We start from the raw sequence: 56,272 nt of genomic DNA, 5'->3' as shown, positions 1-56,272 counted from the left end.
CAGCCTGGCCGTCACCCTGCATGCGCTGGCGCAGGACACCGTGCAGATGGGCGCCGTGCTCTCGCTCACGGGCGCCAATGCCACCGTGGGCGAGGACGTGCGCCGCGCCGTCGCCCTGGCCGTGGACAAGGTGAACGCCGACGGCGGCGTGCTCGGCAAGAAGTTCAGCGTCATCGTGGAAGACTCGGGCGGCAACGCCACCACCGCGCTGAATGCGGCGCGCAAGCTGGTCAGCGTGGACAAGGTACCCGTCGTGATCGGTGAGTACTGGTCGGGCATCACGCTGCCCATGGCGCAGTACCTGGTGAAGGAGGGCGTGGCCCACATCAACATCGCCAGCACCAGCGTGAAGATCCGCGACCTGGGCGCCAGCTCGTTCAACCTCATCGGCCTGGAGGACAAGGGCAACCAGTTCTCGTCCAAGGACGTGTGGGACCTGGGCTACCGCAACGTGGCCATGGTGGCGCCCAACAACGCCTACGGCCAGGGCGTGGTGCACGGCTTCAGGCAGGAGTTCGAAAAACTCGGCGGCAAGATCGTGACCGAAGTGCTCTACACCGCCGGCCAATCCACCTACCGGCGCGAACTGCAGCAGATGTCGCGCAGCAACCCCGATGCCTACATCTACACCGCCTACGGCCAGGAGTCGGCGGTGATCAACCGCGAAGCCATGGAACTGGGCCTGCGCAGCAAGCCCTGGTACGCCATCCTGATCTCCATGAGCCTGTCCGACACGGCGCCCGAGATCGCCAAGGGCCAGCTCGGCATGGAGGTGGCCTGGGTCTACGGCGCTGCGGGCAAGGCCTACGCCACGCCTTTGCCGCCAAGCACAAGGAGGGCATGAAGACTCCAGTACACCGGCTATGCCTATGACGCCGTGCTCATGACGGCCGCCGCGATGAACAAGGCCAAATCCACCGACACCGCCGCCGTGCAGGCCGCACTCAAGGAGCTGGGCAAGGGCGGCTATGTCGGCGTGACCGGCCCTATCGTCCTCGACGCGGAGCGCCAGCGCACCGACCCGCCCTACGCCAAGCTCAAGTACGACGGCAAGGTCGTGCCGCGCTGATCCCCTGCCAGCCTCTCGCCGCGCCCCCTTCGGGCGCGGCATCCCCTGACGCCTGGCACACCGCGCACAGCGCGCGGGGCCGGGCCCACCGACCCGTTTCCATGCTTCAACTCCTCTTCGACACGCTGTTGCGTGCCTCGGACCTCGCGCTCGTCGCGCTGGGCCTGAGCACGGTCTACGGTCTGGTCAAGTTTCCCAACATCGCGCATGTGCAGTACGCCATGCTCGGTGCCTACGCCACCTATGCCCTCTTCGCCTGGGGCCTGCCGCTGCCGCTGGCCATTGCTATCGCCTGCGGTCTCACGGGCCTGCTCACGCTGGCGCTGCACCTGCTGGTGTTCCGCCGCCTGCTGCGTTCGGGGCCGGCAATCGCCATGATCGGCTCGCTTGCCGTCGCCATGCTGGTCGTGGCCGGCGCGCAAGGCGTCGCCGACTCCTTCCCGCGCATGTTCAACCTGCCCATCACCGAACCCCTGGTGCTCGGCGGCGTGCGCCTGTCGCACACGCAGGTCGCCCCCATGGGCACCACCTCCGTGCTGCTGGTGCTGTTCACGCTGCTGCTGTTCTACTACACACGGGGCGCGCCATGCGGGCGCTGTCGACCAACCCGGCACTCGCAGCGGCCTCGGGCCTCAATGCCGAAGGCACCACACGCCTGGTCAACTTCGCCAGCGGTGCCATCGCCGGTCTGGGCGGCAGCCTGCTGGCCTTGTCCACCGGCGCCCACATCAACCTGGGCCACGACCTGCTGCTGCCGGTGTTCGCCGCCGCCATTTTGGGCGGCCTGGGCAATCCGCTGGGCGCCGTGGCCGGGGCCGCGCTGATCGCCCTGACCGAAACCCTGGTCACCAACCTCGACTTCGGCTGGCTGGTGGGCAAGCCGCTGGCCTTCCTGCCGGTCTCCTACATCAGCGCGGCATCGTTCCTGATCCTGCTGCTGGCCCTGCTTTTCAAGCCCTACGGCCTGTTCGACCGCGAGGTGCGCCGTGTTTGACTTCCTGATCTCCACCTTCACCATCGCCGGCATCTACGGCCTGATGGCCCTGGGCCTGAACCTGCAGGCGGGCTACGCCGGCCTGCTCAACTTCGGCCACATCGCGTTTGCCGGCATCGGCGCCTACGCCACCGGCATCGCGGTGCAGGCCGGCTGGCCGCCGCTGGCGGGCGCCGGCTGCGGCGTGCTCGTGGCCATGCTGCTGGGCTGGTGCATCGCCCGCCTGGGGCGCCAGCTCGGCTCGAACTACTAGAACATCGCCACCCTGGCCATCGCCGAGATCCTGCGCACCGTGGCCACCAACGAGGACTGGCTGACCGGCGGCGCCAACGGCATCAGCGCCATCCCCTCGCTGTTCGACGGACTCGGCCGGCCGTGGAGCGCACTGGCCTTCCTGGCCCTGGTGCTGGCCCTGGTCGCGGCCTTCGCGCTGCTGGTGCGGCGCCTGGCCAACGGCCGCTTCGGCCGCGCCCTGCGCCTGACGCGCGAGGAGCCGCAGCTGGCGATCTGCATGGGCTACGACCTGCGCTCGCTCAAGACGCGGGCCATCATGGCCGGCGCCGCCGTCACGGCCCTGGCGGGCTCGCTCTATGCCCACTACATGAGCTTCGCCGGCCCCGACTACATGGTGGCATCAAGGAGACCTTTTTGCTGTGGACCGCTGGTGATGATCGGCGGCATGGGCAATACCGTCGGCGTGCTCGGCGGCGTGGTGCTGGTGCAGGGCGCCTACGCGCGCTGGTGCCTTTTGCCAAGGACTACTTCCACTTCCCAGCTCCGACCTGGCCGGCGCGCTGCGCCTGGGCCTGATCGGCGCGCCATCCTGCTGGCCTGCCTGCTGACTGGCGCAACGAGGGCCTGATCCCCGAGAAACTGCCAAAGATGCCATGACCACCATCGCACCCATGAATGCATTCCTCGAAGTCCGCAGCGTCGCCAAGGCGTTCGGCGGCAACCAGGTCCTCTCGGACGTGAACATCCAGATCGCACAGGGCGAGATCGTCGGCCTGCTCGGGCCCAACGGCTCGGGCAAGAGCACCCTGCTCAACGTCATCACCGGCTTCACGCCGGCCGATGCGGGCAGCGTGCACTTCGCCGGCACGCCCATCGAGCGGCTGGCCGCGCACCGCATCGTGCGCACCGGCATGGCGCGCACCCCCCAGCTGCCCTCCATGCCCACCCGCATGTCGGTGATGGAGGTGGCCATGGCTGCCGCCACCGCCCACCACGGCGTGTGGGACACGCCTACTGGCCACGCGCGGCGCCCGCCATGCCGAGCGCGATGCCCGCGACCGGGCCGAGCACCTGCCGCAGGCGACCTGCTGCTCACCCCCGTGCGCGATCTGCCGGCATCGGCCATCTCCAGGCGGGCAGAAGAAGCTCGCGGGCATCGTCACCCGCGCCTTCATGGCGCGGCCGCGCATGCTGCTGCTCGACGAGCCCAAAGCGGGCATTAACCCCAACCTGCGCCGCGACATCGTCACCGCGCTGCAGCGCCTGAACGCGGACGGCATGACCCTGGTGATCGTGGAGCACGACATGCATTTCATCCGCGAGGTATGCACGCGCTGCGTGGTGCTCGACCGCGGCGAGATCGTCGCCAGTTGCCGCCCCGACGAGCTGGCCCGCAACGAACGCGTGCTGCAGGCCTACCTGGGCACCACATCCCTCGGCCCCCACCCTTCGGCTCTGGAGGCCGCATGATCGAAATCGACAACGTGGTGGCCGGCTACTCGCGCCGAGATCGACATCCTGCGCGGCATGAGCCTGCAGGCCCAGGGCTCCGAGATCGTGACCCTGCAGGGCCCTAACGGCTGCGCCGCAAGAGCACCCTTCTCAAGGCCATCGCCGGCCTTCCGCCTGCTGCCGCGCGGCAGCCGCCATCACGCTGCGCGGCGAGGATGTCTCGCAGATTCCCGTGCGCCGCAAAGATCCGCCACTGCGGCCTGGGCTTCGTGCCGCAGACGGACAACGTCTTCAGCGCTATGACCATCCGCGAGAACCTGCAGGTCGGCGGCCACTACCTGGCCAAGGCCGATTGCGCGCGGCGCATGGACGAGCTGGCCGCCCCCTACTTGCTGCTGGCGCGCAAGATGGACAGCCGCGCCGCGTCCATGTCGAGCGGGGAGCGGCAGATCCTGGCGCTGGCGCGTGCACTCATGCCGCGCCCGGGCATCCTGGTGCTCGACGAGCCCTCGGCCGGCCTATCGCCCAAGGTACTGCACGAGGTATTCGACGCCATCATGCAGGTGCGCGACCAGGAGCGCGTGACCATCCTCGTGATGGAGCCGAGCGCGATGGAGGCGCTGCGCATCTCCGGCCGCGCCTACGTGCTCGCCATGAAGCGGTGGCTTTCAGCGGCCATGCCGGTGCGCTCATACGCGAAGAAAAGGTGCGCGAGCTATACCTGGGCGGCCGCGCCCACTTCGTCGCCGCCACCATCCATCCCTCTTGCCTGCCGGGATTTCCATGCTGCTTGCCCGCATTCCCATCAAGGTCCAGTAACTGCCTGTCGTCGGCGTGCTCGGCGGTGCTGCTGGTTGCGCTCGGCGCATTCGGCCCGCATGCCCTGCGGCGCAGCTATGCCGCGCTGCGGCGCTGGTATAAAACCGCCTGGCACCGCTGCGGCAACTGGCACTGGTGACGCACGCGCTGGACATGGGCCGCTACGCCGTAATTTCGGCCATTGCCGACCCCAGCGACATCGGCCGCAGCCTGGCCGCCCTGGACCTAATGCAGGGCCCGAGGCGCGGTACCTGGCGAGGACTATGAAGGGGGCGCCCGAGCGACCAGGAGCGCGCGCTGGCCGCCGCTTCGCACGGGAGTACTCGCCCTTCATGGCCGAAGAGGTGCGGCCCGCAGTAGGCGCTGCGCGCCGTGAACCTGCCCAGGGCCACGAAACTCTACGGCCAGGCGCTAATGCCGCTGCCGCAGCCGGCCCGCGCCACGCTGGACGCCCTGATGCGCGAGCAGCAGGCCGCCGGCAAGGCGCTATACCGCCGGCGCCCAGCGGGCCTATGCCTACGGCCGTGCGCTCGCGGCGGTAGTGATCGGTGGCGGCCTGGCGCTTGCGCTGGTGCTGGGCTTCGTTGTCGGCGCGCGCCGTTGCCAGGCCACTGGCCCGGGCCGTGCGCATCGCCGAAGGCATGGCCGATGGCGACCTGACCCAGCGCATCGAGGTGCAGAGCGCGGGCGAGGCCGGCCAGTGCTGGCGGCACTGCGCGGCATGAATGCCGGCCTGCGGCACATCGTGCGCGACGTGCGCGGGGGCACGGGCGACATCGCCGAGGCTGCCCGCCCCGCATCGCCCAGGGCAATGCCGGCCTGGCCGGCCATACGGCCACCCAGGGCCGCGGCGCTGAAGCAGACCGCCCAGGCGCTGCGCGGGATCGCCCTGGGGGTACGGCGCAATGCGGCCCACTCGCGGCGAGCGCACACTCGGGCCCGGTCCGCCGGCGGCGTAGCGCGAGCCTGCGGCGCGGTGGCGACCCAGGTCGTGCAGACCATGGGCTCCATCCACGGTACCTCGCGCCGCATGGCCGAGGTCATCGGCGTGATCGACTCCATCGCCTTCCAGACCAACCTACTGGCACTGAGCGCTGGCCGTCGAGGCGGCGCATGCCGGCGAGCGAGGCCGAGGCTTCGGCGTAGTGGCCACCGAAATGCGCGCCCTGGCACGCCGCGGCGCCGACGCGGCGCGCGAGATCGAGGCCCTGATCGGCGGCTCCGCCGCCCGGGTAGAGGCGGCAGCCGGCTGGTGGCCCAGGCAGGCGACACCATTCACCAAGCTGTGGCGCGAAAGGAAGCGGTGCTGGGCGGCGTAGATGCCATCGCCCAGGCCAGCCGCGCGCAAAGCGAAGGCATGGCCCAGGCACATGCCGCCGTGGCGCAGATGGCAGGCGGCGCGCGCGACAACGCCCTGCTGATGGACGAGGCCGGCGCCGCCGCATCGCCGCTGCGCCGCCAGACCCAGGCGCTGCTGCGCACCGTGCGCCGCTTCATCATCGACGAGCTGCCGGCACCGGCACTGCCGTCGTCTACGGGGCATCGAGGCGCACGGCCATGAACGCGGCCTCGAACGCGCCCTTCTCCATCGCCCTGCGAGGCTCATGCTCTGCGCGGCGGGCCTGCTTGCGCCGGTGCTGCATGCGCGGCCGTGGCCGGGCCCATCCAGCTGGGCACGACCGCGCCCTTCAGCGGGGCCTTCGCCGAATACGGGCAGAAGTACCCGCAAGGGCGCCGACGCCTGCATGGCCGCGATCAACGCCGCTGGCGGCGTGCGCAGGCGCCCCGTCGCCATCAGCTACCTGGACGATGGCTACGAGCCGGCGCGCGCCGTGGCCAATGCGCGCACGCTGGCCGGCAAGGGCATTTCTGCCTTCGTGAACCTGGTCGGCGCGAGCTCCCGCAGGCGCTGCGGCCCGTATGCGAAGTGATACTGCCGGTGGGGGCGTCTCCAGCGGCGCCGTCCTGCCGCGCCAGGAGCAACTGCCCGGCAGCCTTCAGGTATTCACGCCAAAGCCAGCAACGGCGACGAGTCGGGAGGGCTTCTCGCGCATCTGCCCACCATCGGCATGGAGAAGGTGGCGCTAATCTACCTGGAGAGCAGCCTCTGGCCGTGCCGGCCTGGAAGTGCGCGCAAGGCCTTCGCCAAGGGCACCACCGAAATCCTGCTGGGCGACCTACCTGCCGCCGTGAGCGAGGTGCAGCGTGCGCAACCGCAGGCCGTGGTGCCTGATCCCTGCGGGGCAGGCGGCACCCGCATTCATCGCCGCCTACCAGGAAGCCGCCGGCCCCGCGGCCCGCGTGGCGGTACTCAATGTCGTCGGCGGCAAGCGCGCTAACCGACCGCCTGCACGCCGAGGTAGCCTCGATCTTAACCTCCTATGCCCATACAAAAGTCCCTGGAATGGCTGGCCGCGCCGCGTAGTGCGCCAGTACCAGGCCAGCCTGGCGCGCACGCGGCGATGCCAGCCCATCGCTACTCGCCCTGGAGGAGCTGCATCGAACCTGCGCTTTGCGGTCGAGGCCCTGCGCCGCCGCCGGCGGCGCTGTGTCTGCCGGCAACGTGCGCCGGGCCCTCGAACAGGGCCTGACCCTGGACCTGGGCGATTTCACGCTCACCCTGCCGGCCGGCGGGCGGGTGGCCTCGCGCTGCACCTCGCTGGGCATCTACCCCGAAGCAATGGCCGGGTGATGGAGTAAGGCACGGCCGGCACCCCATCTTCGCCCCCCCAGCGCTTCATGCAGCGCTGCAAACCAAAAAAGAACCCCATCCATGCAAACCGATACCTCCACGAACCTCCCCGCTGCCACGGGCTCCTCGCCCCACCTCCCCATCGCCTTCATGGGCGGCGGCAACATGGCCAGCGCCATCATCGGCGGCCTGTTGCGCCAGGGCCACCCCGCCAGCCGGATCGAGGTCGTCGAGCCCTGGGAGCAGGCGCGCGAGGCCCTGCACAAGAATACGGCATCGCGGCCCAGGCCGAGGCCGGCCCCGCCCTGCGGCGCCCGCGCATCGTGGTCTGGGCCATCAAGCCCCAGACCTTCAAGGACGCCGCCGCCCAGACCCGTGCCCATACCCAGGATGCCCTGCACCTGAGCGTGGCTGCCGGCATCCGCTCGGACAGCATCGCGCAGTGGCTGGGCAGCGAGCGCATCGTGCGCACCATGCCCAACACCCCGGCCCTGGTGGGCAAGGGCATGAGTGCGCTGTATGCCCGCCCTGCCGTCTCCGAGGCCGAGCGCCGCAGTGTGGAGGCCATCATGGCCACCACGGGCGAGTTCCTGTGGGTGGACAGTGAAAAGCAGCTCGATGCCGTGACCGCGCTTTCGGGCTCGGGCCCGGCCTACGTGTTTTACTTCCTGGAGGCCATGGCCCGCGCGGGCACGGCCATGGGCCTGTCGGCCGAGCAGGCGCACCAGCTGGCCGTGGGCACCTTCGTGGGCGCGTCGGAGCTGGCGCGTTGTTCGGACGAGCCGCCGGCCGTGCTGCGCCAGCGCGTCACGTCCAAGGGGGGCACGACCCAGGCGGCCGTGCAGTCCCTGGAGCGGGACGGCGTGGGCGACGCATTCGAGCGCGCGATCGACGCATCGCGCAAGCGCGCACAGGAGCTGGGTGACGAGTGCGCAAGCACCCCAGGCGCACCCGGGCCCGCTTGACCCCGCCCCCGCACGCACGAAGGGCACCGGGCTACCGCCCCCTTCCCTGCCCGCCCCAGGGTTCAGATCGGCCGCGTCAGGTACACCGCCTCGCGCCCCACGATGGGCTCGCGCGTGGGCATCATCACCGTGCAGCCGTCGCACAGCGCGCGGATCTCCACGGTGCCGTCGGTGGCGATGAGCTCGTCCTTGGCGAAGGTCTCGAAGCCATCAGACGTTCTTCAATGCAATCCGGGCCCTTCGCCCGAGTTCCAGCACATCCCTGTTGGCCATCAGGTGCTCGTAGTAGCACATCCTGCTGTGAATGTGCTGGCTGTGCATGCGGTTTCGCTCCACGTATTGAAGTCCTTTTTCCCTGCGGGCTGCAATTTCGCTGACGTCCGACAACAACCGCAGCAATGAAGTCGCCCACTCCTCTGGCGTCGTGGCAAAAACGCCAATCTCATGGTGCACTTGTTTCTCCGCGTACACCAGAGAAGAGCAAATCGGCACCACCCCGGCTGCGCAGCACTCGATGAATTTCAGATCCGATTTGAAGCGGTTGAACGGCGTGTCATTCAAAGGCAGCATCGCAAGGTCGCGGGTGGCCAGCAATTGCATATACCGTTCATGGGGCGCTGTGGGATGAAACTCCTTGGACAGCTCCGGGGAATGCTGGCAAACACGGCCTCGTCATGCACCACGACAAAGTGGATTGCCGAATTTCTCTGAAGCGCAGCCTTGACAATGCTTGTTTGCACTCGCACCCAGTCCTCTCGCCGGTTGAGTGCGCCAAAGAATATGCGCACCTTGTTGCCTTGTTTTGGGGTAGCGGCCGATGCATGGGGTAGCGAAAATATGGCGTTCTCGAACACCTGCACATTGGGGTTCAACTGCCGCACTGCCTGGGCCAGCGCGGGAGTGCTCACGGTCACGGCATGCACACCCCGAAATGCAAGGTGGTCATTGGCCTGGAATTGAGGCCAGTTGCCGGGGTCATCATCCATGTCAGATACCAGAATCCAGCCTTTGTCAGCAAGCCCCGACACTGACCGGTAAAAACCGGGATCCGTCATGAATTGGCGGTGCAGGATCAGCACTCCCTTGTCCCACCCCTTGGGAATGGACAGTTGTCCATGATCCCAGACTGCGCGGACGAACGGGTTGGTTGATAATGCTGCCAATGGGTGATCGACCCGTGCCTCCGTAACTCCGGCCTGCTTTTTCAGACCCAGTGCAGCGACATGCAGGCGGGGCTGGCACGGACCGTTCGTGGCGCGAATGTTCCATTCGAACGCGGATGAATCGCGCTGGATCTGTTCAGGTTCTGCGCCAGGCTTGCCGCCGATCGGCAGCTTCAGCACTGCATCTGCATCTGTCTCCTGTGGCCATCGCCTGCCTGGGGCAGCATCCAGAACCTCCCAACCGGCCTCTCGAAGCATCTCGATGGCTGTGTCCCGCGTGAAGAATCGGACGTCGCCCTTGGAAGGGAGATCACCTTCAAGACAGTCCCAGCGACCTCCGAACTGCTGCGCCATCAGCCGCCAGTGCGAGAGGTTGGGAATCAAAAGTGTGCACACGCCAGCGGTAGCCACCCTCGACCTCAACTCGCGCAGGGTAGCGCCGGGATTCAGGAGGTATCCCAGCGCGCCTGTGACAACCAGCGCATCGAACAATTCACCCTGCCTGAACGCATCAATGCGGCCGATGGTTAGCGGGTCTTCGATGTTTCCGACAATGACGTGGTCGAGTGCCTCCCGAGCCTTGCCTGCCGCCGCCTCCCGAATTTCCACGCCCACATATCGGGCGAGCGGGTTGCGCAGCTTGTAGGCACGGCCAAACTCACCGGTACCACATCCGATTTCAAGGACATTGCGGATCGCCAGCGGCACCCGGGCCAGCAAACCAGTGTTCACGCTGTGGTCTTCACCGCTCACTGGCATGCACTCTCCGTATTGCGGTGACGCAAACCGAGTACCGAGGTTCCTCCACGGCCTGCATGGATCACGGCACAGACTGCAGGTCGCAGTGGTGGGTATTGCCGCAGCGATGCATGCGCCAGTCCTCCTACGCCAGCCACTCCAGATGGAATGCCACCCCTAAGAGTTGCACGGGCATCGCTGGTTGCACGAAGTTGCCCAGTTCACCATACACGTTGTCGGGCAGCCCAGGCTGGTCTTGTGCAACGGTATAGATGGCCTGGCCGATCTGCAGCAACTCGACGTTCCTGACCGTATCCACTTCGCCTGTCAGCTTGTTGCGAATCAGCATGTCCTTTGCACCCGAAGTTGCTCCCTGCACCGTGCTGGGCGTGAGTGCTACCTGGAAATCACCAAGGGCGCCCAGCCACACCGCCATGTCGGTACCAGCGCCCCCGTCTAGTTCGTCATTGCCACCACCCCCCACCAGTGCGTCGTTGCCAGCCCCGCCCTGAAGTTTGTCATTGCCGGAGTTGGCAGACCACCCCGTGTCCCCAAGGCGCTGGCTAACGATCAGGCCCAAGTTGCCCTGCGCATCGGTGATCTGCCCAGCATGGAGGCTGTAGCGAACCAGGGCCAACCAGATGTCCGCCCAACTACCACCGGAAGACAGATGGACCTTGCCCAACTGAAGCAATTCCTCAGTGACGGCTCCACCGCCCCAAACCTGGGTGATAACGGCCTGCAACTGTGCTTGCGTGGATGCATTCTGCATGTCACTCGTATTGATGAAGTACCCATGTGCCAGCGCCGCGAGTTGCTGGCTGGAGAGGCTGCCATCGGCCAGCGTGCCCATTTCACCCAGGGTGGGCAGACGGCCTGCCAGGGCATGGACCAGCAGCGCAGCATCCTTGGCCACTGCGTAATCGTCGTATACCCAGGCAAACCGGGCATCCGAGACAGGGCCGCTTCCATTCGTACCGGCAGGAGCAGACCACACGCCGGTAGCACTGAACCCGCTGGAGTCGGACAGATCGACGTTGTCTGGGGTGAAGCGGACTTGCAATTGTCCCTGTGCGCTGAGCTTGATGTCCCAGGTGCCTGCATCCGATGCGCCACCTTGCAGGATGTCATTGCCATCCCCACCCAGCAACGTGTCGTTGCCCACGCCTCCAACCACCCGATCGTTGCCGCCATCCCCGAACAATTGGTCGTCCCCACCCTTGGAGCCGACTGTGTCGTCGCCTGCACCTCCGTGGACGATGTCGTCCTCGGGGCCCAGCACGATGAACTGGCGTGAGCCGTCGCCGATGACATGGTTGCGGCCTGCCCCCCCAGTGACGGTGGCAGGGCCAATGATGATGGCGAATTCGACATTGCCCAAGTCCAGCACCGTGCCGACAGGCAGGTTGCGGGCGTCGATGACCAGAGCTTCGCCGCGATTCGGGTGGGCCGCATCACCTTCACCGGTGCCGGTGGCTCCGCGGATGACGATGGGCTGGTCGGGTGGCGTAGAAGAGCCGCCGCCTTCCGCCGGCGCCAAGGTCAGCGTGATGGTGCGCACCGTCATCTGGCTGGGGTCAGCAACGGTGGGCACAAACTGGTCAATGCCGTCGCTGATGATCTGCTGCAGGGAGGTGTCTCCGCCGAGCCTGGAGACGGATGCGGCAATGAGCTGTTCACGCAGGGGCAGCGGCGCGCTGCCGGAGCCAACGCTTGTGAACTCGGATGTCAGGCCCACGCCAACCGGCAGGCCGACCAGGACGAGGGGGGCGCCGCTGCTGTCGGAAGCCAGCGGAATATCGGCCAGAGCACCGTTGGGGGTATTGGGATCTTCCGTGCGGTTGGCGGCCACCGGTGCCACGCTCTGGGTGGTTGTCGTTGTTCCGTTCGCGCCCGTGGAGGTGGTGGTCTGGAGGGTGGCGCCATCCACGCCCTGGCCCGTGGCCGGCGGGGTGGTGGGCTCGGGATCTGGAGCCGACACGAGCATGGTGACGGTGATGGGGTTGCCGGCTTCATCGGCCACATTGACACCAGGGTCCGCACCGGCAGCCCAATCCTCCAGCCCCCCGATGGTGTACGACGTGCTGTCGTTGGCGCTGCTGCCGACCTTGTTCAGCAGCGCGTTGACAGCCGTCTTGTCCGCCCCGCTCAAGGTCACGGTGAAACTGGTGCCAGACGTAATTTCGACACTGGCGCCGCTCGTCAGCGTGTACGCGGCTCCTGCGCCGCCCTGGCCAGTGAACTTGAGCTTGTCCAGGGCAATGTCGTTGGCGGCTCCGGACAGCCGGGTCAGGCCAACGCCGGTCACCACAAGCACGCCGGAGATGCTGTCGTAGGTGGCGCTGGTGATTGCCGGAGCAGTCACATTGCTCACGTCGACGCCAGCAGTCGCCACTGCGATGTCAGCATTGGCGATCGCGGTGTTCCAGTCGTCTGCGGCGGAGAGGTTGAAAGCAGTGCCGCCGGTGGAAGTGGTGCCGTTTTTGTTCAGGAACTGGCTGACCGCAGCCCTGTCGGCCGCGCTGAGCGAGAGTGTGAAACTGGTGGCGCTGGTGGCTTCGATGTTCGGCGTGGCGGTCAGCGTGTGGCTGGCACTGCCTTCGCCCCGCAGGGTGAACTTGCTGGCGGTGACGTCGTTGTTGGCGCCAACGGCTGCGACGAGGTTGGCACCAACAACGACCAGGGTGCCGGTGGCCGCATCATAGGTAGCGCTGGTGAACGTGGGCGCAATGACGTTCGAGACGGTAATGGCGTTCGCACCGAGATCGGCCGTGGTCCCATTCATCCAGTTGGCTGCAGCCGCCAGGTTGAAAGTGCTTGCATCGACGGCACTGGTCCCGCTCTTGTTCAGCAGGCCGTTGACGGCCAACTTGTCGGCGGCAGTCAGAGTGACGACAAAGCCCGTGTGACTGCCAGCCGTGACGGCATAGGTGCCGGCCAGCGTGTAACTCCCGCCTTGCCCCGTGATGCCCAGTTTCGTCACATCGACTGCGCCGCCGTTGGTCAGGTCTGTGCCGGTCACGGACAGTATCCCGGTAGCTGCGTCATAGGTCGCGCTGGTGATCGTGGCAGCCACGATGGACGCATTGCTCGTGTCGGCGGTCGTCGCCGTGTTGCCCGCGTTGTCTGTCGCGGTGACGGACACGTTCTTGCTGGAGCCCAAGGAAGCCCCTGGCTGGATCACATACGCCGCCGTCCAGGTACCGCTGCTGTTGGTGGCAGCAACTGCCGCTCCGCCGCCGAAAGCACTGAAGTCAGCACTGACTGCGCTGAGTGTGTCGGTGTTGTTGTCCCCGCCAGCGGTGTTGTTCCATTGGACAGTAACGGTATCACCCACCTTGAAGGCGCCACCGCTGGCACTGCCGCCGGTCAGCGTGATGCTCGCATCGGTCAGGGTGGGCGCTTCATTGTCCACGGTGGCATTGGTCGTGTCGGCGGTCGTGGTCGCCTTGCTGGCGTTGTCAGTGGCGGTGACCGATACATTGCGGTTCGTGAGGTCGATGGCGCCGCCCGCGATGGTGTAGGTCGCTGTCCAGATGCCACTGCTCTGGGTGGCCGAAACCGCACTGCCGCCGCCGAACGCCGAGAAGTCCATCGTCACGCCGGAAATGGGGGCAGCATTGTTGTCGCCACCAGCGGAGTTGTCCCAGCGGGCAGTGACGGTGTCACCGATCTTGAACGAGCCACCCGTTCCGCCCGCACCGGAGATCGTGATGCTGCCATCGGTCACGGCGGGGCCCTGGCCGAGCTTGATTTCGGCAAACGTACTGTTGTTGCTGATCTCGAAGACCTGCGAGGCCGGAGCGTTGGCAAAGACGATGGTGATGTCGGTCCCGCCGCCGAAGGTGCCGTTCTTGTCGAAATCAACCGTCAGCGTTTTCGTGCCGCTGACGTATTGAAGATGGCTCGCTGTGAGGGACTGTGCCGCACCGCCGCTCAGACGGACAATGTCGCCGCTTTCGAAGGTGGTGATGGTGTCGCCATTCGGGTCCAGGAAGATGTCGTCGCCAGTCCCGCCATCGAGCGTGTCTGTACCTGCCCCGCCTGTGAGGGTGTCGTTACCGGCGTCACCGGTCAGGCTGTCATTGTCGTTACCGCCACTGAGCGAGTCCGCGCCGTCCCCACCCAAAAGGGTATCATTGCCGGCATCGCCACTCAGCGTATCGTTGTCAGCACCGGCCTCCAGGCGGTCGGCACCTGCGCCGCCGATGAGGGTGTCGTTGCCGGCATCACCGACAAGGCTGTCGTTCTCGGTACCGCCGCTGAGGGAGTCCGCGCCTTCACCTCCAAGAAGCGTATCGTTGCCTGCATCGCCACGGAACCTGTCGTTACCATCGCCGCCGACCAGACTGTCGTCCCCCGAATTGCCGTAGAGGGAATCAGCGCCAAGGCCGCCAATCAAGGTATCGTTCTGATCGCCCCCGAGCAAAAAGTCATTCAAATTGCCCCCCGTGAAGTGGGCCGAGGAAGTTTCCCCTGTCCATGCGATGCCCACGCCATGCGTGTTCGTCGAAAGCGCGGCGTTGGAGGCATCCAGCAGAGTGGTCGCAGTGCCGCCGTTCACGCCCGCATTGATCACCTCCCACGTGGTGCCATTGATTTGGACAACGATGGGAGCAGTGCCATTGCCCACGTTATCAAGGACGACAAAGCCCCCTGCGTCGATTCGGATGCTTGAATACCCGCTGGTGAAATTTCCGACGATGTAAGAAAACTGCATGATGTACCCAGGGTGTAGGCGCCGGCCCCCAAAATACAGGAGCACTGGCGCGCATTGCGGCAGAAGGCAGACCGTCCTTGCCGAATGTCTGCGATAACGGGATCCAGAGGCTTTGGCGAATGGATTTTGTTAAGGCAGCATGGTATTGCAACTTTATGTAAATGAAATTGCCAAAAGGCACGTTTTACGCATGTAACTACCCGTTCTCACACAGAAATGAGCAGCGAGGCCGACCTGTGCCTCAAGCCCGGCAGGCAGTGAGGGACCTCAAGGCTTGCCGCTCGTTGCGTAAGCGTGTCTTGATGCGGTGCTGCCCGCCATGAAAATTCTGTTCATTCACCAGAATTTCCCTGCCCAGTTCGTGCATCTTGCGCCCGCCCTGGCTGCACTGGGCCACGAGGTCCTGGCCTTGGGCACCCGCGATGAGACGTCCGTCTTGCACGGCGTGCGTTACTGCACCTACCCGTTCGGAGAGCAGCCGAAAGAAAATGCGCCATGGGGTGCATTTACCAAAGGTCTGCAGGGTCGGCTCGCGCGCGCGGACGCGGTGGCCGCAGCCTTGCAGCGGCTCAAGTCGCAAGGCATTGCGCCCGAAGTGGTCATCGCCCATTCGGGTTGGGGCGAGGCGTTCCATGCCAAATCGGTGTTCCCGAATGCCAGGCTCCTGGTCTATGCCGAATACTTCTACGGGACAGCAGGCGGCGACGTGGGTTTCGACCCCGAATTCAGCCAGCCCGGGCTGGCCAGCGCGCAAAAATCCGCCATCAACAACCTGCATTTGATGCAGGCCCTGGTGAATGCGGATTCCGCCGTTTCGCCCACCGAGTTCCAGCGCGCCCAGCACCCACAGGAACTGCAAAGCAAGATCTCCGTGATTCATGATGGCATCGATACACGGCGCTTCGCCCCTAACCCTGCCGCCTGGGTTCAGTTGGGACGCACGGGCCTCACCTTGCGTGTGCAAGATGAAGTCATCACCTTTGTGGCAAGGCAACTGGAGCCCTACCGGGGGTACCACACCTTCATGCGGGCACTGCCGCAGTTGCTTCAATCCCGACCCAGGGCTCGGGTGGTGATCGTGGGTGGCGACGGGGCCAGCTATGGCCCTGCGGCACCGCAGGGAACATCCTGGAAGAATGTGTTCCTAGATGAGGTAAAGGCCGATATGGACATGGGGCGTGTGCATTTCGTGGGCAGGGTGCCGCACGATACGCTCAAGCAACTGCTGCAGGTCTCGACCGTGCACGTGTACCTGACCTACCCATTCGTACTCTCCTGGTCCCTTCTGGAGGCGATGAGCATGGGCTGTCTGGTGGTGGCGTCAGACACGGCACCGGTGCGCGAAGTGATCCGCGATGGACACAATGGCCTGCTCACTGACTTCTTCGACCCCACTGCGTTGGCCGCACGTGTTGCAGATGCTATTGAGAACCGGCTGGCCATGGCGGCACTGAAGGACCGGGCGCGGCAGACTATCGTGGACCGATTTGATCTGCAGGGGGTGTGCTTGCCGAAGGCCCTTCAATGGGCACTGGGGCACGGCGCAGAAGTTGCCGCACCACGGCAGCACACTCCGCCAGGCTGAAGGCCGGCGTATGAAGGCGAGGCTGATACAGACCCGCACCACCTCACTCAGATCGGCCGCGTCAGGTACACCGCCTCGCGCCCCACGATGGGTTCGCGCGTGGGCATCATCACCGTGCAGTCGTCGCACAGCGCGCGGATCTCCACGGTGCCGTCGGTGGCGATGAGTTCGCCCTTGGCGAAGGTCTCGAAGCCTTCCAGCGGCCGGGAGAACGCGAAGTCCGGCGTGAGCACCATGCAGGTCTCCAGCAGCTCGAAGCGGCGCTGTGGGCCGGGCGCGGCGCGGTCGGCGCGCGGTGCGGTCAGGCCGAAGTGGGCGATGAAGTCCTGCGCGACCAGGGTGGCCAGGTCGGCGGCCGACTTCAAAAAGTGCTGGCCGCATTCGACCACCATGGCCACGCCGGCATCGCCCAAGGCGTGGCCGTGGCGGCCATGCTGGATCAGCGGCGTGCCCGAGCCCAGGCCGTTGGGCATGACCATGTGTACGGGCGGCAGGCCGATGGCCAGGGCCGCCGCCGAGTTGCGCTCATAGGCCGGGTAGACCCAGAAGGGCGGCACGTCCTGGCTGGTGGAGTGGATGTCGAGGATGTGGTCGGCCGCAGCCACCACGGGGCGCAGTTCGCGCGCGCGGCGCAGCTCGGGGCTGTCGTCGCTGCCATCGAGCTCGGCCGCCGACCAGACGCGGTTGAGGTTGTGCACCAGCTGGCGGCTCTCGAACGGGCGCGACTCGTCGAACGACTCATACGCCGCGACGTTGGCGAAGCTGATGGTCAGCGTGCCGATGAGCGGGCGCACGCCGCTGTCGAGCAGGTGCGTGGCCGCGACCATGCCGCAGATCTCGTTGCCGTGCGTGAGCGCGTTGACCAGCACATGGGGGCCGGGCTTGCCCGATTCGAAGCGGTGCACGTAGTCGATGCCGACGTTGCCCTGGCGGTAGGCGGACAGGTCGCGGGGCAGCACTTCAAACAGGGGCGGGTTCTGACTCATGGCTGTGATGGAGCGTTTAATTAATAAGACAACACATCATTGTCGACCCAAAACGCAGCGCTTGCACGCGGTGTACGATGCCCGCCGACTGTTCATCGCCCTGAAAGCACCATGCCCAGCCTGCGTTTTGCCCCCCTGGCCGATGTGGCCCACCTGCTCCCCGCCGAATGCCGGATCGCCAAGCGCCTGCGCGACGACCCCGAGGAACTGGCCGGTGAAACCGCCGCCTGGATCACTGGCGACGTGCAGTGGCCCGAACTGCACCTGGACACACCGCTCGTGGCCGATGGCGGCCTGCACCGGCTGGCGCAGGCCCAGCCCGACGCCGCCCCCCTGCCGCGCCGCGCGCCCTGCCTGGTCCTCGTCGAAGGCAGCCTGCGCATCAACGGCGCGCTGAGCGCCAGCGACACCGATGGCACGGCGAACCTGGTAGTGCTGGGCAGCCTGCAGGTGCAGCACGCGGTGATCGGCGGGCAACTGCTGTACGTGCAAGGTGCGCTCACGGTGGACGAGCTGCTCTGGGGCCACAACAACCATGGCGACCTGCAGGTGAACGGCGGCCTCACCGCGCGCGTGGCACTGTTCACCGACGAGTACCACGTGCAGGTGGCGGGCGGCGAGCAGGTGGAGTTTCTGCTCGACGAGACGCGCGGCGTGCCCAGCCTGGCGGAGTTTTCCGCCGAGGTGGCAGGCCTGGTGTTTGTGCCCGAGTTCTTCGATGGCATCGACGACGGTGCGGACGGCATCGGCGCCTTGCTCGACCGTGACCGCGTGGTAGAGGCCGTGCGCACTGGCGAGAGCCCCCTGCGCTCCAGCGCCGAGATCGCCGCCGACATGCCGCTGGCCAGCGACCTCTTCGCCGACGAAGCCATCAGCGTGGCCAACATCCTGGCGGTGGTGAATTCACCCATCGTCACGCACAAGGAGAAGAAGGCGCCTGGCTGGTTTGGCCAGACCGATTTTTCGCTGTGCCGCCGGCATGTGGATGCCGATGGCGACCAGCGCGACGACAACGTGTTCATCACCGTCTGGAAGACCTGGGACTTCTACCTTTCGGTGGAGCACGAGCCCCAGCGCACCGGCCTGCTGGCACGCCTGGCGGCTGCCGTGCTGCGCCGGCCCATCCCGTTCACCGAGGTGGCCACGCTGCTCTACCGCAGCTACACCGAGGGCACGCCCGACGGCTGGAAGGTGCTGGACGATGGGGCGCCGGCCGAGGCGCGGGCGGCCGCGACCCGGGCCTGGCGTGGTGTGCTCGACTATGTGCGCCGTGCGGTGGGCCAGTCGCGCGCCGGCTACCCGCTCTACCACCGGCTGCAGGCCGAGCTCACGCCCCGGCGCATCGAGCAGTTCACCAGCCTGCCCTACTTCACCGAGGAGTACAACGACTGGTGGGACAGCGACAAGAACGGCGAGTGGCATGGCGACGTGTGGGTGGGTGCGCGCCAGCCCTGCCTGCACGAGGGCGAGCCCTACGGCCGCGCGCTCAAGCTCAGCTGGGAGAACGGCGAACCCCGGCCCGGCGACGATCCGGACGACGCCTACGGCGCCTACCAGCTCGACATCGACGAAGCCCGCGCAGGCCCGCCAGTGGTGGAGTTCAAGTACACCCAGCGGCAGAGCGAGGCCCGGACCACGCTGCCGCGCGGTGCGGTGGACCACATCGCGCGGCTGCTGCGCCTGTACGCCCAGGTGGAGGCCAGGATCCAGGGCACGCACGAGCAGCAGCAGGCGCACCAGGCCGAACAGCGCCGCATCGAGGCCGCCGTGCAGTTGCTGGCCACGCCACCGCTGGCGCACGACCTGCCGGACGCGGCCGTGTTCCCGGCCGAGCTGATGCTGCTTTCCGGGCAATGGCAGGCCGACGGCGAAGCCTATGTGGCCGCGATCCGCGCGCACCAGTTCGCGATGACCGCCCGTGCGGACGAAAAGGACGAAGAAGACGAAGTGGACGAAGGTGACGAGGATGAAGACCCGCCCGAGGCCGACCTGCCGGACGACCCGCGCAAGGCCAGCGCGCCCACCGTGCTGCAACTGGCCCGCGTGGTGAACCGGCATGCCGATGCGTTGCTGGCCGAGCGCTTTCGCCAGCGCTTTGCCTTTGCCCCCGATGCCTACGTGCGCACGGCGTCCAAGGCCGGCCAGTTCATCGGCCCGGTCTTCCTGCTGGCGGACGGCCGCATCCTCGCGCGCATCGGCCCCAGCTACAGCAAGTCGGTGCACTGGGTGCAGATCGAGGGCGCCGCGCTGACCCGGCTGCCGGCCCTCAAGGGCCTGGGGCGCTCGGCCGATGGCGGCTGCTTTGCGCAGAGCGATGGCACGCACATCACCACGCACCGGGGCTTTGGCGGCGCGCAGATCGCGCAACTGCCGCTGCCACGCGGCAACGAGGGCATCCCCGAGTCCATGGGACTGGTGGCAGGATCATTGGGCCAGCGCTGCGACGAGATCATTCCCTTCAACGACGGCCAGCGCGTGCTGCTGCGCAACCCCACCGGGGTGTACCTGGTCAGCGTGGCGCAGGGCGTGCAGCGCCTTCACCCGCAGGAGTTCGACGAGGGCGACGGCGACGAGGACGATGGCGGCCCCTACACCTGGCCCAAGAACCACCAGGACGCGGCCGACGGCGAGCCCCTGGGCAGCCTGCTGGCCATGGACATGCTGCACATGGCCCTGTCGCCCGACGAGCGCTTCATCGCCGTGGGCGACCAGGACAGCGCCCACATCCTGCTCGGCGCGCAGGATGGCCGGCCGCTGCGCACGCTCGACACCCAGTCCTCATACCCGCACCACGCCCGCTTCTCGCACGATGGCGCGCGGCTGTGGTTCAACTCCTGCCACCTGTACAACGGCATCACCATCGCCACGCCCGTGGATGCGGTGGGCGACACCGAGGGCACGGTGGTCAATGCGCAGTGGCGCGTGTACGCCTCGGCCACCCTGCCCGGCATGGTGGTCCTGGGCGACGCCAGCGGCTATGTGTACGCCATGGACGATGAAGGCCACACGCTGTGGCGCCACCATGTGGGCAGCAGCATCAGCGCCATCGAGGCATCGGGGGACGGGAGCACGCTGCTGGTGGGCAGCTATGGCGGCTACCTGGCCGTGCTGCAGCGCACGGAGACGGGGCTGGACCCCTACTCCATCGGCACCTCGCCCTATGCGGAGGTGAGCCGCTGGATTTTCTGGAACAACGAGAACGCACCGCTGCGCTGGTAAGCGGCAACGCTGCGCACGCACCGATCAGAAATGCGGACCGGGGCCTTCCTGGGCCAGCGCATCCTGCGCATTGCGCAGCGGGCAGACCTTGAGCGACAGGCAGCCGCAGCCGATGCAGCCATCGAGCTGGTCGCGCAGCGACGTGAGCGTGCGGATGCGCTCGTCGAGGTCCTCGCGCCAGCGCTCCGAAAGCCGGCGCCAGTCGGCCACCGTGGGCGTGCGGCCCGCGGGCAGGGCCTGCAGCGCCTCTGCAATGGCCGCCAGCGGCACGCCCATGCGCTGGGCCACCTTGATCACCGCCACCCGGCGCAGCACCGAGCGCGGGTAGCGCCGCTGGTTGCCCGCGCTGCGCACGCTGGCGATCAGGCCACGGGTTTCGTAGAAATGCAGGGCCGACACCGCCAGCCCGCTGCGCCGCGCCACCTCGCCCACCGACAGATCGGCGGCCAGCTCTGCCATGGAATCGCCCTGTGCGTCGCCCTGCTGCTTCATGACCCTGCTCCTGAAATTGCCCGTTGACCTCAACTTAACTTGAGGTTGAATACTACCAGCCTCTTCCACGATTTTCAGGACCACACCCATGTCGCAGATCGCTTCGCGCCTGTCCCCCGCCCACACCGCCACGCTCGCCCACATCAACCCCGAGGGCGTGTACGACCCGGCACCCAACGGCTATACGCATGTGGTGGTGGCGCCCCTGGCGGGCCGCACGGTCTATGCCTCGGGCCAGGGCGGCGAGAACCTGGCGGGCGAGCTGTCGCCCGACTTTGCCGAGCAGCTCGCGCAGGCACTGGCCAACATGCGCACGGTGCTGGAGGCGGCGGGCGCCAGCGTGCATGACGTGGTGCGGCTCACGCTGCTGGTCGTGGACCACACCGAGGCCCGCCTGGCCCTGTGGACCGAGGCCGCGCGCCGCGTCTGGGGCGATGCGCCCACGCCCGGCTGCACCCTGATCCCCGTGCCACGCCTGGCGCTCGACGGCATGCTGGTCGAGGTGGAGGCCACGGCCGTGGTCGCAGCGGCGCGGGGGTGACACCTTCCTGCGGCCCGCAGGCCCGAAAAAGAGCCTGCCCCCGTCATCCCGGGCACCCTGGTTGTGGCGTACCATGCTGCGCAGCGGTCCCATCCGGAGACCCACACAGGAGGACCCATGGCCAAAGGTGAACAGCGCAGCAACAAGATGGCGAAAAAGCCCAAGAAGGACACGTCGATTCCCAAGGAATCCCACGGCTCCGACCGCCCCATGCCGCCCGTGACGGCCGTGCTGCCACGCGGCAAGGACAAGAACAAGTAAGAAAGTCCGGCGACTCCCGTTGCCGTACCGAAGGAAGGCCCCCGCTGTCCCAGGCAGCGGGGGCCTTCTTTTTTTGAGTCAGATGAGGGGCCCCGGAGCCAGCCTGGCCAGCCAGTCCTCCTGCGGCTCGGGCCGGCCGAACAGGTAGCCCTGGTAGAAGATGCCGGGCGCGCGCTGGCGCAGGAAGTCGGCCTGGGCACGCGTCTCCACCCCTTCGGCCACCACGCGCAGCCCGAAGTGGCTGGCCACCGACAGGATGCCCTCGACCAGCACCCCATCGTCGGCGTTGGTGGGCGCCTCGTGCACGAAGCTGCGGTCGATCTTGATCTCGCGGATCGGCAGGCGCTTGAGGTAGGCCAGCGACGAGTAGCCCGTGCCGAAGTCGTCGAGCGAGAACTCCACGCCCAGCGCAGCCAGCTCGCGGATCTTGGCCACGGCATCGTCGAAATCGTCGATCACCAGGCCCTCGGTGACCTCCAGCGTGAGCAGGGACGGATCGGCCCCCGAGGCGGCCAGCAGCGAACGCAGCTGGGGGATGAACCCTGCCTGGCGGAACTGGCGCGCGCTGAGGTTGACCGACAGGCGCAGGCCCCGCTCGCGCATGGCCGGAAGGGCCAGCAGTGCCAGCGAATGCGCCAGCACCCAAGTGCCCAGGCTCACGATCAGGTCGGACTCTTCGGCAATGGGGATGAAGGCGCCGGGCGCCAGCAGCCCGTCGCGCGGATGCTGCCAGCGCACCAGCACCTCGGCCCCCGTGAGCTGGCCCTGCGCATCCACCTGCGACTGCAAAAACAGCCGCAGCTCGTCGCCCGCGATCGCCTGGCGCAGCGTGCGCTCCACCAAAAAGCGCTGCTCCACCGCCTCGCCCATGCCCTCCTCGAAGAAGGCCGAGCGCCCACCCCCTGCCTGCTTGGCCCGGTGCAGCGCGGTGCCCGCGCGGCGCAGCGCCTCCTGCGGCGAATCGGCCGGGCTCTGCGGGTACAGGGTGATGCCGACGCTGGCACCGAGCTGCGCCTCGTCGGCATAGCCCTCCAGGCGCAGCGGCTGCAGCAGTTGCGCCTGCACCTGCTCGGCAAAGGCCAGCGCGCGGCGGCTGGCCTGCGGAGCCTGGGTCGCCAGGTCGTGCAGCACGATGGCGAACTCATCGCCGGCCACGCGCACCAGCAGGCCCTGCTCGGGCAGCAGCTCCGACAGGCGCAGCGCCACGGCGCACAGCAGGCGGTCGCCCATTTCGCTGCCGCGCGCGTCGTTGAAGGTGGTGAAACGGTCCAGGTCCAGCAGCACCAATGCGTGCAGCGCCCCCGGTGCGCCAGGGGCTCGGCCCGTGCGCCACTGCAGGGTGGCCAGCCGGTCCACCAGCATCCGGCGGTTGGGCAGGCTGGTCAGGGCGTCGAAATGCGCCAGGCGGTGGATCTCCTCGGCCGCGCGCTTGCGCTCGGTGATGTCCTGCTTGAGCTCCACGTAGTGGCTGATGTGCCCGTCGGTCTGGCGGATGGGGGCCACCACCACGGCCTCGATGATCTCCGCGCCGTCCTTGCGGCGGTTGACCTGCTCGCCCGCCCAGTTCTCGCCGCGCGCCAAGGTATCGCGCAGGCCCAGGCGCTGGGCCGCGGCCATGCCGTTGCTCGACACCAGGGCCGAGGGCTGGCCCAGCACCTCGTCGCGTGCATAGCCCGTGCGGGCCAGGAAGGCGGCGTTGACGTACTCGATGCGCCCGGTCAGGTCGGTGATGGCAATGCTCTCGGGGCTTTGCTCCACGGCGCGCAGCAGCTTGCGCAGCTCGGCCTCGCTGGCGGCCAGGCTCGACGCGGTGTGCTGCGCCTCCTGCACGCGGCGCAGGTAGCTGCGCCGCGACAGCAGCGTGGCTGCGGCCGTCACGGCCAGGATGCCGGTGAGGTAGGCCAGGTAGGCCAGGCGGTTGCCGTAGCGCGCGTCCGGCAGCCAGCCGCGCAGGTCGGCCCAGAGGAAGAACAGCAGCAGCACGCCCGTGCAGCCGGTGAGCCACAGCGTGGCGCGTGCGCCCAGGATCCAGCCGGCAAACACGATCAGCACCGGAAAATTGAGCAGGTTGGGCCCGCGCAGGCCGCCATTGGTGGCCGCCACCAGCGCCACCACGCCCCACACCCCCCAGACCAGCACCAGCGCCGCCTGGTGCCAGCGCCCCATGTGGCCCAGCACCACGGCCAGCGCCCCCATGGCACCCGCGCCCAGGTTGAGCAACACGTGCGTCCAGGACAGGGGGCTGTCCAGCAGCAGCAGCGCGGCGATCAGGGTCCCGGTGACCGCAACCACCCACGAGCCGGCGCGCACCAGCTGCTGCGTGGTGGAGTCGTCTCGATCAGAGGGCAACAGGTGGGCAACAGCGCGCATGGTGGTAGCGGTGGCAACCGGTGATAGGCCATGGTAACGCGATAACCCGCGCCTATCGAGTCCTCAATTGCCACCGGCCGGGCAGCCAGCGCCACCGCCCGTCAATCGGCGGGCGGTGGCGGCCCGGCGCCGTCGCCGCTGTCGCTGCCAGGTGCCGGCTCGCGCACGCCCGAGCCCTTGCCTTTGGACTTGGCGCGCGCATCCTTCTTGGCCTGGCGCTTGGCGTCCTCGGCCAGGCCGACGGCGCGCCAGGCCTCGAACTCGTCGGGCGTCTCCAGCGTGATGCGCCCCAGGATGGCGGTGCGGAAGTCGGTCATCACGATCTCGGCCGTCTTTTGCAGGTTCACCCGGCCGCCGCCCAGCATGGCGCCGCGCTTGCGACCGATGGCTTCGAGCAGCTCCTCATCGTGCATGGTGGCCATGGCGCCCGCGGGCAGGCCGAGCTTGTAGCGCGCCTCCAGCAGCGGTGCGTAGTGCTGCTGCAGGCGGCGCAGCAGCTCCAGCGCCACCAGTTCCTCGTCGTAGGCATTGCGCCCCACGGCGCCGCTGGCGGCCAGGTTGTAGCCGCTTTCGGGAATGATGATGCGCGGCCACAGCATGCCGGGCGTGTCCCACAGGTAGAAGTCGTCGGCCAGCGTGATGCGCTGCTCGATCTTGGTGATGCCGGCCTCGTCGCCGGTCTTGGCCTGGCGCTTGTTGGTCAGGGTGTTGATCAGCGTGGACTTGCCCACGTTGGGCACGCCGCAGATCAGCACGCGCATGGGCTTGGCCATGCCGCCCCGGTTGGGCGCCAGCCGGTGGCAGCCGTCGATGAGCTTGCGCGCGGGCGCTGCCTCCGACGCATCGAGCGCCACGGCGCCCGTGCTGAGCTGGGCGTTGTACCAGTCGAGCCACAGCGCCGTGCGCGCGGGGTCGGCCACGTCCTGCTTGTTGAGCACCTTGAGCGTGGGCTTGTGCCCCGTGAGCTCCACCAGCAGCGGGTTGGCGCTGGAGCCGGGCAGGCGCGCGTCCAGCACCTCGATCACCACGTCGATGTCCTTGACACGTTCGGTGATGGCTTTCTTGGTCAGGTGCATGTGACCGGGGAACCACTGGATGGCCATGCGGGGGGTACTTTCTTGAGCGTGCGGAGCGGGAATCAGGGTGGGAAGGATAATCGCGGTTGGCCCCAACGCTTTCCGCGCGGTTTTTCGGCGCCCGCTTTTGCCCTCATTTCCATGCCAACCAACAACACCCCACGCACCTCCACCCAGGCCAAGGCCGACAAGGAGATGCTGTTCAAGGGCGTCACCTGCGCCCTCATCGGCCTGGTGATCCTGCTGGCGCCCTATGTGGCGCGTTCGGGCAGCGTGCGCGACCTCATGGCCCAGGCCACGCTGGTGGGCTGGTTCGCGCTGGTGCTGGGCGGCGGCTTCATCGTGAACTACCTGCAGCGCAGGGCCAAGCGCAAGCCGTGAGCGGCACCACCGCCACCAGCGGCGTGCCCGCCCGCGCGACCGACGCTGCGTCGGCCCAGGCGATGTTCGCACAGTTGCAGCAGCGGGCCGTCGCCGCAGGCATCACCTTGCGCGCGCCACCGCCCGAGCCTACGAGCTGCTGTGGGCGGGGGTGCAATGGGTGTGTGTGGGAGGGGTTTCTGGATGCGGCCGATTACTGGCGCGAGGAGGCGCTGCTGCAGTTGGTTTGAGGGCGGGCCTCTCGTCCCGGCGGCCCAAGTGTGGATCGGAGGCTTGGTCTTCGTGGTTGACGCATGCCTTGATTGAGTGCGGGAGCCGGGGTGTGCGCCCGGCGGCGCACCCACCTTCTTTTGCGTCGCCAAAAGAAGGTGGGCCAAGAAAAGGCGACCCCCAGTCTGCGTCCCCCGCACGCCCTGTCGGGCGAACGGGGGCAACCTGCGATGCTCGGAGCTGGGGTGGTGCCGCAGAACTCGCTGCGTTCTTCGAACTCCGCTCAAACAGCTGCGGCAAGTCAGTTCACGAAGCGTGTGTGTCCTTCGGCACACACGCCCACCCCAGCTCCTGCGCTTCTCGGCGCAGCCAGAAGGGGTGGGGAGCGGGGTCAAACACGGCTGCTGCTGCGCAGCTGCGCCTGGGGTCGGGGACGCGCGCGGCGCGCGCTGCCGACGGGTTGGGCGTGATCGCTCTGCCCAGGCCGAGCGCAGCGAAGGCGCAGCGGGCCGAGCGAAGCAATGGCCCGAGTGGAGCCCGCTCCCACCCCCTTCTGACCGTGCCGAGAAGCGCAGGGCCTGGGGTGAGCGCGTGCCGAAGGACACGCGCATCGTTGTCTGGCTTGCCGCAGCTGTTTGAGCGGAGTTCGAAGAACGCAGCGAGTTCTGCGGCACACCCCAGGACCGAGCATCGCAGGCTGCCCCCTCGCCACGGGCGAGGGGGACACGGGCAGCGGGGTCGCCTTTCTTTGGGGTACTTTTCTTTGGCGAAGCAAAGAACAAGTACCTCGGCCGCCGGGCCGAGACCCGGCCTCCGCCCTCAACCACAGCACGCAGCAACCACGAAAGCCAAGCCGTAAACCAACACCCAGACACACCGGACCACTCAAAAGAGGCAAGCACCCAACCCCCAGACGAAGGAGGCAACAAAGAAGACACCCCGGCCGTACCCTAAGATGGCAGGCGCGGCTGAAAAAGTCGCCCGCCCCCTCCCACCCCGCCCCACCGCCTGGCCAATCTCCCCCCCCATGTCCCTGGACCATGCCAAGCTAGACCAGCTGCTGCAAAACCACCCGGCCTGGCGGCTGCTGCGGTCAGACCACGTGGCACTGGTGGCCAGCTTCCTGCACCGGGTCTTCATCACCCCCAATGTGCGCACCATCGCCCAGGCGGACCTGTGCGAAGCGCTCGAAGACGACCTGTACCTGCTGCGCGAGCAGCTGGGGGAGCAGGCATTTCCCAGAACAGCGATGGAGTACCTGAACGACTGGGCCGGCGTGGACAAGGGCTGGCTGCGCAAGTTCTACCGCGTGGGCTCGGACGCCCCGGTGTTCGACATGACGCCGGCCAGCGAGAAAGCCATTGCCTGGCTGGGTACGCTGACCGAACGCAGCTTTGTGGGCACGGAATCGCGGCTGCTCACCCTGTTCGAGCTGCTGCGCCAGATCAGTACCGGCACGCAAACCGATGTGAACCTGCGCCTGCTGGATCTGCAGCGCCAGCGCGATGCAATCGATGCGGAAATATCCCGGGTGCTGTCCGGCAACCTGCCGGTGCTGGGCGACACGGCCGTCAAGGAGCGGTTTGCCCAGTTCACGCAGTTGTCACGCGAGCTGCTCGCGGACTTTCGCGAGGTGGAGCAGAACTTTCGCCTGCTGGACCGCACGGTGCGCGAGCGCATCACCCTCTGGCGGGGCTCTCGGGGCGCGCTGCTGGAGGACATTCTGGGTGAGCGCGACGCCATTGCCGACTCCGACCAGGGCCGCAGTTTCCGGGCCTTCTGGGATTTTCTGATGTCCAGCCAGCGCCAGCAGGAGCTGTCGGCGATGCTGGAGCAGGTCTTGCAGCTGGAGGCCGTGGCGGCCATGCAGCCCGACATGCGGGTGCGCCGTGTGCACCACGACTGGATGGAAGCCGGCGAGCACACCCAGCGCACCGTGGCCCTGCTTTCGCAGCAGCTGCGGCGCTTTCTGGACGACCAGTCCTGGCTGGAAAATCGCCGCATCATGGACCTGATGCGCAACATCGAAGGGCATGCGTTGCGGTTGCGCGATGCACCGCCGCAAGGCCCTGCGATGCACCTGGACACCCCGGGCATCGACATCGCCCTGCCCTTCGAACGCCCCTTGCATGCCCCTGGCGTCAAGACACTGATCGCCAGCATCGCACTGCAGGCCGGGGAGGCCGACATGGACGACGCCGCGCTGTATTCGCAGATCGTCATCGACAAGGCGAAGCTCGCCCAGCAGATCCGCCGCGCCCTGCAGCGGCAGGGACAGATCACCTTGGGCGACCTGTGCCAGGCCCACCCGCTGCAGCACGGCCTGGCCGAACTGATCGCCTACCTGCAGCTGGCCAGCAGCAGCTTCGCCTCTGCCGTGGATGAGACCAGCACCGAAACCATCACCTGGAGCGCCGCGCCTGGCCCTGCCTCTGGCGACCCGCCCAGACTCAAGCGCGCACGCCTGCCACGGGTCATTTTTGTAAGGTAAGCATGCAAGAAGACGCTGAAGAAGCCCCGCCCGCACTGCCGACGCACGACCTCTCCACCCTGGTGATCCCGCTGCTCAAGGGGGTCATGTACCAGGAGGGCGACGCCAACTACTGGCATGCCCTGCTGGGGCTGCAGGCGCGGGTGCGCGATTACGTGGGTGTGCTGGGGTTGGCGCTGCACATCGACGAGGCCGAGGGCTTTGCCTACCTGCGGGCGCGCCCGGAGCCGGAAGAACCCACTGCCCCCGTGCCCCGCCTGGTGGCGCGCCGGCCGCTGACCTTCCAGGTCAGCCTCATGCTGGCGCTGCTGCGCAAGAAGCTGCTGGAGTTCGACGCCGTGGGAGGGGACACCCGGCTGGTTCTGTCCCGCGACGAGCTGGTGGAGATGGTGCGCGTGTTCCTGCCCCAGCACAGCAACGAAGCGCGCCTGATCGACCAGATCGACACGCACCTGAACAAGGTCGTCGAACTGGGCTTCCTGCGCCGCCACAAAAGCCCCGTCGGCGGCCAGAGCGCCATGTACGAAGTGCGGCGCATCCTCAAGGCTTTCGTGGACGCGCAGTGGCTGGGTGAATTCGACGAGCGCCTGGCCGCCTACCAGGCGCAGCTGGCAAGCGCCCCCATGCAAACGGCAGAGGCCGCCGATGAATGACCTGCACGCGCAGAACAGCGCAGAGCAAGCCGGCGACGTGCCTCCAGGCGTTCGGCTGCAGCGGTTCGAGGTCTTCAACTGGGGCACCTTCGACGGCCACGTCTGGAGCCTGCACCCCGGCGGCAAGAACGCCTTGCTCACCGGAGACATCGGCTCCGGCAAGTCGACGCTGGTGGACGCCATCACCACGCTGCTGGTCCCGGCGCAGCGCATCGCCTACAACAAGGCCGCTGGCGCGCAGGGCAAGGAGCGATCCTTGCGGTCCTACGTGCTGGGCCACTACAAGTCCGAGCGCAACGAGGCCAGCGGCAGCGCCAAGCCGGTCGCGCTGCGCGACACCGGCACGTATTCCGTCATCCTCGGGGTGTTCCACAACGCCGCCTATGGGCACACGGTGACACTGGCACAGGTGTTCTGGATGAAGGAGCCGCACGGCCAGCCGGCGCGCTTTTACGTCTGCGCCGAGAGCGCCCTGTCCATCACCAGCGATTTTTCCGACTTTGGCAGCGACATCGGCGCCTTGCGCAAGAAGCTGCGCGCCAGGGGCGCCACGCTGCACGAGAGCTTTCCGCCCTACAGCGCCTGGTTTCGCCGGCGCTTTGGCATCGACAACGAGCAGGCGCTGGAGCTTTTTCACCAGACCGTCTCGATGAAGTCCGTGGGCAATCTGACGGGGTTCGTGCGCAGCCACATGCTGGAGCCATTCGACATGGCACCGCCCATTGCGGCACTGATCGGCCACTTCGATGACCTGAGCCGCGCCCATGCCGCCGTGCTCAAAGCGCACAGGCAGGTGGAACTGCTCACACCCCTGGTGGACGATTGCGGACGCCACGATGCGCAGACCGCACACAGCGAGGGCCTGCGGGAATGCCGCGATGCGCTCAAGCCCTGGTTTGCCCAGCAAAAGCTGGTGCTGCTGGAAGAGCGCATTGCCAACCTCGATGACGAGTGGGAGAGCCATGACGGGCGGGTTCAGCGCCTGCAAGGCCAGCGCTCGGCCAAGCAGGCCCTGGAGGGCGAATTGCGCCGCAGCATGGCGGACAACGGCGGCGACCGGCTGGAGCAACTGGCCCAGGAGATCGCCGACAAAGAGGACCAGGCGCAACGGCGCAAGGCCAAGGCCGACAGCTACAACGAACTGGCACGCGCTGCGGGCCTGCTGAGCATGGGCAGCGCCGCCGACTTTCTGGCACAGCGGCAAAGCCTGGCCGGCATGCAGCAACTGGCCCAGGACCGGGAAGCAGCCCTGCAGAACAGCCAGATCGAGGATGAAGTCGCCATGGCCGAAGGGCGACGCACCCACGGGCAACTGCTCGGCGAGATCGCCAGCCTGAAGGCCCGGCGCAACAACATCCCGGCCCACCACATCGCGTTGCGCCACCAGCTGTGCGAGGCCCTGGGCCTGCCAGCACGGGCGCTGCCGTTCGCAGGCGAGCTGCTGCAGGTGCGCGATACCGAGCGCGACTGGGAAGGGGCGGCAGAGCGGCTGCTTGGCGGCTTCGGCATGTCGCTGCTGGTCTCGGACAGCCATTACGCTGCCGTGTCCGAATGGGTCGATGCCACCCACCTCAAGGGGCGGCTGGTGTACTACCGCATCCGCGCGGGCCAGCGCGGCGACCTGCCCGCATTGCACCGCGAATCCCTGGTCCACAAGCTGCAGATCCACCCCGACACGCCGTTCTACGACTGGCTGGAGCGCGAGCTGGCACACCGGTTCGACGTGGCCTGCTGCACCACGCCCGAACAGTTTCGCCGGGAAGCGCACGCCCTGACACGCACCGGGCAGATCAAGTCCCGGGGCGAACGCCATGAGAAGGACGACCGCCATCGCCTGGATGACCGCAGCCGCTACGTGCTGGGCTGGGAGAACACGGGCAAGATCAGCGCGCTGCAGGCCCAGGCCCGGCAGCTCGAAAACCAGTTGGGCGACGTCGGCCAGCGCATTGCGCAGCGGCAGCTGGAGCAGCAGGCACTGAAGCTGCAGATGCGCAACCTCACGCAAATGGATGTGCATGCCGATTTTCGTGATCTGGACTGGCAGCCGCTGGTGGCCGACATCGCCAGGCTGCAGCACGAGCAGCAGGCCCTGCGCGCGGCCTCCGACCTGCTGCGGCATCTGGGAGAGCAACGTGATGCGGTGCTCGAAGAGCTGAAAAGGATCGAGGCCGACATGGACCACCAGCGCGATGCCCGCGCCAGGACCGAGCAGCGGCGCTCCGACGCCCAGGCCCTGCGCAGCCAGACCCAGGCCTTGCAGGCGGACCACCCGCTGCCCGGCGACGCGCACCTGCCGACGCAACTGGAGGCGCTGCGCGCACAGGCACAGCTCGACCAGCGCCTGACACTGGAGTCCTGCGACGCACGTGAGCGCGACCTGCGCGACTGGCTGCAAAAGAAGATCGATGCCGAGGATCTGCAGCTCAAGCGCCTGCGCGAACGCATCATCCGCGACATGTCGGCCTACAAGAACAGCTACCCCCTCGAAACGCAGGAGGTGGACGCCAGCATCGAGGCCAGCCACGAGTACCGCACGATGCTGGACAACCTGCGTGCCGATGACCTGCCGCGCTTCGAGGCCACGTTCAAGAACCTGCTCAACGAGAACACCATCCATGAGGTGGCCATGTTCCTGTCGATGCTGGAGAGGGAGCGGGGAACAATTCTGGACCGCATCGGCCGCATCAACACATCGCTCACGCAGATCGACTACAACCCCGGCCGCACCATCCGCCTGGAGGCGCAGACGGCGCCGGACGTGGACATACGCGATTTTCGCAACGACCTGCGCGCCTGCACCGAAGGCGGCATCACGGGCTCGGACGATGCGCAGTATTCGGAGGCCAAGTTCCTGCAGGTGCAGCGCATCATCGAACGCCTGCGAGGGCGGGAGGGTACGGGCGAAGCGGACCGGCGCTGGTCCGCCAAGGTCACCGACGTGCGCAACTGGTTCGTCTTTGCCGCCAGCGAGCGCTGGCGCGAGGACGACAGCGAGCACGAGCACTACTCCGACTCTGGCGGCAAATCCGGCGGGCAAAAGGAAAAGCTGGCCTACACCATCCTGGCGGCCAGCCTGGCCTACCAGTTCGGGCTGCAATGGGGCGCTGCGCGCTCGCCCCGGTTCCACTTCGTCATGATCGACGAGGCCTTCGGGCGGGGCTCGGACGAATCCGCCCAGTACGGCCTGCAGCTGTTCGCGCAGTTGCAGCTGCAGTTGCTGGTGATCACCCCGCTGCAGAAAATCCACACCATCGAGCCCTTCGTCTCCAGCGTGGGCTTCGTGCACAACGCGGACGGCCGGTCCTCGCAACTGCGCAACCTGTCCATCGAGGAATATCGGGCCTCCCGCCCGGAGGCGGGTGAATGAACTGGAGCCGCCCCGACGATCTGCTGGCGCAGCTCCAAAGGCTCTGGGACCGCGGCGACCTGCTGGCCAGCGTCGTGCCCGCCGCGCCGGACGCCTTGCAGCCCACCCCGCTTTTCCCGCGCCGCCTGGCGCTGCGCGGCCCCAGTTCGGGCGACATCACCGATCAGTTTGCCAGCGTGCGCGCCTGGGTGGCGCAAATCAGGGCGCTGCCCCATTGCCGCGTGGAGATGCGCAGCTTTCGCCACCGCCTTTTCGGCACCAACGAAGTTCCAGACCAGATCTGGGTGGATAGCCTGGACGAGGCCATGGCCTGGCTGGGAAAACGCCGCGACCTGGCACATTTCAACGCCCTGGTGGAAACCACCCGGCAGCAGCAGCCCTTGTTGCTCCCATGGCTTGCACAGCGCCCCCTGCAAGCGCTGGCGCTGTCACACGACTGGCAGCGCCTGCTGGACGTTGTGCAGTGGCTGCAACAGCACCCCCGCCCCGGCATCTACGCACGGCAGATCGATGTGGCGGGCGTGCACAGCAAGTTTGTCGAAGCCCACCGCGCGGTGCTGGCCGATCTGCTCGACCTGGCGCTGCCCGAGGACGCCATCGACCGGGGTGCCTCGGGGGCCGGCCTGTTCGAGGAACGCTACGGCCTGCTGCGAAAGCCCTTGCGCATTCGCCTGCGCCTGCTGGACCCGACTCTGCTTGCAGGGCCTTGGGGCCAGGACGTCACCCTGGACGCAGGGCCCTTCGCCCAATTGCCCCTGGCAGGCGCGCGTGTGTTCATGACCGAGAACGAAACCAACTTCCTGGCCTTCCCTGCGCACCCGCGCAGCCTGGTGGTTTTTGGCGCCGGGTATGGTTTTGACGTTCTGCGGCAGGCGCAATGGCTGGCCCACTGCCCCCTGCACTACTGGGGCGACATCGATACCCACGGCTTCGCCATACTCGACCAGCTGCGCCACCAATGGCCCCATGCCCAGTCATTTCTGATGGACAAGGCCACCTTGCAGGCCCATGCGCCGCTGTGGGGCAGGGAAAAGCAGCCCACCCAGCGCGCGCTGCCCCGCCTGACAGAGGCCGAAGCAGCCCTGTACGACGACTTGCGCGACAACCGGCTGCAAGCCCACCTGCGGCTGGAGCAGGAGCACGTGGGATTCGGGTGGGTGCAGGCGGCGCTGCAGAAGCTGCAGGACTGATCCGCAGCCGCCCCTGGATCAGCCCAAGCCCTCCACCGCCATGTACTGCGCGAGCCAGGGCTCGAACGCCAGCGTATCGGCGGCTTCAATGGCCTTCTGCGCGGCGATGGACTCGCCGGCCAGCGCCAGGTAGCGCGCCTGCTGCGCATCGCTCCAGGGCAGGGCCAACAGCGTGTTCTGCGCCTTGGCCGATTGCTGGAAGGCAAAGCGCTCGAAATTGCTCTCGTGGTCCTGCACGATGCTGGCCAGCACGCGGGCCGAGGGCGTGCGGTCCGGCGCCTCCATCAGCGCCCGGGCGTCGCGCAGGGCCTCGCTGTAGTCCGTGGTGCCGTGCGTGGCGTCGAGCGCTGCGGCCAGCGGCTCGCACTCGGCCAGCACTTCGGCCCCCCAGGTGGTCAGCGGCACGGCCTGGCCGGCGCGGCGCAGTTCCAGACCGGGCTCGCGGCCGCGCTCGGCCGTGAGGTGCTGGTTCTGCTGCAGCTCGGCGATCTCGTCGGGGGTATCGGGCGGGCTGTCGGACAGCAGGCAGTGCAGCAAAAACACGTCCAGCAGGCGCATGGTCTGCGCCGTGATGCCCACGGTGACGAAGGGATCAAGGTCCATCAGCCGCACCTCGACATACTCCACCCCGCGCTCGCGCAGCGCATGCAGCGGGCGTTCGCCCGTGCGCACCGTGCGCTTGGGGCGGATGGTGCCGTAGAACTCGTTCTCGATCTGCAGCAGGCTGGTACCGAGCTGGTTGTAGTCACCGCCCGGGTTGCGCACACCCACGGCCTCATACGCCGGGTAGGGCCGGGTCAATGCCTCGTGCAGCGAGTTGGCGTAGCCCGCAAGGCCGTTGTAGCTCACCGCCAGCGTGGCCTGGGCATCGCTCTGGTAGCCCAGGCGCCCCATGCGCAGCGAGGTGGCGTGCGGCAGGTACATGGCCTGTGCCTTGTCGCCCAGCGGCAGCAGCCGGTGCTCGCGCCCCTGCACGAAGCAGGGGCACAGCGCGGGCGATGCACCGAACAGGTACAGCAGCACGAAGGCGTGGCGGCGGAAATTGCGGATCAGCGCGAAGTAGTCATCGCTGCCCACACCGGGCAGCGACCAGTTGTAGTGGATGCCCGAGATGGTCTGCATGCGCCGGCCATAGCGGTGGCCCAGGCCCATGCGGTAGACGCTCTTGGCGCGGCCCACGTTGGAGCTGCCGTAGCGGCCGATGGGGATGGTCTCGTCCGTGGGCAGACCGCAGGGCATGCTCGATGCCCACATCAGCTCGCCACCCTGGGCGTGCAGCGCGCGGTGCACGAACTGGTGCACCTCGGCCAGCTCGCTCAGGCAATCGTCCACGCCCTTGTGGGCGCCGGTGATCAGCTCCAGCTGCGATTCGCTGTAGTCGGTGGTGATCAGCGGGTGCGTGAGCGCCGAGCCCAGTGCCGCCGGGTGCGGAGTGAGGGCCAGCCCCCCGCTGGGCAGCACGCGCAATCCCTCCTTCTCGATGCCGCGGCGTATCCCCGCCAGGGCGTCGGCGGGGTAGGCGGTCAGTCGTTCCTGCAAAGTTCTCATAGCTTCATTACCGATCTCGTGTCGGCCCGGAACTTAGCACGGCGCACGGTTGTGCGTATCGACTTGCCTTAAACCCTGGCCGCAAGGGCCTTGCTCACCTCGTTGGTTCCCTGCGCTGCGCCGCTTTGTGGTACTTGCTCGCCAGAGCGCTCGGTCACTTCCGACAGGCGTGCAGCCAGTTGCTCGGGGGTGTCGGCACCCATGCCTAGGTGAATACCCTGAGTCAACGTGATGTGCGCCGCCTCGAAGGTGCCGGCGCCCGCGCACAGGATGGTGCGCGTGGGTGCGCTTTCATGGGCCAGCACCAGCATGGCGGGCACCACGGCCTCGGGTTTCAGGGCATCGAGCACTTCCTGGGGCATCAGCCCCTCGGTCATGCGCGTGGCAGCCGTGGGCGCCAGGGCGTTGACGTGGATGCCGTACTTGGCACCCTCGATGGACAGCGTCTGCATCAGCCCGACCTGCGCCAGCTTGGCCGCGCCGTAGTTGGACTGGCCGAAGTTGCCGTACAGCCCGGTGGAAGACGTGGTCATCACGATGCGGCCGTACTGCTGGGCCACCATGTGCGGCCACACGGCCTTGCAGCAGTGCGCGGCGCCCATGAGGTGCACGTCCACCACCAGGCGGAAGTCGTCCATCTCCATCTTGGAAAACGACTTGTCGCGCAGGATGCCGGCGTTGTTCACCAGGATGTCGATCCGGCCCCAGGTGTCGATGGCCTGCTGCACCATGGCCTGCACGGCGGCATAGTCGGTGACCGAGGCGCCATTGGCAATCGCCTCGCCGCCGGCGGCGGTGATCTCGTCCACCACGGCCTGCGCCGCGCCCACCGAGCCACCCTTGCCATCCACCGCCCCGCCCAGGTCATTGACCAGCACCTTGGCGCCGCGCGCCGCCAGTGCCAGTGCATGCTGGCGGCCCAGGCCGCCACCGGCGCCCGTGACGATGGCCACACGGCCCTTGAAATCGATACCCATGGTCAATGTTCTCCTGTGGTGGTTTTGAAAAGGCAGCTGAAACCGCAGCGACTTTAAGCCACATCGCCAACCCACGCGGTACCGCGTGCGACTGGCAGTGCAAGGCACTGCCGGTGCAGGCAAAATCGCGGCTGGCGCCATCAACCCTGCCAGGGCGCCGGGCACTTGCGCCCCTTTCCCCCTCTCCCAAGGATTTCCCATGAAAGCAACCTGGAACGGCGTGACCATCGCCGAGAGCGACGACACCGTGGTGGTCGAAGGCAACCACTACTTCCCCGAAGCCTCGCTCAAGCGCGAGTACGTCACCTTCAGCAACCACAAGACCATGTGCGCCTGGAAGGGCCAGGCCAGCTACCTCTCGCTGCTGGTCAACGGCGAAATGAACACCGATGCCGCCTGGTTCTATGCCGACCCCAAGCCCGAAGCCGACGAGATCCGCGGCCGCGTGGCATTCTGGAAGGGCGTGAAAATCGAGGCCTGAAGCGCGTGGCAGTTATCCCTGCCAACGCTGCACAATCATGTGGATAAGTCTTGACAAGCGCTGTATGGCATCGCCAAGCCATTGATTCACAAAGGAAACCACTGCAGCGCCCATTTTTTGGGCAGCCTGCCACGGCGACCACCTCCGGGTTATCCCTGGGGGCACTGGACAATGGTGTGGATAACCCAGGACAAGTCCTGTATGGCCGACGCAAGTGCTTGATTTGCAAGGAAAACCCACGCAGCGCCTGTTTTTGAGGCAGCGCCGGTCTGCCTAAAACCGGGGGTTATCCCAGCCTGCGCTGGACAATCATGTGGATAAGTTTTGGCAAGCCGTGTATGGGCGATCCAAGTCATTGATTCACAAAGGGAATGAATGCGCTGCCTGTTTTTTAGGCAAATGGTGCCCGGTTATCCCTGCCCGCACTGGACAATCATGGGGATAACTTTTGACAAGTCCTGTATGGCCGCGCCAAGTGCTTGATTTGCAAAGCATATCCCTGCATTGATGAAAATTGAGGCACTCCGGCAAAGCCCCTGCAGAGCTCCCTGCGCTTTCAATTTGATAGCATCGCGCCCCGCACTTTGTCCACACCCATGACCGCTCCCGCCCTCCCCTGCAGCCCGGCCTGCGAACGCAACCAGGCGCCCATCCTGGCCCTGCTGCGCGGCCTGCTGCCCGACACCGGCTGCGCGCTGGAGATCGCCAGCGGCACGGGCCAGCACGCCGCCTTCTTCGGCGCCGCCCTGCCCGGCTGGACCTGGCAACCCACGGACCTCAAGGACGAGCTGTTCTTCGCCATCGCCGGCTGGGCCCTGCAGGCCGGCGCCACCAACGTGCGGCCCGCCCTGCGCCTGGATGTGCTGGCCGGCAACTGGCCCGACGGCGCTGCCCCCTTCGCCCAGCCCTTTGACCTGGTGTATTGCGCCAACATGCTGCACATCGCCCCCTGGGCCTGCTGCGCGGGGCTGATGCAGGGCGCGGCGCGCCACCTGGCCCCCGGTGGCCGGCTGGTCACCTACGGGCCCTACATCGAGGACGGCGTGCCCACCTCACCGGGCAACCAGGGCTTCGACGCCACCCTGCGGGCCCAGAACCCGGACTGGGGCATCCGCCACCGCGCCGACGTGGAGCGCGAAGCCGCAGCCGCCGGCCTGCAACTGGCCGAGCGCCACGCCCTGCCGGCCAACAACCTTCTCCTGGTGTGGCAACGCACCCCAGCCCCTCGCAACACCGCATGACCCAGCCCGCCATCCCCTTCTTCACCGCCCGCATCGAGCCCGATGGAGCCCAGTGCGATGCCTGGCCCGAGCAGCCCCTGCTCGTCTCCATCGAGCAGGGCGGCATCGACTGGCCCAGCTCCTGCCGCAACGGCACCTGCCGCACCTGCATCGGGCAGTTGATGGAGGGCCGCGTGCGCTACGACATCGAATGGCCCGGCCTGTCGCCCGAGGAAAAGGCCGAAGGTTGTGTATTGCCGTGCGTCGCGTATCCCGAGTCGGACGTGGTGCTCCAGGGCAGCGCCATCTGACCTGGCGCACATCCATCCGCACGCACAAGCCCGCGGGTGCACTAAAATCCCAGTCTTCCGGGGCAATAAGCCCCGTAGACGTGCGGCAGCGCCGCATCGCATGTTCTTTGGGCGGTTTCTTGGAGGTGTGTGCCGTGTGGCGACCTCCGGCCACGGGAACCTGCGCTGCGCACCCTCGCCGGACGTCCCCACAGAAAGCCCAAGCCTTCCATGAACTCTCCCCTCACCCCCGTGCCGATCTCGCCCGTCGAGGACATCGTGGCCGAAATGCGCGCCGGCCGCATCGTCATCCTGGTGGATGAAGAAGACCGTGAAAACGAAGGCGACCTGGTGCTGGCCGCCGACCACGTGACGCCCGAGGCCATCAACTTCATGGCCCGCTTCGGCCGCGGCCTGATCTGCCTGACATTGAGCCGCGAGCGCTGCGAGCGCCTGCGCCTGCCGCCCATGGTCACGCGCAACGGCACCAAGCACGCCACGGCGTTCACCGTCTCCATCGAGGCGGCCGAGGGCGTGACCACCGGCATCTCCGCCGCCGACCGCTCGCGCACCGTGCAGGCCGCCGTGGCACCCAATGCACGCGCCGAAGACCTGGTGCAGCCCGGCCACATCTTCCCGCTGCAGGCGGTGGACGGCGGCGTGCTGATGCGCGCCGGCCACACCGAAGCCGGCTGCGACCTGGCCGTGATGGCCGGCTGCAGCCCCGCCTCGGTGATCTGCGAGATCATGAAGGACGATGGCACCATGGCCCGCCTGCCCGACCTGCAGCTCTTCGCCGCCGAGCATGGCCTGAAGATCGGCACCATCGCCGACCTCATCGAATACCGCAGCCGCAACGAGTCGCTGGTCGAGAAGGTCGGCACGCGCACGCTGCAGACCGCCGCCGGCGAGTTCACCGTGCACGCCTTTCGCGACAAGCCCAGCCAGGCAGTGCACCTGGCGCTGGTCAAGGGCCAGTGGGGCGCCGACGACGTGGTGCCCGTGCGCGTGCACGAGCCGCTGTCGGTGTTCGATGCGCTCGAAGTGAACCGCTCCATGCACTCCTGGGGGCTCGATTCGAGCCTGCAGTACCTGGCCGCCCAGGGCAAGGGCGTGGCCGTGCTGCTCAATTGCGGCGAGACCGCCGAGCAACTGCTCGAACAGTTCGAAGGCACGGCGCGCGCCGCCCAGGCGCCCGAGCGCGGCCGCATGGACCTGCGCACCTACGGCGTGGGCGCGCAGATCCTGCGCGAATGCGGCGTGCACAAGATGCAGCTCATGGGCCAGCCCCGCCGCATGCCCAGCATGGCCGGTTACGGCCTCGAAATCACCGGCTTCATCCCCAAAGAGTAAAAGAACAGGATCATCCCTATGTTTGGCGCAGAAAAAGGAACAGCGGACAAGCTGGACGGCAAGAAGCTGCACATCGGCATCGTGCAGGCCCGTTTCAACGAAGGCATCACCAACGCCCTGGCAGCAGCCTGTCGCGCCGAGCTGCTGGCCCTGGGCGTGCAGGAAAAGCACATCACCCACGTGCTCGTGCCCGGCGCGCTCGAAGTGCCCGTGGCCCTGCAGGCCCTGTGCGAGGCCGACGAGTACGACGCGCTGATCGCCCTCGGGTGCATCATCCGCGGCGAGACCTACCACTTCGAACTGGTGGCCAACGAATCGGGCGCGGGCGTCACGCGCCTGTCGCTCGACTACCAGATCCCGATTGCCAACGCCATCATCACCACCGAAAACCTCGAGCAGGCGATTGCGCGCCAGACCGAGAAAGGCACGGACGCCGCCCGCGTCGCCGTGGAGATGGCCAACCTGCTGGAAGACCTGTCATGAGCGACAACAACAACCACAACAGCGACGACGGCACCACCGCCGGCAACAGCCACCCGTCGACGCGCCCGCCCAAGCAGGCACGCACCGGCCTCAAGAGCACCGGCGTGCGCAAGGCGGCCTCCAAGTCCAACCGCAGCCGCGCGCGCGAATTCGCGCTGCAGGCGCTGTACCAGCACCTGGTGGGCGGCAATGCACCCGAGGCCATCGACGCCTTCACACGCGACCTGGCCGGCTTTCACAAGGCCGACTCGGTGCACTACGACGCGCTGCTGCACGGCTCCATCAAGCTGGCCGCCGAGATGGACGAACTGATCACCCCGCTGCTGGACCGCAAGATGGCCGAGATCTCGCCGATCGAGCACGCCGTGATGTGGATCGGCGTGTACGAGTTCCAGCACTGCCTGGATGTGCCGTGGCGCGTGGTGCTCAACGAGTGCATCGAGCTGGCCAAGGAGTTTGGCGGCACCGACGGCCACAAGTACGTGAACGCCGTGCTCAACGGCCTGGCCCCGCGCCTGCGCGCAGCCGAAGTCGCGGCCGACAAGGCCTCGGGCGCCACCACGGCGCCTGCCGCAGCATCGGCTCCTGAAGCCGCCGCAGCAGCCGACGACAGCGCAGAGGGCTGATGGCCCCTGCCTGCCCCGGGCCGCCGCCCGGCGGCGCCTCCTCCTCACCCTCTCCCGCGCCAGCCACCCCTGCCCCGCCGGCAGGACCAGGACCCCCACCCATGAAGTTTTCCTCGCGCGCCGAGCGCATCGAACCGTTTTACGTGATGGAAGTGGCCAAGGCCGCACAGGCCCTGGCACGCGAAGTGGCCGGCACGCGCGAGCCGATGATCTTTTTGAACATCGGCGAGCCCGACTTCACCGCCCCGCCCCTGGTGCAGGAGGCCGCGGCCCGCGCCGTGCGCGACGGCGCCACCCAGTACACCAACGCCCTGGGCCTGGAGCCCCTGCGCGAGCGCATCAGCGCCTGGTATGCGCAGCGCTTCGGCGTGAACGTGCCGGCCCGGCGCATCGTGGTCACGGCCGGCGCATCGGCCGCGCTGCAGCTGGCCTGCCTGGCGCTCATCGAGTCGGGCGACGAGATCCTCATGCCCGACCCGAGCTACCCCTGCAACCGCCACTTCGTGAGCGCCGCAGACGGCAAGGCCGTGCTCGTGCCCACCACTGCGGCCGAGCGCTACCAGCTGAGCGCCGAGAAGGTGCGCGCCGCCTGGACCGAAAAGACCCGCGGCGTGCTGCTGGCATCGCCCTCCAACCCCACGGGCACCTCGATCGCGCCCAATGAGCTGCGCCGCATCCACGACGTGGTGCGCGCGCACGACGGCATCACGCTGATCGACGAGATCTACCTGGGCCTGTCGTACGAGGAAGAGTTCAGCCACACGACGCTGGCCATCGACGAGAACATCGTCAGCATCAACAGCTTCAGCAAGTACTTCAACATGACCGGCTGGCGCTTGGGCTGGATGGTGGTGCCCGAGGCCATGGTGCCGGTGGTCGAACGCCTGGCGCAGAATCTGTTCATCTGCGCGAGCACGGTGTCGCAGCATGCGGCGCTGGCCTGCTTCGAGGCCGAGAGCATTGCCGAGTACGAGCGGCGGCGGGCGGAGTTCAAGGCGCGGCGCGATTTCTTCATTCCCGCCTTGCAGTCCATGGGGCTGTCGGTGCCTGTGATGCCCGATGGTGCGTTCTATGCCTGGGCGGATTGTTCCGAGGCTGCGGGGCGTCTTGGGGTGAGTGGCAGTTGGGATTTTGCCTTTGAGGTGATGAAGCGGGCGCATGTGGCGGTGACGCCTGGGCGGGATTTCGGGACGGCGGAGACGGAGCGGTTTGTAAGGTTCTCTACTGCGAATTCGATGGCGCAGCTGGAGGAGTCTGTTGCTCGGTTGCGTCGTTTGCTGGGGTGATCTGCTTAGTGGTTGCTTCTGCTTTTGCTTTGAAGGCGGAGGCCGGGTCTCGGCCCGGCGGCCGAGGTACTTGTTCTTTGCTTCGCCAAAGAAAAGTACCCAAAAGAAAGGCGACCCCGCTGCCCGTGTCCCCCTCGCACTGCGTACGAGGGGGCAGCCTGCGATGCTCGGTCCTGGGGTGTGCCGCAGAACTCGCTGCGTTCTTCGAACTCCGCTCAAACAGCTGCGGCAAGCCAGATGACGAGGCGCGTGTCCTTCGGCACGCGCTCACCCCAGGCCCTGCGCTTCTCGGCACGGTCAGAAGGGGGTGGGAGCGGGCTCCACTCGGGCCATTGCTTCGCTCGGCCCCATTGCGCCGTCGCTGCGCTTCGGCGTCGGCAGCGCGTAGCGCGTACCCGACACCCGGCGCAGTTGCGCAGCAGCAGCCGTCTTTGTCCCCGCTCCCCACCCCTGCTGGCTGCGCCGAGAAGCGCAGGAGCTGGGGTGGGTGCGTGTGCCGAAGGACACACGCACTTCGTGATCTGACTCGTCGCGGTTGTCCGAGCGGAGTTCGCCCGAAGGGGGAACGCAGCGAGTTCCGCGACGCCACCCCAGGCCCGAGCATCGCAGGTTGCCCCCGTTCGCCCGACAGGGCGTACGGGGGACGCAGACTGGGGGTCGCCTTCTCTTTGGTGACTTTCTCTTGGCGACTCAAGAGAAAGTTACTGCGCCGCCGGGCGCACATCCCGGCTCCCGCCCTCAACCAAAGCACACAGCAACCACAACACAAGAGGCAAGCCGATGCCCTTTGAATTCCCCATCCGAATCTACTGGGAAGACACCGACGCGGGCGGCATAGTGTTTTACGCCAACTACCTCAAGTTCTTCGAACGCGCCCGCACCGAATGGCTCCGCTCCCTCGGCATCGGCCAACAACACCTGAGGGAACAAACCGGCGGCATGTTTGTCGTAACCCACAGCCAGGTACGTTACTTGCGACCCGCCAGGCTCGACGATGAACTCATTGTTACCGCCCAGCTGCAAGAGGCCGGCCGCGCATCGTTGACAATACTGCAGCAAGCGCTCCTGAAACCAGAGCAACAAGCGACAATGACCGACAGCCCGCCCGCGCTTCTCAGCGAAGGCACCATCCGCATCGGCTGGGTGGACGCCGCCACCCTGCGGCCCGCGAGAATACCGAGCACCCTTCTGGAACAACTCTCCACAACACCATGAATTCCCAAAACATGTCCATCCTCAGCCTGGTGCTGCAGGCCAGCTGGGTGGTGCAACTCGTCATGCTGCTGCTGCTGGTCGTCTCCGTCGCCAGCTGGGCCGCCATCTTCCGCAAGCTGTTCGCGCTCAAGCGCATCAAGTCGCTCAACGACGATTTCGAGCGCGATTTCTGGTCCGGCACCAGCCTCAACGACCTGTTCGCCAGCGCCGCCCAGAACGCCAAGAACGCCGGGCCCATGGAACGCATCTTCGCCAGCGGCATGCGCGAGTACCAGAAACTGCGCGAGCGCCGCATCGCCGATGCCGGCACCCTGCTCGACGGCGCGCGCCGTGCCATGCGCGCCAGCTTCCAGCGCGAGATGGACGTGGTCGAATCCAGCCTGTCGTTCCTTGCCACCGTGGGCTCGGTGTCGCCCTACGTGGGCCTGTTCGGCACGGTGTGGGGCATCATGCACGCCTTCACCGGCTTTGCCGGCATGGAGCAGGTGACCCTGGCCACCGTGGCCCCCGGCATTGCCGAGGCGTTGGTGGCCACCGCCATCGGCCTGTTTGCTGCCATACCGGCAGTCATCGCCTACAACCGCTTCGCGCGCGACATCGACCGCGTGGCCACGCACCAGGAGACCTTCATCGAAGAGTTCTCCAACATCCTGCAGCGCAACCTGGGCGCGCAGCAACCCGTTTCGGCATCGGGGCACTGACACCATGCCCGCCATGGCATCCCGCGGCCGCGGCCGCCGCACCATCAACGAGATCAACATGGTCCCGTTCATCGACGTGATGCTGGTGCTGCTCATCATCTTCATGGTGACGGCCCCCATGCTCACCCCCGGCATGGTCGACGTGCCCAGCGTGGGCAAGGGCCGCAACCTGCCCAAGGTGGTCGCCCAGATCGTGGTGAACAAGGACGGCTCGCTGCAGCTCAAGACCCCCGAGGCCACGCGCAGCATGAGCCAGCGCGAGATCGGCGAGGCCGCGCTGCGCTGGCAGAAAAACCAGACCAAGGAGACGGCTGTCATCATCACGGCCGACAAGGGCGTTATGTACGACAACGTGGTCAAGGCCATGGACGCCTTGCAGAAGGCGGGTGTGCAGCGGGTCGGTCTCTCCGTCAAACAGGGTGGCTGAAGCCGAAGTGCCCCGCCCTGCCTGATTGATTGATTGATTGAACCGAAGACGACGCACACGCTCTACCCTCTCCATGCACGCCCAAGACGACCGCGACCAATTTGCGCCCCCCGCACCCCCTGCCCGCCTGCGAGCCATCTCGCTGGCGGTGCTGGTGCACCTGGCGCTGATCGGCGCACTCACCTGGGGCGTGAACTGGAAGGCCAGCTCCGACCAGCCCGCCGTGCAGGCCGAGCTGTGGTCCGCCGTGCCCCAACAGGCCGCGCCGCCCGAGGCGACACCGCCGACACCCCCGACCCCGCCAACGCCCCCCGTGCCACCGCCGCCCGAGCCCCGGCCCGCGCCGGTGCCCCCGCCGCCTCCTCCACCGCGCGCCGCGGAGCCCGACACGCGCGAGGCCGACATCGCCATCGAGCGCGAGAAAAAGCGCCTGGAGCAGGAGAAGAAAGCCCGCGCCGAGAAGCTCGAACGCGAAAAGCGCGAGCGAGAACGTGAGCGCAAGGAAGACGAGCGCGAAGAGCGCCTCGAAAAAGAGAAGAAGGAAAAGCTGCTCGCCGAGCAGAAGAAGGCCGAGCAAGAGAAACAAAAGAAGCTGGCCGAAGAAAAGCGCAAGGCCGAAGACGCGAAGGAAGCCGCAGCCAAGAAACAGCGCGCCGAGGCCGAGGCCAAGCAACTCGCCGCCCAGCGCGAGGCCAACCTGCGCCGCATGCAGGGGCTGGCAGGCTCCGAGGGCAATGAAAAATCCGCCGGCAGTGACCTGCGCAACGCTGGCCCCTCGGGCGGCTACGGCGGCCTGGTGGCCGCCAAGGTCAAGCCCAACATCGTCTACCCCGACGCGATCTCGGGCAACCCGCGCGCCGAGGTCGAAGTGCGCCTGGCGCCCGACGGCACCATCGTCGGCAAGCGCCTGGTGAAATCCAGCGGCAACAAGGCCTGGGACGATGCTGTTCTGCGCGCCCTCGACAGAACCGAAACCCTGCCGCGCGACGTAGGCGGGCGTGCCCCGCCGTCTTCGATGATCATCGGGTTCAGTCCGCAGGACTGATCGACCGGCCTACCAGGCCCCTCGTTTCATGGCAATGCAGTGCCGATCCCGCCTCACAGGGCGCCCCCTCGCAAGCGGAAATCAGCAGCTCCAGGCAGGGAGCCTAACAGCGACGGCGGCAGGGGTCCCTCTGCCAAGCACTGGATTTTGTAGTGATGCAATTTTTGATGCAAAATCACATCAATAAAAGCATCCGGAGAACAACCATGCGAACCACCGTGACCATTGACGACGCTCTGTTCGAAGAAGCACTGGAAGTTGCAGAACCTGGAATAGACAGGGCTGAGTTGATCCGGGAGGCCATCAAGACCTTTGTCCGGGTTCAAGCCGCAAAGCGGCTCGCGTCCCTGGGCGGCACCACCCCCGACATGGCAGATGTTCCCAGGCGCAGGGAAGGTTCAGCACAGTGATACGCGTGCTGGTCGATACCTCCGTATGGGTCGATCACTTTCGCCAACGCAACGCCTCTTTGGTGGAATTGCTGGTGTTGGATTCGGCCTTGATGCATCCCATGGTTTGGGGAGAGCTCGCTTGCGGAACCCCGCCGTCACGGGCAAAGACCATGGCCGACCTGAAACGTCTCCAGCCAGCCTCAGAGGCAGCCTTGCCGGAAGTCGTGGCGTTCGTGGAGAGGGAACAGCTTTTTGGCCTGGGCTGCGGTCTTGTCGATCTGACCCTTCTTGCCTCCACATTGTTGACACCTGGCGCCAGGCTCTGGACCCTGGACAAGCGGCTCTCCGCCCTGACCGAGCGCTTTGGCGTCGCGCATCAGCCCAGGGGGCATTAGCCGCCCCCTCACCACGGCAAGGTAAACGTCTTGCAGTTGGTGAACGACTTGATCGCCTCCTGCACCCCTTCCTTGTAGCCCAGGCCCGAGTCCTTGATGCCGCCGAACGGCGTCAGCTCGATGCGGTAGCCCGGCACCTCCCAGAGGTTGACGGTGCCCACCTGCAGCTCCTTGGCAAAGCGGGTCACATCGTCCATGCGATTGGTGCAGATGCCCGACGACAGGCCGAACGCCGTGCCGTTGGAGATGCGGATCGCCTCGTCGATGTTCTTGAAGGTGATGATGGGCGACACGGGGCCGAAGGTTTCCTCGCGCACCACAGTCATCTCCGGGCGCACCCGGTCCAGCACCGTGGGGGAGTACAGCGCCCCCTCGCGCACATTGCCCACCAGCAGGCGCGCGCCCTGGGCGATGGCCTCGTTCACCACCTTCTCGAAGTGGCGGGCTGCGGCCTCGTCGATCACCGTGCCCATCTCGTTGGCCTTGTCCATGGGGTCGCCGTAGCGCCATGCCCGGGTCTTGGCCACCACGCGCTCGGTGAACTCGGCCGCCACCTTCTCGTGTACCAGCATGCGCTTGACCGCCGTGCAGCGCTGGCCCGAGTTCTTGTACGAGCCCTGCACCGCCAGGTCGCTGGCCTTGTCCAGGTCGGCATCGTCCATCACGATCAGCGGGTCGTTGCCGCCCAGTTCCAGCACCATGCGCCGGTAGCCGGCCTTGGACGCGATGTACTTGCCGATGGCGACCCCGCCGGTGAAGGTGACCAGATCGACGTGGCGGTGGGTCAGCAGCTCGTCGGCAATCTCGCGCGGGTCGCCGGTCACCACCTGCAGCATCTCCACCGGCAGGCCGGCCTCGTACAGCAGGTCGGCAAAGTAGTAGGCCGACAGCGGCACCTTCTCCGAGGGCTTGAGCACCATGCGGTTGTTCGTGGCCACGGCAGGCACCACCTTGTGCGCCACCTGGTTCATGGGGTGGTTGAAGGGCGTGATGGCCGTGATCACGCCCAGCAGCGGCTCGCGCGTGGTGATCACCTTGCGCTTCTTGCCGTGCGGCGTGAGGTCGCACGAGAACACCTGCCCATCGTCACGCAAGGCTTCGTTGGCGCCAAAGTTCAGCACATCGGCCACGCGCCCGATCTCGTAGGTGCTGTCCTTCTTGCACAGGCCCGATTCGGCGGTGATGATGCTCGACGCCTCGTCGGTGCGCTCGCGCAGCAGCGCCGCCGCCCGGTTCAGGATGGCCGAGCGCTCGTAGCGCGACAGCGTGGGCACATAGGCCTGGGCGATGTCCATCGCCCGGCGCACGTCCTCCACGCTGGCCATGCCCACCGTGCCCACGCGCTCGCCGCTGTAGGGGTTGACGACGTCGATGTTGCGCTCCGTGCGCACCTTGGCGCCGCCGATGCGCAAGGCTTCTGCGCGAAAGTCCGCGCTTTCCATGATGCAACTCATGCCGCCTCCTTGAGTGCTGCTGCCGTGTGGGTTCCGATGAAGTTCTTGCCGCGTGCGCCGGTCAGCGCGTGCGCCACCATCTGCAGCGCCTGGTCGTCGCTCACGCCGTAGTCAGCAAAGCGCGTCCTCACGCCCAGTGCCTCGATGAAGCGCACCAGCCGGCCGGGCGCCGCATCCAGGTCGCCCAGCGCGCGCTCCAGCACCGCATCGCGCTCGGGGCTCTGGCCAATGGCGCGCTCCAGCACCATGGGCAGCGGAAAGCTGCAGGCAATACCGTGCGGCAGACCAAAACGCAGCGTCATCTCGTAGGAGATGGAATGCGCCAGCGCCGTGCGCGTGTTCGAAAAGGCCATGCCCGCCTTGAGCGCCGCCAGCGCCATGCGCCCGCGCAGCGCCGCATCATCCAGGCGCCCCATCAGCTGCGGCAGCGCGTCCAGGATCTCGTGCACCGCCGCCACCGCAAAGGTGTCGGACACCGGGTTGGCATTCACGTTCCAGATCGACTCCAGCGCGTGCGACAGCGCATCCAGCCCGCTTTGCAGCGTGACCGAGGCGGGCAGCGACAGCATGAGCTCGGGGTCGATCAGCGCCACGCTGGGCCAGGTCTCGGGCAGGTGCAGCGAGTATTTCTTCTGCGCGCCCCGGTCCCACACGGTGGCCCAGGGCGTCACCTCGCTGCCGGTACCAGCCGTGGTCGGCACGGCGATCAGCGTCTTGGTCCGCGCTGGCGTGAAGGCCTTGCCGGACGCCAGCAGCGCCACCAGTTCGGCGAAGCGCCCGCTCGGCGTGGCCACCATCAAGGCCTTGGCGGTATCGATGGCACTGCCCCCGCCCACGGCAATGATCACCTCGGCCGCAGCGCTGTCGCCGGACCAGAAGGCGTCGTACAGCGCCGCGAGCTCGGCCACGTCGGGGTTGGGCCGCACATCGTCGATCACGCCCACCAGCTGGTCGCCCAGCAGGGCCTCGATGCGCGCCACCAGGCCGAGCTGGCGCGCCTCGGGAAAGGTGACCAGCAGCGCGCGCCGGCCGGCCAGCAGCCCGGGCAGGGACGACAGTGCCCCGGCCCCGTAGACGCTGCGCACGGGGTTGAAGTATTCATGTGGCATGGAAGAGAACCTCTAGACGGAAGAAAAGGCGTGGTTCAGCGCGAGGTCGAACACGTCGAAATTGCGCAGGCGCCGGCCGGGGGCAACGCCCTTCAAAGGCCGGTTGAACAAGAGCGGCACCTTCTGCTCGGAGATGCCGCCGTGCGAGCGCAGGGGCACGGTCAGCCCGCTCAGGTCGTGCCGCGCCGCGCTGGTGCCCAGCACCGTGAGGTGGTCCGACACCACCACCAGGTCGCCAATGCGGTCACCCGCCAGCTCGAAGCGGGCCGCCGCCTCCTCGCGCGTCAGCACCACCTCCACGCCCGGCAGGGCCAGCAGCGCACTGCGCACGCCCTCCAGCGTGGCACCGGCATTCACGTAGATGGTGGCAAACGAGCCCAATGCACCGTGGTGCACCACGTAGGGGTCGGTGATGGGCAGGATCACCCGCGTGCTGCCCGCGCCCAGCTGCGCATCCAGCTCCTGCTGCAGGTAGACCACACGCGGCTTGCCGGCGGCATCGGTCTTGGGGCTCATGCCATGGTCGGCGGTGAGGCCGATGACCGCGCCCAGCGCATCGAGCTGCTGCAGGTAGCCGTCCATCATTGCGTAGAAGGCATTGGCCTCCGGCGTGCCGGGCGCGCACTTGTGCTGCACGTAGTCGGTGGTCGACAGGTACATCAGGTCCGGCCGGCGGGTCTCCATCAGGCGCACGCCGGCCGCAAAGACGAACTCGCTCAGATCAGCGCTGTACACCGAGGGTACGGCCCTGCCCACCAGCTCCAGCACATTCTCGATGCCGCACTCGGCCAGCGTGGCCTTGTCGGCCTTCTCGGCCGAAAAGCAGATGCCCTTGAGGCCGTGGCCGAGCAGGGTGCGCAGCTTGTCCTTGGCCGTCACCGCCGCCACCAGCGCACCGGCATCGGCAAACGCGGCCAGGAGCGTCGGGGCGCGCAGGTACGCGGGGTCGTTCATCATGACCTCGCGGTCGGCGGCCACGTCGTAGAAGTAGTTGCCGCAGATGCCATGCACCGAGGGCGGCACGCCGGTCACGATGGACACGTTGTTCGGGTTGGTGAAGGTGGGCACCACGCAGTCCCCGATCAGCGAGCCGCCCCGGGCCTGCATGCGCGCCAGGTAGGGCGCGACGCCAGCCTGTATGGCCTGGGTCAGGTAGTCGGGCTCGCAGCCATCCACGCAGACCACCACCACCGGCGCGGCGGGCCGGGCGTATTGCCGGCCATTGGCCTGCACGAAGTCGATCACAGCGGCATTCATCAGCGGGCTCCTTTTTGAATCCAGGCACGCAGCCGGGTCGAGATGGCGTCGGCCACCATCACCATCGCGATGATCACGGCGATGCAGGTGGCGGTGTCCTGGTACTGGAACAGCTTCATGCTGCCCACCAGTTCGAAGCCGATGCCGCCCGCGCCCACCATGCCCAGCACGGTGGCCTGGCGCAGGTTGGTCTCGAAGCGGTAGAGCACCACGGCGATCCAGGCCGTCACCACCTGGGGCAGCACGGCAAAGATGATGGTCTGCAGGGCCCCCGCCCCGGTGGAGCGCAGCGCCTCGATCGGCCCCTGGTCGATCTCCTCGATGGACTCGGCGAAGAACTTGCCCAGCATGCCCGCGCCGTGCACCGCCAGGGCCAGCACGCCCGGAAACGGCCCCAGCCCCACGGCCGCCACGAAGATCAGCGCCAGGATGATCTCGTTGACGCCCCGCGTGATGTTGAACAGCTGGCGCGTGAACTGGTAGACCACCACGTTCGGCGTGAGGTTGCGCGCCGCGAAAAAGCACACCGGCACCGCCAGGACCACGGCCAGCAAGGTGCCCCACACGGCGATCTGGATGGTCTCGATCGCCGGGACGATCAGCTTGTCCAGAAACGCCCAGTTGGGTGGCAGCATGCGCCCCATGAAGTCGCCGATCCACGGCAGGCCCTTGCCCAGCTCGCCAAAGCTGACCTGCGCGCCGCGCGCGGCCCACCACAGCACACCGACGAACAGCGCGCCGATGCCGATGCGCGGCCACCAGCCCAGGCCACCGCTGGGCCGGGCCACCAGAAAAGTGTAGGAACCGATGTTCATGCGCCTGCCTCCTCAAGTTCCAGCTGGCGCAGCACGGGCGCAGCTGCGGCTGCCACGGCAGGGGCGCTGCGGCTGCGCGCGTCGCCCTCGTCCAGGCCGGGGTAGATGCGCTTGAGCACCTCGTCCGTCAGGCCCTCGGGCCCGCCGTCATAGACGATGCGCCCGCCCGACACGCCCACGATGCGTTCGCCGAACTCGCGCGCATAGTCGATCTGGTGCAGGTTGCACACCACCGTGATGCCCAGCTCGCGGCTGGCCTGCTTGAGGTAGTTGAGCACCGTGCGTGAGGTCTTGGGGTCCAGGCTGGCCACGGGCTCGTCGGCCAGGATCACCTTGGGCTGCTGGGCCAGCGCACGGGCAATGCCCACGCGCTGCTTTTGCCCGCCCGAAAGCGTGTCGGTGCGCAGCTCGGCCTTGTCCTGCAGCTCCACGCGGCGCAGGCATTCCAGGGCAATCGCCACGTCCTTGCGCGGAAAGATCTGCAGCCACGACAGCACCGAGGGCACCGCCCCCATGCGGCCCGTCAGCACGTTCTTCTGCACCGACAGGCGCGGCACCACGTTGTAGTGCTGGAAGATCATCGCCACCTGGCGGCGCAGGCCGCGCAGGCTTGCGCCGCTGGGCCGCGCCAGTTGCCCGTCGATGTGGATCTCGCCACTCGTGGGCTCGGCCAGGCGGTTGATGCAGCGCAGCAGCGTCGACTTGCCGGCGCCCGAGGGGCCCAGGACCACCAGGAACTCACCCGGCGCCACGTCCAGGTCGATGCCAGAGAGCGCATCGAAGTCGCCGTAGCGCTTGTTCAGGCCACGGATCTTGATCATTTCATGGCCCTCAGGTCGAGGTTCAGGATCTTGGCCGTCTCGCGGATGACGTCATAGGCCTTGTCGTTCGTGGGATGAAAACCGTTGAGCATGCCCTGGTCCGACCAGGGGATGTCCTTCACGTCCAGGAAGGCGGCCTGCACACGCTTCTTGAGCGCCGGGTCCAGGTCCTTGCGCCACACCGTGGGCGACTCGGGGATCGGGTCCGACTTCCACACCACCACCAGGTCCTCGCGCTTGGCCAGGCCCTTGGCGATGGCCGAGTCCAGGATGCGGTCGGCAATCGCCACGGCCTCGATCTTCTTGTTCTGCACCGCCACGGCGTTCGAGTCGTGCGAGCCCGAAAAGACCACCCGGCCAAAATCCTTGTCGGTGTTGAAGCCCTCCTTCATCAGGCCGGCCTTGGGGAACAGGTGGCCCGAGGTGGACGTCGGGTCCACAAAGGCAAAGGTCTTGCCCTTGAGGTCGGCCACCGTCTTGATGCCGCTGTCCTTGTGGGCCACGATCAGCGCGTGGTAGAAGGCCCGGCCGGCCTTCTTGGTCTCGGCCACGGCAAAGGCCTCGATGGGTGCCACGGTGGTGCCCATCACATACGAGAAGGGGCCGAGGTAGGCCACATCGAGCCGCTTGGAGCGCAGGGCCTCGATCACGCCGTTGTAGTCGGCCGCCACGAAGGGCTTGACCGGCATGCCCAGCGATTTGGACAGCATGTCCATCATCGCCTGGCTGTTGGCGATCATGGCCCGCGAATCCTCGGAAGGAATCAGGCCCACCGTCAGGGTGCCGGCTGCAGCCCTGGCGCTGGCACCCAGGCCCAGCAGCGAGGGAGCCAGCACCAGGGATGTGCTGGCCAGAAGGGATCGTCGCGTGAATTTCATCGATGTCTCCTAAGGGTTGGGTTTGAACCTCTTGTGTGCGCATGCCTCACGGGGCCCGACGCATGGCGCTACTGTCGGCGCTGCGCCACTATCTTGCAAATTCAACTTTTTTCACCGTTGCATTCATTCAATCTATAGTTGGCCCGGGATAACACGGAGACGAATGCCATGCGCCTGACACAGTTGCGATCCTTCCATGCCGTGGCCACGGAGGGCAGCTTCACGCGCGCCGCCCAGGCCCTGCACGTGAGCCAGCCCACGGTGACCACCCAGGTCAAGCAACTGGAGGAGCTGTACCAGGTGGAGCTGTTCCACCGCACCGGCCGGCGCATCCGCCCCACGGAGATCGGCGAGCGCCTGCTGCAGCTGTCGCGCCAGATCTTCGGGCTGGAGCACGAGGCCGTGCAGGTGCTGCGCGATGCCGGCGAGCTGCGCTCGGGCCACCTGCGCGTGGCCGCCGTGGGGCCCTCGCATGTCACGAAGATGCTGGCCGCCTTCAACCAGCGCTACCCGGACATCAACATCTCGGTGGGCACCGGCAACTCCGAGGACGTGCTGACCCGCCTGCTCGACTACTCGGCCGACGTGGGCGTGCTGGCACAGGTGCTCAAGGACAAGCGCTTCGTCTCGGTGCCCTACAGCGAGCACCCCATCGTGATCTTCTGCAACGCCAACCACCGCTTTGCGCGCCGGCGCAGCATCCGCACGGCGGAGCTGCAGGGCGAAAAGCTGATCCTGCGCGAGCAGGGCTCCACCACGCGCAAGGCCATCGAATCGGCCCTCAAGGCCGCAGGCGTGCAACCCACGGTGGTGATGGAGGTGGCCAGCCGCGAGATCATCCGCGAGGCCGTGCTGCAGGGCCTGGGCGTGGCCGCGGTGTCCGAGGTGGAATACGTGCCCGGCGCGGGCCTGCACGCGGTGCGCATCAGCGACGCGCAGATCAAGACCTACGCCCACGTGGTCTGCTTGGCCGAGCGCCGGGACATGCGCCTGATCCGGGCGTTCTTCGAGATCATCGGCCGCGACTCCTGAAAGCAGGTTCTGAAATACAAAAAACCCGGTGGCCACCAAAGCAGCCACCGGGTTCTTGCATCGCTTCTCAGCGGGGCCGCCCTCCCGTGGGCCCGCCCCTCGCTCTCTCTTATGTAACTACCTGAGAGCGGAGAACAAAACTCAGCGCAGCGGTTCTGGCTAGGCGTTGCGTCGCAGGCAGTACGGGTAGTACGACAAGACGCGGCAACGACGCCAGAAGAGTTTTGTTCGCCGCTCTTACCGGTCGCGGCGCTCCATGCGGCGGTTCAGGTTCAGTGCGCCCAAGGTACAGGCCACGCCCGACAGCAGGTACACCGTCACGGCCAGCAGGCCGAACTGGGCCGACAGGCCCAGGGCCACCAGCGGGGCAAACGCGGCGCCGATGATCCAGGCCAGGTCGGCCGACAGGGCGGCGCCCGTGTAGCGGTACTTGGGCGAGAAATTGGCCGTCACCGTGCCCGATGCCTGGCCGTACGACAGGCCCAGCAGCACAAAGCCCAGCAGCAGGAACATGGTGCTGCCCACCTCGCCGCTGTTGAGCAGCACCGGCGCCATGAAGCTGAACACACCGATCAGCACCGCCATGCCGCCCAAGAGCTTGCGCCGGCCCAGGTGGTCCGACAGCCAGCCCGAGACCATGATGGCCCCGGCCGCCAGGAAGGCGCCGACGATCTGCACGCCCAGGATCTGGGTGACGGGCTGGTCCGAGTACAGCGTGATCCACGACAGCGGGAACACGGTGACCAGGTGGAACAATGCAAAGCTGGCCAGCGCCGCAAAGGCACCCAGCAGCACGTTGCCGCCCTCGTCGCGCATCACCTCGTGCACGGGCACGGGCTGCAGCTCACGGTCCTGCAGCAGCTCGGTGTACGACTGGCCCACCACCAGGCGCAGGCGGGCGAACAGGGCCACCACGTTCACGGCAAAGGCCACGAAGAACGGGTAACGCCAGCCCCAGGCCAGAAACTCCTGCACCGTGAGGTTGGCATACAAATACGCGAACAGGCCGGCCGCGAGCACAAAGCCGACGGGCGCGCCCAGCTGGCCGATCATGGCGTACCAGCCGCGGCGGTGCTTGGGCACCGACATCGCCAGCAGCGACGGCAGGCCGTCCCACGAGCCACCCAGCGCCAGCCCCTGGCCGATGCGCAAAATCAGCAGCGCCACGATGGCCGTGGTGCCCAGGTCCTTGTAGCCCGGCAGAAAGGCCATGCCCACCGTGCACACGCCCAGCAAGAAGAGCGCAATGGTCAGCTTGGTGCCCCGCCCCCAGCGCCGCTGGATGGCCATGGAGATGGCGGTGCCGATGGGCCGCACCACGAAGGCCACGGCCAGCAGCGCAAAGGAGGCCAGCGTGCCGTCCAGGCGCGACATGAAGGGGAACAGGAACGACGGGAACACCAGCACGCAGGCGATCCCGAAAACGAAGAAGTCGAAATACTCGGACGAGCGTCCGATGATCACACCCACTGCGATTTCGCTGGGGGTGACGTCTTCATGGGTGTCCGCGCGGGAGAGAGATGCCTGGCCTTCTTCAAAGCCATTCGCTGGGTAGATAGCAGAGGCGGGACTGCTCATGAACGGGGTTCCTTGTTGTGTAACTGATACACCCACGTTTTACACCCTGCCGCCCTGCCCGACAAGGGCGGTTTCACCCAGGTCACTGCAGGACAAATGCCCATAGTCTGTCCCCGTAGGGATTTCCGGTTCTGCAGTGTGTTCGCTGGCTGCCCCAAAAAGGGGCAAAAACTTGACCTTGGACAAAATGTCCAATGGACAAATTTGGCTGCTCTATTACATTGAGCAGCAAATTGTCATTCGCGTTTACCCCTAAACGCCTTTGTTGGGCCCATCACATGTTCAAACTTCCCCAACTTCGCGGGCCGGCATGGCTTGCGTTGGCGGCCACAGCCACCAGCCTCGCTGGCTGCAGCAAGGCCGTCGTCCTCAACCCCGCAGGCGACGTCGCCTCGCAGCAAGGCCACATGGTCGTGCAGGCCACCTTGCTGATGCTGATCATCATCGTGCCGGTGATCGCCCTCACGCTGTGGTTCGCCTGGAAGTACCGCCAGTCCAACACCGCCAACACCGAAGAGGACTACGACCCCGACTGGCACCACTCCACCACGCTGGAGCTGGTGATCTGGACCGTGCCCCTGCTGATCATCATCGCCCTGGGCGCGCTGACCTGGATCGGCACCCACAAGCTCGACCCCTACCGCCCGCTGGACCGCATCTCGGCCACCAAGCCACTGGAGGCGCAATCCACCCCCCTGGTGGTGCAGGTCGTCGCCATGGACTGGAAATGGCTGTTCTTCTACCCCGAGCAGGGCATCGCCACCGTCAATGAGCTGGCCGCCCCGGTGGACCGCCCCATTTTGTTCAAGCTCACCGCCACCTCCACGATGAACTCGTTCTACGTGGCAGACCTGGCCGGCATGATCTACGCCATGCCCGGCATGCAGACCGAGCTGAACGCCGTGATCAACAAGCCCGGCGTGTACCCCGGCATCGCCTCGCACTACAGCGGCGCGGGCTTCTCGGGCATGACCTTCAAGTTCCACGGCCTGAGCCAGGGCGACTTCGAGCAGTGGGTGGCCAAGGCCAAGACCGAAGGCAAGCCGCTGGACAAGGCGACCTACCTGAACCTCGTCAAGCCCAGCGAGCGCGACCCCGTGCAGCGCTTTGCCAGCGTGGAAGACGGCCTGTACGACAAGGTGCTCAACCGCTGCGTCGAAGAAGGCAAGATGTGCATGCACCACATGATGACCATCGACGAGCGCGGTGGCGAGGCCTACA

The 56,272-nt window shown here is 67.0% G+C and carries 51 protein-coding genes and 6 pseudogenes (1 of these 57 cut by a window edge); 40 read left to right on the top strand and 17 right to left on the bottom strand.

Going from position 1 to position 56,272, the window contains the following annotated elements:
• The 15 genes and pseudogenes from U5N23_RS10770 to proC form a co-directional block, all read left to right on the top strand.
• Positions 1-844, top strand: partial view of an ABC transporter substrate-binding protein gene (locus U5N23_RS10770; protein WP_322592806.1) — the 3' portion only. Its footprint begins 41 nt before the window's first position; 844 of the gene's 885 nt are visible here — the last part of the coding sequence; the start codon falls outside the window, past its left edge; its stop codon occupies positions 842-844.
• Between the two features lie 39 nt (positions 845-883).
• Positions 884-1,069, top strand: coding sequence for a hypothetical protein (locus U5N23_RS10765; protein ID WP_322592805.1), 186 nt, complete (start codon positions 884-886; stop codon positions 1,067-1,069).
• Positions 1,070-1,170: 101 nt separating this feature from the next.
• Positions 1,171-2,063 (top strand): annotated as a pseudogene (locus tag U5N23_RS10760) (branched-chain amino acid ABC transporter permease).
• A 43-nt stretch (positions 2,064-2,106) separates the two neighbouring features.
• Positions 2,107-2,925 (top strand): annotated as a pseudogene (locus U5N23_RS10755) (branched-chain amino acid ABC transporter permease).
• 25 nt (positions 2,926-2,950) lie between these two features.
• Positions 2,951-3,520 (top strand): ATP-binding cassette domain-containing protein, encoded by a 570-nt coding sequence (locus tag U5N23_RS10750; protein ID WP_322592804.1) that lies wholly within the window; start codon positions 2,951-2,953, stop codon positions 3,518-3,520.
• Positions 3,486-3,767, top strand: a complete 282-nt coding sequence (locus U5N23_RS10745; RefSeq protein ID WP_322592803.1) for a hypothetical protein — start codon at positions 3,486-3,488, stop codon at positions 3,765-3,767. The genes U5N23_RS10750 and U5N23_RS10745 overlap by 35 nt, the downstream gene beginning before the upstream one ends.
• Before the next feature lie 110 nt (positions 3,768-3,877).
• Positions 3,878-4,201: pseudogene (locus U5N23_RS10740) on the top strand (ATP-binding cassette domain-containing protein); the annotation flags it as partial.
• Between the two features lie 209 nt (positions 4,202-4,410).
• A complete protein-coding gene (locus U5N23_RS10735) occupies positions 4,411-4,707 on the top strand; it encodes a hypothetical protein (RefSeq protein WP_322592802.1) in 297 nt (98 codons plus the stop codon).
• A gap of 409 nt (positions 4,708-5,116) precedes the next feature.
• Complete coding sequence (locus U5N23_RS10730; protein ID WP_322592801.1) at positions 5,117-5,293, top strand: HAMP domain-containing protein; 177 nt, start codon at positions 5,117-5,119, stop codon at positions 5,291-5,293.
• A pseudogene (locus U5N23_RS33115) lies at positions 5,290-5,655 on the top strand (methyl-accepting chemotaxis protein); the annotation flags it as partial. The gene U5N23_RS10730 and the pseudogene U5N23_RS33115, both read left to right, overlap by 4 nt.
• Positions 5,656-5,662: 7 nt before the next feature.
• Positions 5,663-5,887 carry a methyl-accepting chemotaxis protein gene (locus U5N23_RS33110; RefSeq protein WP_416208603.1) on the top strand — a complete coding sequence of 75 codons (225 nt, stop codon included), beginning with the start codon at positions 5,663-5,665 and terminating at the stop codon, positions 5,885-5,887.
• Positions 5,854-6,129 (top strand): hypothetical protein, encoded by a 276-nt coding sequence (locus U5N23_RS10725; protein ID WP_322592800.1) that lies wholly within the window; start codon positions 5,854-5,856, stop codon positions 6,127-6,129. The genes U5N23_RS33110 and U5N23_RS10725 overlap by 34 nt, the downstream gene beginning before the upstream one ends.
• 43 nt (positions 6,130-6,172) lie before the next feature.
• Complete coding sequence (locus tag U5N23_RS10720) at positions 6,173-6,499, top strand: ABC transporter substrate-binding protein (RefSeq protein ID WP_322592799.1); 327 nt, start codon at positions 6,173-6,175, stop codon at positions 6,497-6,499.
• 617 nt (positions 6,500-7,116) lie between these two features.
• On the top strand, positions 7,117-7,260 hold the full coding sequence (locus tag U5N23_RS10715) for a hypothetical protein (RefSeq protein WP_322592798.1): 144 nt from the start codon (positions 7,117-7,119) through the stop codon (positions 7,258-7,260).
• A gap of 81 nt (positions 7,261-7,341) precedes the next feature.
• Positions 7,342-8,225, top strand: a pseudogene (gene proC / locus U5N23_RS10710) (pyrroline-5-carboxylate reductase).
• A 62-nt stretch (positions 8,226-8,287) separates the two neighbouring features.
• Here proC and U5N23_RS10705 read toward each other — a convergent pair.
• From U5N23_RS10705 to U5N23_RS10690, 4 genes and pseudogenes are all read right to left on the bottom strand, one after another.
• Positions 8,288-8,434: pseudogene (locus U5N23_RS10705) on the bottom strand (succinylglutamate desuccinylase); the annotation flags it as partial.
• Between the two features lies 1 nt (position 8,435).
• Positions 8,436-8,825, bottom strand: a complete 390-nt coding sequence (locus U5N23_RS10700) for a hypothetical protein (protein ID WP_322592797.1) — start codon at positions 8,823-8,825, stop codon at positions 8,436-8,438.
• Positions 8,783-10,147: a class I SAM-dependent methyltransferase gene (locus tag U5N23_RS10695; protein ID WP_322592796.1), complete on the bottom strand. Its 1,365-nt coding sequence runs from the start codon at positions 10,145-10,147 to the stop codon at positions 8,783-8,785. Before U5N23_RS10695 ends, U5N23_RS10700 begins: the two co-directional genes overlap by 43 nt.
• 124 nt (positions 10,148-10,271) lie before the next feature.
• Complete coding sequence (locus U5N23_RS10690; protein ID WP_322592795.1) at positions 10,272-14,846, bottom strand: hypothetical protein; 4,575 nt, start codon at positions 14,844-14,846, stop codon at positions 10,272-10,274.
• 319 nt (positions 14,847-15,165) lie between these two features.
• Here U5N23_RS10690 and U5N23_RS10685 point away from each other — a divergent pair, with 319 nt between their 5' ends.
• Positions 15,166-16,431: a glycosyltransferase gene (locus U5N23_RS10685; protein ID WP_322592794.1), complete on the top strand. Its 1,266-nt coding sequence runs from the start codon at positions 15,166-15,168 to the stop codon at positions 16,429-16,431.
• A 47-nt stretch (positions 16,432-16,478) separates the two neighbouring features.
• On the opposite strand, the gene U5N23_RS10680 is transcribed toward U5N23_RS10685, so the two are convergent.
• Positions 16,479-17,417: a succinylglutamate desuccinylase/aspartoacylase domain-containing protein gene (locus U5N23_RS10680; RefSeq protein WP_322592793.1), complete on the bottom strand. Its 939-nt coding sequence runs from the start codon at positions 17,415-17,417 to the stop codon at positions 16,479-16,481.
• A 111-nt stretch (positions 17,418-17,528) separates the two neighbouring features.
• On the opposite strand from U5N23_RS10680, the gene U5N23_RS10675 reads away from it, so the two are divergent.
• Positions 17,529-20,636 (top strand): WD40 repeat domain-containing protein, encoded by a 3,108-nt coding sequence (locus U5N23_RS10675; protein WP_322592792.1) that lies wholly within the window; start codon positions 17,529-17,531, stop codon positions 20,634-20,636.
• A 24-nt stretch (positions 20,637-20,660) separates the two neighbouring features.
• Here the strand turns inward: U5N23_RS10675 and soxR are convergent, their stop codons facing one another.
• Positions 20,661-21,128 carry a redox-sensitive transcriptional activator SoxR gene (gene soxR / locus U5N23_RS10670; RefSeq protein ID WP_322592791.1) on the bottom strand — a complete coding sequence of 156 codons (468 nt, stop codon included), beginning with the start codon at positions 21,126-21,128 and terminating at the stop codon, positions 20,661-20,663.
• 88 nt (positions 21,129-21,216) lie between these two features.
• On the opposite strand from soxR, the gene U5N23_RS10665 reads away from it, so the two are divergent.
• On the top strand, positions 21,217-21,669 hold the full coding sequence (locus U5N23_RS10665) for a RidA family protein (RefSeq protein WP_322592790.1): 453 nt from the start codon (positions 21,217-21,219) through the stop codon (positions 21,667-21,669).
• A 117-nt stretch (positions 21,670-21,786) separates the two neighbouring features.
• On the top strand, positions 21,787-21,930 hold the full coding sequence (locus tag U5N23_RS10660; RefSeq protein WP_007855012.1) for a hypothetical protein: 144 nt from the start codon (positions 21,787-21,789) through the stop codon (positions 21,928-21,930).
• A gap of 78 nt (positions 21,931-22,008) precedes the next feature.
• Here the strand turns inward: U5N23_RS10660 and U5N23_RS10655 are convergent, their stop codons facing one another.
• Together U5N23_RS10655 and ylqF are read right to left on the bottom strand one after the other, a co-directional pair.
• Complete coding sequence (locus U5N23_RS10655) at positions 22,009-24,300, bottom strand: putative bifunctional diguanylate cyclase/phosphodiesterase (protein WP_322592789.1); 2,292 nt, start codon at positions 24,298-24,300, stop codon at positions 22,009-22,011.
• Between the two features lie 101 nt (positions 24,301-24,401).
• Positions 24,402-25,403 carry a ribosome biogenesis GTPase YlqF gene (gene ylqF, locus U5N23_RS10650; protein ID WP_322592788.1) on the bottom strand — a complete coding sequence of 334 codons (1,002 nt, stop codon included), beginning with the start codon at positions 25,401-25,403 and terminating at the stop codon, positions 24,402-24,404.
• Between the two features lie 114 nt (positions 25,404-25,517).
• On the opposite strand from ylqF, the gene U5N23_RS10645 reads away from it, so the two are divergent.
• The 6 genes from U5N23_RS10645 (at position 25,518) to U5N23_RS10620 (ending at position 33,668) form a co-directional block, all read left to right on the top strand.
• Positions 25,518-25,757: a hypothetical protein gene (locus U5N23_RS10645; RefSeq protein WP_322592787.1), complete on the top strand. Its 240-nt coding sequence runs from the start codon at positions 25,518-25,520 to the stop codon at positions 25,755-25,757.
• Positions 25,758-25,819: 62 nt separating this feature from the next.
• A complete protein-coding gene (locus U5N23_RS10640) occupies positions 25,820-25,987 on the top strand; it encodes an oxidoreductase-like domain-containing protein (protein WP_322593220.1) in 168 nt (55 codons plus the stop codon).
• Positions 25,988-26,994: 1,007 nt separating this feature from the next.
• A complete protein-coding gene (locus tag U5N23_RS10635; protein ID WP_322592786.1) occupies positions 26,995-28,458 on the top strand; it encodes a DUF3375 domain-containing protein in 1,464 nt (487 codons plus the stop codon).
• Between the two features lie 2 nt (positions 28,459-28,460).
• Positions 28,461-29,111 carry a DUF4194 domain-containing protein gene (locus U5N23_RS10630; protein ID WP_322592785.1) on the top strand — a complete coding sequence of 217 codons (651 nt, stop codon included), beginning with the start codon at positions 28,461-28,463 and terminating at the stop codon, positions 29,109-29,111.
• Positions 29,104-32,478, top strand: coding sequence for an ATP-binding protein (locus U5N23_RS10625; protein WP_322592784.1), 3,375 nt, complete (start codon positions 29,104-29,106; stop codon positions 32,476-32,478). The genes U5N23_RS10630 and U5N23_RS10625 overlap by 8 nt, the downstream gene beginning before the upstream one ends.
• Positions 32,475-33,668 (top strand): DUF3322 domain-containing protein, encoded by a 1,194-nt coding sequence (locus U5N23_RS10620; protein ID WP_322592783.1) that lies wholly within the window; start codon positions 32,475-32,477, stop codon positions 33,666-33,668. The genes U5N23_RS10625 and U5N23_RS10620 overlap by 4 nt, the downstream gene beginning before the upstream one ends.
• An 18-nt stretch (positions 33,669-33,686) precedes the next feature.
• Here U5N23_RS10620 and gshA read toward each other — a convergent pair whose 3' ends face one another.
• Complete coding sequence (gene gshA, locus U5N23_RS10615) at positions 33,687-35,216, bottom strand: glutamate--cysteine ligase (protein WP_322592782.1); 1,530 nt, start codon at positions 35,214-35,216, stop codon at positions 33,687-33,689.
• A 68-nt stretch (positions 35,217-35,284) separates the two neighbouring features.
• Positions 35,285-36,193, bottom strand: coding sequence for an SDR family NAD(P)-dependent oxidoreductase (locus U5N23_RS10610; RefSeq protein WP_322592781.1), 909 nt, complete (start codon positions 36,191-36,193; stop codon positions 35,285-35,287).
• Between the two features lie 199 nt (positions 36,194-36,392).
• On the opposite strand from U5N23_RS10610, the gene U5N23_RS10605 reads away from it, so the two are divergent.
• From U5N23_RS10605 to U5N23_RS10545, 13 genes are all read left to right on the top strand, one after another.
• The gene (locus tag U5N23_RS10605) at positions 36,393-36,674 is read left to right on the top strand and encodes a DUF427 domain-containing protein (RefSeq protein WP_007858480.1); all 282 of its coding nucleotides are present in this window, start codon (positions 36,393-36,395) and stop codon (positions 36,672-36,674) included.
• A gap of 596 nt (positions 36,675-37,270) precedes the next feature.
• Positions 37,271-37,915 carry a DUF938 domain-containing protein gene (locus tag U5N23_RS10600; RefSeq protein WP_322592780.1) on the top strand — a complete coding sequence of 215 codons (645 nt, stop codon included), beginning with the start codon at positions 37,271-37,273 and terminating at the stop codon, positions 37,913-37,915.
• Positions 37,912-38,205: a 2Fe-2S iron-sulfur cluster-binding protein gene (locus U5N23_RS10595; protein WP_322592779.1), complete on the top strand. Its 294-nt coding sequence runs from the start codon at positions 37,912-37,914 to the stop codon at positions 38,203-38,205. Before U5N23_RS10600 ends, U5N23_RS10595 begins: the two co-directional genes overlap by 4 nt.
• Before the next feature lie 210 nt (positions 38,206-38,415).
• Positions 38,416-39,537 (top strand): bifunctional 3,4-dihydroxy-2-butanone-4-phosphate synthase/GTP cyclohydrolase II, encoded by a 1,122-nt coding sequence (gene ribBA, locus U5N23_RS10590; protein WP_322592778.1) that lies wholly within the window; start codon positions 38,416-38,418, stop codon positions 39,535-39,537.
• An 18-nt stretch (positions 39,538-39,555) separates the two neighbouring features.
• Positions 39,556-40,020 (top strand): 6,7-dimethyl-8-ribityllumazine synthase, encoded by a 465-nt coding sequence (gene ribH / locus U5N23_RS10585; RefSeq protein WP_305746196.1) that lies wholly within the window; start codon positions 39,556-39,558, stop codon positions 40,018-40,020.
• Positions 40,017-40,646, top strand: coding sequence for a transcription antitermination factor NusB (gene nusB, locus U5N23_RS10580; protein WP_322592777.1), 630 nt, complete (start codon positions 40,017-40,019; stop codon positions 40,644-40,646). Before ribH ends, nusB begins: the two co-directional genes overlap by 4 nt.
• Positions 40,647-40,747: 101 nt before the next feature.
• The gene (locus tag U5N23_RS10575) at positions 40,748-41,932 is read left to right on the top strand and encodes a pyridoxal phosphate-dependent aminotransferase (RefSeq protein ID WP_322592776.1); all 1,185 of its coding nucleotides are present in this window, start codon (positions 40,748-40,750) and stop codon (positions 41,930-41,932) included.
• A 780-nt stretch (positions 41,933-42,712) separates the two neighbouring features.
• Positions 42,713-43,147, top strand: a complete 435-nt coding sequence (gene ybgC, locus U5N23_RS10570) for a tol-pal system-associated acyl-CoA thioesterase (protein WP_322592775.1) — start codon at positions 42,713-42,715, stop codon at positions 43,145-43,147.
• Entirely contained in the window at positions 43,144-43,848 is a 705-nt protein-coding gene (tolQ, locus tag U5N23_RS10565) for a protein TolQ (protein WP_322592774.1), read from the top strand. The genes ybgC and tolQ overlap by 4 nt, the downstream gene beginning before the upstream one ends.
• A gap of 4 nt (positions 43,849-43,852) precedes the next feature.
• The gene (locus U5N23_RS10560; RefSeq protein WP_322592773.1) at positions 43,853-44,275 is read left to right on the top strand and encodes a biopolymer transporter ExbD; all 423 of its coding nucleotides are present in this window, start codon (positions 43,853-43,855) and stop codon (positions 44,273-44,275) included.
• 73 nt (positions 44,276-44,348) lie between these two features.
• Positions 44,349-45,320 (top strand): cell envelope integrity protein TolA, encoded by a 972-nt coding sequence (tolA, locus tag U5N23_RS10555; protein WP_322592772.1) that lies wholly within the window; start codon positions 44,349-44,351, stop codon positions 45,318-45,320.
• 206 nt (positions 45,321-45,526) lie between these two features.
• Complete coding sequence (locus tag U5N23_RS10550; RefSeq protein WP_322592771.1) at positions 45,527-45,730, top strand: type II toxin-antitoxin system VapB family antitoxin; 204 nt, start codon at positions 45,527-45,529, stop codon at positions 45,728-45,730.
• The gene (locus U5N23_RS10545) at positions 45,730-46,107 is read left to right on the top strand and encodes a type II toxin-antitoxin system VapC family toxin (RefSeq protein ID WP_322593219.1); all 378 of its coding nucleotides are present in this window, start codon (positions 45,730-45,732) and stop codon (positions 46,105-46,107) included. The genes U5N23_RS10550 and U5N23_RS10545 overlap by 1 nt, the downstream gene beginning before the upstream one ends.
• A gap of 8 nt (positions 46,108-46,115) precedes the next feature.
• On the opposite strand, the gene phnY is transcribed toward U5N23_RS10545, so the two are convergent.
• The 6 genes from phnY to phnD are packed head-to-tail and all read right to left on the bottom strand — an operon-like array spanning position 46,116 to position 52,441.
• On the bottom strand, positions 46,116-47,561 hold the full coding sequence (phnY, locus tag U5N23_RS10540) for a phosphonoacetaldehyde dehydrogenase (RefSeq protein WP_322592770.1): 1,446 nt from the start codon (positions 47,559-47,561) through the stop codon (positions 46,116-46,118).
• Entirely contained in the window at positions 47,558-48,670 is a 1,113-nt protein-coding gene (gene psrA / locus U5N23_RS10535) for an iron-containing alcohol dehydrogenase PsrA (protein WP_322592769.1), read from the bottom strand. The genes phnY and psrA overlap by 4 nt, the downstream gene beginning before the upstream one ends.
• A gap of 12 nt (positions 48,671-48,682) precedes the next feature.
• Positions 48,683-49,927, bottom strand: a complete 1,245-nt coding sequence (phnA, locus tag U5N23_RS10530) for a phosphonoacetate hydrolase (RefSeq protein ID WP_322592768.1) — start codon at positions 49,925-49,927, stop codon at positions 48,683-48,685.
• On the bottom strand, positions 49,927-50,742 hold the full coding sequence (phnE, locus tag U5N23_RS10525) for a phosphonate ABC transporter, permease protein PhnE (RefSeq protein ID WP_322592767.1): 816 nt from the start codon (positions 50,740-50,742) through the stop codon (positions 49,927-49,929). Before phnE ends, phnA begins: the two co-directional genes overlap by 1 nt.
• Entirely contained in the window at positions 50,739-51,563 is an 825-nt protein-coding gene (gene phnC, locus U5N23_RS10520; RefSeq protein WP_322592766.1) for a phosphonate ABC transporter ATP-binding protein, read from the bottom strand. Before phnC ends, phnE begins: the two co-directional genes overlap by 4 nt.
• Positions 51,560-52,441: a phosphonate ABC transporter substrate-binding protein gene (phnD, locus tag U5N23_RS10515; RefSeq protein WP_322592765.1), complete on the bottom strand. Its 882-nt coding sequence runs from the start codon at positions 52,439-52,441 to the stop codon at positions 51,560-51,562. Before phnD ends, phnC begins: the two co-directional genes overlap by 4 nt.
• 168 nt (positions 52,442-52,609) lie before the next feature.
• Here phnD and U5N23_RS10510 point away from each other — a divergent pair, with 168 nt between their 5' ends.
• Complete coding sequence (locus tag U5N23_RS10510; RefSeq protein ID WP_322592764.1) at positions 52,610-53,473, top strand: LysR substrate-binding domain-containing protein; 864 nt, start codon at positions 52,610-52,612, stop codon at positions 53,471-53,473.
• A 237-nt stretch (positions 53,474-53,710) separates the two neighbouring features.
• On the opposite strand, the gene U5N23_RS10505 is transcribed toward U5N23_RS10510, so the two are convergent.
• The gene (locus U5N23_RS10505) at positions 53,711-55,051 is read right to left on the bottom strand and encodes an MFS transporter (RefSeq protein ID WP_322592763.1); all 1,341 of its coding nucleotides are present in this window, start codon (positions 55,049-55,051) and stop codon (positions 53,711-53,713) included.
• Between the two features lie 278 nt (positions 55,052-55,329).
• Here U5N23_RS10505 and cyoA point away from each other — a divergent pair.
• A partial coding sequence (gene cyoA, locus U5N23_RS10500; protein WP_322592762.1) for a ubiquinol oxidase subunit II occupies positions 55,330-56,272 on the top strand: 943 nt, incomplete at its 3' end.

Origin of the sequence: Acidovorax sp. (genome assembly GCF_034519795.1) — a bacterium.
In the GTDB taxonomy this organism is placed as follows: domain Bacteria; phylum Pseudomonadota; class Gammaproteobacteria; order Burkholderiales; family Burkholderiaceae_C; genus Acidovorax.
The sequence above is the reverse complement of the archived record's forward strand: the minus strand, read 5'-3'. Positions and strand labels throughout refer to the sequence as shown.

What these genes read in the sequence shown, in the direction of transcription:
- U5N23_RS10685 (WP_322592794.1), top strand. Translation starts at nt 15,166, where the DNA reads ATGAAAATTCTGTTCATTCACCAGAATTTCCCTGCCCAGTTCGTGCAT.
- U5N23_RS10510 (WP_322592764.1), top strand. Translation starts at nt 52,610, where the DNA reads ATGCGCCTGACACAGTTGCGATCCTTCCATGCCGTGGCCACGGAGGGC.
- U5N23_RS10605 (WP_007858480.1), top strand. Translation starts at nt 36,393, where the DNA reads ATGAAAGCAACCTGGAACGGCGTGACCATCGCCGAGAGCGACGACACC.
- phnY (WP_322592770.1), bottom strand. Translation starts at nt 47,561, where the DNA reads ATGAGTTGCATCATGGAAAGCGCGGACTTTCGCGCAGAAGCCTTGCGC.
- U5N23_RS10600 (WP_322592780.1), top strand. Translation starts at nt 37,271, where the DNA reads ATGACCGCTCCCGCCCTCCCCTGCAGCCCGGCCTGCGAACGCAACCAG.
- U5N23_RS10630 (WP_322592785.1), top strand. Translation starts at nt 28,461, where the DNA reads ATGCAAGAAGACGCTGAAGAAGCCCCGCCCGCACTGCCGACGCACGAC.
- U5N23_RS10655 (WP_322592789.1), bottom strand. Translation starts at nt 24,300, where the DNA reads ATGCGCGCTGTTGCCCACCTGTTGCCCTCTGATCGAGACGACTCCACC.
- ybgC (WP_322592775.1), top strand. Translation starts at nt 42,713, where the DNA reads ATGCCCTTTGAATTCCCCATCCGAATCTACTGGGAAGACACCGACGCG.
- phnC (WP_322592766.1), bottom strand. Translation starts at nt 51,563, where the DNA reads ATGATCAAGATCCGTGGCCTGAACAAGCGCTACGGCGACTTCGATGCG.
- U5N23_RS10665 (WP_322592790.1), top strand. Translation starts at nt 21,217, where the DNA reads ATGTCGCAGATCGCTTCGCGCCTGTCCCCCGCCCACACCGCCACGCTC.
- phnD (WP_322592765.1), bottom strand. Translation starts at nt 52,441, where the DNA reads ATGAAATTCACGCGACGATCCCTTCTGGCCAGCACATCCCTGGTGCTG.
- U5N23_RS10645 (WP_322592787.1), top strand. Translation starts at nt 25,518, where the DNA reads ATGCCAACCAACAACACCCCACGCACCTCCACCCAGGCCAAGGCCGAC.
- U5N23_RS10765 (WP_322592805.1), top strand. Translation starts at nt 884, where the DNA reads ATGACGGCCGCCGCGATGAACAAGGCCAAATCCACCGACACCGCCGCC.
- tolQ (WP_322592774.1), top strand. Translation starts at nt 43,144, where the DNA reads ATGAATTCCCAAAACATGTCCATCCTCAGCCTGGTGCTGCAGGCCAGC.
- U5N23_RS10745 (WP_322592803.1), top strand. Translation starts at nt 3,486, where the DNA reads ATGCTGCTGCTCGACGAGCCCAAAGCGGGCATTAACCCCAACCTGCGC.
- ylqF (WP_322592788.1), bottom strand. Translation starts at nt 25,403, where the DNA reads ATGGCCATCCAGTGGTTCCCCGGTCACATGCACCTGACCAAGAAAGCC.
- U5N23_RS10675 (WP_322592792.1), top strand. Translation starts at nt 17,529, where the DNA reads ATGCCCAGCCTGCGTTTTGCCCCCCTGGCCGATGTGGCCCACCTGCTC.
- U5N23_RS10595 (WP_322592779.1), top strand. Translation starts at nt 37,912, where the DNA reads ATGACCCAGCCCGCCATCCCCTTCTTCACCGCCCGCATCGAGCCCGAT.
- U5N23_RS10550 (WP_322592771.1), top strand. Translation starts at nt 45,527, where the DNA reads ATGCGAACCACCGTGACCATTGACGACGCTCTGTTCGAAGAAGCACTG.
- phnA (WP_322592768.1), bottom strand. Translation starts at nt 49,927, where the DNA reads ATGAATGCCGCTGTGATCGACTTCGTGCAGGCCAATGGCCGGCAATAC.
- U5N23_RS10700 (WP_322592797.1), bottom strand. Translation starts at nt 8,825, where the DNA reads ATGCAATTGCTGGCCACCCGCGACCTTGCGATGCTGCCTTTGAATGAC.
- tolA (WP_322592772.1), top strand. Translation starts at nt 44,349, where the DNA reads ATGCACGCCCAAGACGACCGCGACCAATTTGCGCCCCCCGCACCCCCT.
- U5N23_RS10695 (WP_322592796.1), bottom strand. Translation starts at nt 10,147, where the DNA reads ATGCCAGTGAGCGGTGAAGACCACAGCGTGAACACTGGTTTGCTGGCC.
- U5N23_RS10680 (WP_322592793.1), bottom strand. Translation starts at nt 17,417, where the DNA reads ATGAGTCAGAACCCGCCCCTGTTTGAAGTGCTGCCCCGCGACCTGTCC.
- phnE (WP_322592767.1), bottom strand. Translation starts at nt 50,742, where the DNA reads ATGAACATCGGTTCCTACACTTTTCTGGTGGCCCGGCCCAGCGGTGGC.
- psrA (WP_322592769.1), bottom strand. Translation starts at nt 48,670, where the DNA reads ATGCCACATGAATACTTCAACCCCGTGCGCAGCGTCTACGGGGCCGGG.
- ribBA (WP_322592778.1), top strand. Translation starts at nt 38,416, where the DNA reads ATGAACTCTCCCCTCACCCCCGTGCCGATCTCGCCCGTCGAGGACATC.
- gshA (WP_322592782.1), bottom strand. Translation starts at nt 35,216, where the DNA reads ATGAGAACTTTGCAGGAACGACTGACCGCCTACCCCGCCGACGCCCTG.
- U5N23_RS10640 (WP_322593220.1), top strand. Translation starts at nt 25,820, where the DNA reads ATGTTCGCACAGTTGCAGCAGCGGGCCGTCGCCGCAGGCATCACCTTG.
- U5N23_RS10720 (WP_322592799.1), top strand. Translation starts at nt 6,173, where the DNA reads ATGCTCTGCGCGGCGGGCCTGCTTGCGCCGGTGCTGCATGCGCGGCCG.
- U5N23_RS10750 (WP_322592804.1), top strand. Translation starts at nt 2,951, where the DNA reads ATGACCACCATCGCACCCATGAATGCATTCCTCGAAGTCCGCAGCGTC.
- U5N23_RS10610 (WP_322592781.1), bottom strand. Translation starts at nt 36,193, where the DNA reads ATGGGTATCGATTTCAAGGGCCGTGTGGCCATCGTCACGGGCGCCGGT.
- U5N23_RS10620 (WP_322592783.1), top strand. Translation starts at nt 32,475, where the DNA reads ATGAACTGGAGCCGCCCCGACGATCTGCTGGCGCAGCTCCAAAGGCTC.
- U5N23_RS10505 (WP_322592763.1), bottom strand. Translation starts at nt 55,051, where the DNA reads ATGAGCAGTCCCGCCTCTGCTATCTACCCAGCGAATGGCTTTGAAGAA.
- soxR (WP_322592791.1), bottom strand. Translation starts at nt 21,128, where the DNA reads ATGAAGCAGCAGGGCGACGCACAGGGCGATTCCATGGCAGAGCTGGCC.
- U5N23_RS10560 (WP_322592773.1), top strand. Translation starts at nt 43,853, where the DNA reads ATGCCCGCCATGGCATCCCGCGGCCGCGGCCGCCGCACCATCAACGAG.
- U5N23_RS10625 (WP_322592784.1), top strand. Translation starts at nt 29,104, where the DNA reads ATGAATGACCTGCACGCGCAGAACAGCGCAGAGCAAGCCGGCGACGTG.
- U5N23_RS10690 (WP_322592795.1), bottom strand. Translation starts at nt 14,846, where the DNA reads ATGCAGTTTTCTTACATCGTCGGAAATTTCACCAGCGGGTATTCAAGC.
- U5N23_RS10575 (WP_322592776.1), top strand. Translation starts at nt 40,748, where the DNA reads ATGAAGTTTTCCTCGCGCGCCGAGCGCATCGAACCGTTTTACGTGATG.
- ribH (WP_305746196.1), top strand. Translation starts at nt 39,556, where the DNA reads ATGTTTGGCGCAGAAAAAGGAACAGCGGACAAGCTGGACGGCAAGAAG.
- nusB (WP_322592777.1), top strand. Translation starts at nt 40,017, where the DNA reads ATGAGCGACAACAACAACCACAACAGCGACGACGGCACCACCGCCGGC.
- U5N23_RS10660 (WP_007855012.1), top strand. Translation starts at nt 21,787, where the DNA reads ATGGCCAAAGGTGAACAGCGCAGCAACAAGATGGCGAAAAAGCCCAAG.
- U5N23_RS10635 (WP_322592786.1), top strand. Translation starts at nt 26,995, where the DNA reads ATGTCCCTGGACCATGCCAAGCTAGACCAGCTGCTGCAAAACCACCCG.